The 57,671-nt window shown below is 39.5% G+C and carries 42 protein-coding genes (2 of these 42 only partly in view); 15 read left to right on the top strand and 27 right to left on the bottom strand.

Going from position 1 to position 57,671, the window contains the following annotated elements; translation table 11 throughout:
• From AC1D0K_RS06290 to AC1D0K_RS06265, 6 genes are all read right to left on the bottom strand, one after another.
• Positions 1 to 90: the beginning of a glycosyltransferase family 4 protein gene (locus AC1D0K_RS06290; protein ID WP_477399227.1), read on the bottom strand. The gene continues 1,056 nt to the left of window position 1, outside the view; the window shows 90 of its 1,146 coding nt (coding positions 1–90); the start codon lies at positions 88 to 90; its stop codon lies off the left edge, out of view.
• A gap of 63 nt (positions 91 to 153) precedes the next feature.
• The gene (locus AC1D0K_RS06285; RefSeq protein ID WP_477399225.1) at positions 154 to 2,475 is read right to left on the bottom strand and encodes a GumC family protein; all 2,322 of its coding nucleotides are present in this window, start codon (positions 2,473 to 2,475) and stop codon (positions 154 to 156) included.
• A gap of 4 nt (positions 2,476 to 2,479) precedes the next feature.
• Positions 2,480 to 3,256: a polysaccharide biosynthesis/export family protein gene (locus AC1D0K_RS06280; RefSeq protein ID WP_477399223.1), complete on the bottom strand. Its 777-nt coding sequence runs from the start codon at positions 3,254 to 3,256 to the stop codon at positions 2,480 to 2,482.
• Between the two features lie 40 nt (positions 3,257 to 3,296).
• The gene (locus AC1D0K_RS06275; RefSeq protein WP_477463022.1) at positions 3,297 to 4,562 is read right to left on the bottom strand and encodes a glycosyl hydrolase family 28-related protein; all 1,266 of its coding nucleotides are present in this window, start codon (positions 4,560 to 4,562) and stop codon (positions 3,297 to 3,299) included.
• A 110-nt stretch (positions 4,563 to 4,672) separates the two neighbouring features.
• Positions 4,673 to 5,074: a hypothetical protein gene (locus AC1D0K_RS06270; protein WP_295711883.1), complete on the bottom strand. Its 402-nt coding sequence runs from the start codon at positions 5,072 to 5,074 to the stop codon at positions 4,673 to 4,675.
• A gap of 244 nt (positions 5,075 to 5,318) precedes the next feature.
• On the bottom strand, positions 5,319 to 8,714 hold the full coding sequence (locus tag AC1D0K_RS06265; RefSeq protein ID WP_477463021.1) for a non-ribosomal peptide synthetase: 3,396 nt from the start codon (positions 8,712 to 8,714) through the stop codon (positions 5,319 to 5,321).
• Positions 8,715 to 9,560: 846 nt separating this feature from the next.
• Here AC1D0K_RS06265 and AC1D0K_RS06260 point away from each other — a divergent pair.
• Complete coding sequence (locus AC1D0K_RS06260) at positions 9,561 to 10,274, top strand: WecB/TagA/CpsF family glycosyltransferase (protein ID WP_477443606.1); 714 nt, start codon at positions 9,561 to 9,563, stop codon at positions 10,272 to 10,274.
• A 530-nt stretch (positions 10,275 to 10,804) separates the two neighbouring features.
• Here the strand turns inward: AC1D0K_RS06260 and AC1D0K_RS06255 are convergent.
• From AC1D0K_RS06255 to AC1D0K_RS06240, 4 genes are all read right to left on the bottom strand, one after another.
• Complete coding sequence (locus AC1D0K_RS06255) at positions 10,805 to 12,034, bottom strand: O-antigen ligase family protein (RefSeq protein WP_477443372.1); 1,230 nt, start codon at positions 12,032 to 12,034, stop codon at positions 10,805 to 10,807.
• Positions 12,035 to 12,362: 328 nt separating this feature from the next.
• Positions 12,363 to 13,916 carry a glycosyl hydrolase family 28-related protein gene (locus AC1D0K_RS06250; protein WP_477443374.1) on the bottom strand — a complete coding sequence of 518 codons (1,554 nt, stop codon included), beginning with the start codon at positions 13,914 to 13,916 and terminating at the stop codon, positions 12,363 to 12,365.
• Between the two features lie 285 nt (positions 13,917 to 14,201).
• Positions 14,202 to 15,749 (bottom strand): glycosyl hydrolase family 28-related protein, encoded by a 1,548-nt coding sequence (locus AC1D0K_RS06245; protein ID WP_477399944.1) that lies wholly within the window; start codon positions 15,747 to 15,749, stop codon positions 14,202 to 14,204.
• 244 nt (positions 15,750 to 15,993) lie between these two features.
• Positions 15,994 to 17,550, bottom strand: coding sequence for a glycosyl hydrolase family 28-related protein (locus tag AC1D0K_RS06240; protein WP_477463020.1), 1,557 nt, complete (start codon positions 17,548 to 17,550; stop codon positions 15,994 to 15,996).
• Positions 17,551 to 17,715: 165 nt separating this feature from the next.
• Here AC1D0K_RS06240 and AC1D0K_RS06235 point away from each other — a divergent pair, with 165 nt between their 5' ends.
• Together AC1D0K_RS06235 and AC1D0K_RS06230 are read left to right on the top strand one after the other, a co-directional pair.
• Entirely contained in the window at positions 17,716 to 18,714 is a 999-nt protein-coding gene (locus tag AC1D0K_RS06235; RefSeq protein ID WP_477393316.1) for a glycosyltransferase family 4 protein, read from the top strand.
• Between the two features lie 79 nt (positions 18,715 to 18,793).
• The gene (locus AC1D0K_RS06230) at positions 18,794 to 20,281 is read left to right on the top strand and encodes an MATE family efflux transporter (RefSeq protein ID WP_477393318.1); all 1,488 of its coding nucleotides are present in this window, start codon (positions 18,794 to 18,796) and stop codon (positions 20,279 to 20,281) included.
• A gap of 47 nt (positions 20,282 to 20,328) precedes the next feature.
• Here the strand turns inward: AC1D0K_RS06230 and AC1D0K_RS06225 are convergent, their stop codons facing one another.
• Complete coding sequence (locus AC1D0K_RS06225; RefSeq protein ID WP_477393320.1) at positions 20,329 to 21,471, bottom strand: acyltransferase family protein; 1,143 nt, start codon at positions 21,469 to 21,471, stop codon at positions 20,329 to 20,331.
• 203 nt (positions 21,472 to 21,674) lie between these two features.
• Here AC1D0K_RS06225 and AC1D0K_RS06220 point away from each other — a divergent pair, with 203 nt between their 5' ends.
• From AC1D0K_RS06220 to AC1D0K_RS06210, 3 genes are all read left to right on the top strand, one after another.
• Entirely contained in the window at positions 21,675 to 22,073 is a 399-nt protein-coding gene (locus AC1D0K_RS06220; protein WP_295711868.1) for a response regulator, read from the top strand.
• Between the two features lie 297 nt (positions 22,074 to 22,370).
• Positions 22,371 to 23,567, top strand: coding sequence for a PAS domain-containing sensor histidine kinase (locus AC1D0K_RS06215; RefSeq protein WP_477393323.1), 1,197 nt, complete (start codon positions 22,371 to 22,373; stop codon positions 23,565 to 23,567).
• A 100-nt stretch (positions 23,568 to 23,667) separates the two neighbouring features.
• On the top strand, positions 23,668 to 24,828 hold the full coding sequence (locus AC1D0K_RS06210; protein WP_477393325.1) for an ATP-binding protein: 1,161 nt from the start codon (positions 23,668 to 23,670) through the stop codon (positions 24,826 to 24,828).
• 455 nt (positions 24,829 to 25,283) lie between these two features.
• Here AC1D0K_RS06210 and AC1D0K_RS06205 read toward each other — a convergent pair whose 3' ends face one another.
• From AC1D0K_RS06205 to AC1D0K_RS06195, 3 genes are all read right to left on the bottom strand, one after another.
• Positions 25,284 to 25,577, bottom strand: a complete 294-nt coding sequence (locus AC1D0K_RS06205) for a hypothetical protein (RefSeq protein WP_477393327.1) — start codon at positions 25,575 to 25,577, stop codon at positions 25,284 to 25,286.
• Positions 25,578 to 25,812: 235 nt separating this feature from the next.
• Positions 25,813 to 26,067 (bottom strand): winged helix-turn-helix transcriptional regulator, encoded by a 255-nt coding sequence (locus AC1D0K_RS06200; protein ID WP_477463029.1) that lies wholly within the window; start codon positions 26,065 to 26,067, stop codon positions 25,813 to 25,815.
• A 23-nt stretch (positions 26,068 to 26,090) separates the two neighbouring features.
• Positions 26,091 to 29,045, bottom strand: a complete 2,955-nt coding sequence (locus AC1D0K_RS06195; protein WP_477442244.1) for a sensor histidine kinase — start codon at positions 29,043 to 29,045, stop codon at positions 26,091 to 26,093.
• Positions 29,046 to 29,520: 475 nt separating this feature from the next.
• On the opposite strand from AC1D0K_RS06195, the gene AC1D0K_RS06190 reads away from it, so the two are divergent.
• A complete protein-coding gene (locus tag AC1D0K_RS06190) occupies positions 29,521 to 30,261 on the top strand; it encodes an SDR family oxidoreductase (protein ID WP_477393333.1) in 741 nt (246 codons plus the stop codon).
• Positions 30,262 to 30,282: 21 nt separating this feature from the next.
• A complete protein-coding gene (locus AC1D0K_RS06185) occupies positions 30,283 to 31,197 on the top strand; it encodes a helix-turn-helix domain-containing protein (protein ID WP_477393336.1) in 915 nt (304 codons plus the stop codon).
• Positions 31,198 to 31,544: 347 nt separating this feature from the next.
• On the opposite strand, the gene AC1D0K_RS06180 is transcribed toward AC1D0K_RS06185, so the two are convergent.
• The 9 genes from AC1D0K_RS06180 to AC1D0K_RS06140 form a co-directional block, all read right to left on the bottom strand.
• Complete coding sequence (locus AC1D0K_RS06180; RefSeq protein WP_477393338.1) at positions 31,545 to 32,027, bottom strand: MarR family winged helix-turn-helix transcriptional regulator; 483 nt, start codon at positions 32,025 to 32,027, stop codon at positions 31,545 to 31,547.
• A gap of 3 nt (positions 32,028 to 32,030) precedes the next feature.
• Positions 32,031 to 35,315: an efflux RND transporter permease subunit gene (locus AC1D0K_RS06175; protein WP_477463019.1), complete on the bottom strand. Its 3,285-nt coding sequence runs from the start codon at positions 35,313 to 35,315 to the stop codon at positions 32,031 to 32,033.
• Positions 35,316 to 35,317: 2 nt separating this feature from the next.
• On the bottom strand, positions 35,318 to 38,572 hold the full coding sequence (locus tag AC1D0K_RS06170; protein WP_477393342.1) for an efflux RND transporter permease subunit: 3,255 nt from the start codon (positions 38,570 to 38,572) through the stop codon (positions 35,318 to 35,320).
• A gap of 46 nt (positions 38,573 to 38,618) precedes the next feature.
• A complete protein-coding gene (locus tag AC1D0K_RS06165; protein WP_477393344.1) occupies positions 38,619 to 39,800 on the bottom strand; it encodes an efflux RND transporter periplasmic adaptor subunit in 1,182 nt (393 codons plus the stop codon).
• A 17-nt stretch (positions 39,801 to 39,817) separates the two neighbouring features.
• Entirely contained in the window at positions 39,818 to 41,275 is a 1,458-nt protein-coding gene (locus AC1D0K_RS06160; RefSeq protein ID WP_477393346.1) for a TolC family protein, read from the bottom strand.
• Positions 41,276 to 41,456: 181 nt separating this feature from the next.
• Complete coding sequence (locus AC1D0K_RS06155) at positions 41,457 to 41,834, bottom strand: hypothetical protein (RefSeq protein WP_295711847.1); 378 nt, start codon at positions 41,832 to 41,834, stop codon at positions 41,457 to 41,459.
• 213 nt (positions 41,835 to 42,047) lie between these two features.
• Complete coding sequence (locus AC1D0K_RS06150; RefSeq protein ID WP_477393349.1) at positions 42,048 to 43,034, bottom strand: 3-keto-disaccharide hydrolase; 987 nt, start codon at positions 43,032 to 43,034, stop codon at positions 42,048 to 42,050.
• 266 nt (positions 43,035 to 43,300) lie between these two features.
• Positions 43,301 to 43,783 (bottom strand): hypothetical protein, encoded by a 483-nt coding sequence (locus AC1D0K_RS06145; protein ID WP_295711843.1) that lies wholly within the window; start codon positions 43,781 to 43,783, stop codon positions 43,301 to 43,303.
• 116 nt (positions 43,784 to 43,899) lie between these two features.
• Positions 43,900 to 44,241 carry a HopJ type III effector protein gene (locus AC1D0K_RS06140; protein WP_477393352.1) on the bottom strand — a complete coding sequence of 114 codons (342 nt, stop codon included), beginning with the start codon at positions 44,239 to 44,241 and terminating at the stop codon, positions 43,900 to 43,902.
• Between the two features lie 567 nt (positions 44,242 to 44,808).
• Between AC1D0K_RS06140 and AC1D0K_RS06135 the strand changes: the two genes are divergently transcribed.
• The 4 genes from AC1D0K_RS06135 to AC1D0K_RS06120 are packed head-to-tail and all read left to right on the top strand — an operon-like array spanning position 44,809 to position 48,831.
• On the top strand, positions 44,809 to 45,435 hold the full coding sequence (locus AC1D0K_RS06135; RefSeq protein ID WP_477393354.1) for a TolC family protein: 627 nt from the start codon (positions 44,809 to 44,811) through the stop codon (positions 45,433 to 45,435).
• A gap of 15 nt (positions 45,436 to 45,450) precedes the next feature.
• A complete protein-coding gene (locus AC1D0K_RS06130) occupies positions 45,451 to 46,164 on the top strand; it encodes a TolC family protein (RefSeq protein ID WP_477393356.1) in 714 nt (237 codons plus the stop codon).
• Positions 46,165 to 46,195: 31 nt separating this feature from the next.
• Positions 46,196 to 47,245, top strand: a complete 1,050-nt coding sequence (locus AC1D0K_RS06125; protein WP_477393358.1) for an HlyD family secretion protein — start codon at positions 46,196 to 46,198, stop codon at positions 47,243 to 47,245.
• Positions 47,242 to 48,831, top strand: a complete 1,590-nt coding sequence (locus AC1D0K_RS06120) for an efflux MFS transporter permease (protein ID WP_477393360.1) — start codon at positions 47,242 to 47,244, stop codon at positions 48,829 to 48,831. Before AC1D0K_RS06125 ends, AC1D0K_RS06120 begins: the two co-directional genes overlap by 4 nt.
• Before the next feature lie 109 nt (positions 48,832 to 48,940).
• On the opposite strand, the gene AC1D0K_RS06115 is transcribed toward AC1D0K_RS06120, so the two are convergent.
• From AC1D0K_RS06115 to AC1D0K_RS06105, 3 genes are all read right to left on the bottom strand, one after another.
• Positions 48,941 to 49,405 (bottom strand): N-acetyltransferase, encoded by a 465-nt coding sequence (locus AC1D0K_RS06115; protein WP_477393362.1) that lies wholly within the window; start codon positions 49,403 to 49,405, stop codon positions 48,941 to 48,943.
• Positions 49,406 to 49,674: 269 nt separating this feature from the next.
• Positions 49,675 to 51,168 carry a malate dehydrogenase (quinone) gene (mqo, locus tag AC1D0K_RS06110; RefSeq protein ID WP_477393364.1) on the bottom strand — a complete coding sequence of 498 codons (1,494 nt, stop codon included), beginning with the start codon at positions 51,166 to 51,168 and terminating at the stop codon, positions 49,675 to 49,677.
• Between the two features lie 307 nt (positions 51,169 to 51,475).
• Complete coding sequence (locus AC1D0K_RS06105; protein ID WP_477393366.1) at positions 51,476 to 51,760, bottom strand: 2Fe-2S iron-sulfur cluster-binding protein; 285 nt, start codon at positions 51,758 to 51,760, stop codon at positions 51,476 to 51,478.
• A 282-nt stretch (positions 51,761 to 52,042) separates the two neighbouring features.
• Between AC1D0K_RS06105 and mug the strand changes: the two genes are divergently transcribed.
• Together mug and AC1D0K_RS06095 are read left to right on the top strand one after the other, a co-directional pair.
• Positions 52,043 to 52,549 (top strand): G/U mismatch-specific DNA glycosylase, encoded by a 507-nt coding sequence (gene mug / locus AC1D0K_RS06100; RefSeq protein ID WP_477393368.1) that lies wholly within the window; start codon positions 52,043 to 52,045, stop codon positions 52,547 to 52,549.
• 249 nt (positions 52,550 to 52,798) lie between these two features.
• Complete coding sequence (locus tag AC1D0K_RS06095; RefSeq protein WP_477393370.1) at positions 52,799 to 54,544, top strand: MOSC domain-containing protein; 1,746 nt, start codon at positions 52,799 to 52,801, stop codon at positions 54,542 to 54,544.
• A 46-nt stretch (positions 54,545 to 54,590) separates the two neighbouring features.
• On the opposite strand, the gene AC1D0K_RS06090 is transcribed toward AC1D0K_RS06095, so the two are convergent.
• Positions 54,591 to 55,388: a helix-turn-helix domain-containing protein gene (locus AC1D0K_RS06090; RefSeq protein ID WP_477393372.1), complete on the bottom strand. Its 798-nt coding sequence runs from the start codon at positions 55,386 to 55,388 to the stop codon at positions 54,591 to 54,593.
• Positions 55,389 to 56,085: 697 nt separating this feature from the next.
• Between AC1D0K_RS06090 and ilvB the strand changes: the two genes are divergently transcribed.
• Positions 56,086 to 57,671: the 5' portion of a biosynthetic-type acetolactate synthase large subunit gene (gene ilvB, locus AC1D0K_RS06085; RefSeq protein ID WP_477393374.1), read on the top strand. 154 nt of this gene lie beyond the right edge of the window; only the first 1,586 of its 1,740 coding nucleotides appear in the window; the start codon lies at positions 56,086 to 56,088; the stop codon falls past the right edge of the window.

The raw sequence follows: 57,671 nt of genomic DNA, 5'->3' as shown, positions 1-57,671 counted from the left end.
GCTATCATTGTCGCGCAGGGCATTTACTATGTTTACTGCAAAAGGTAATAATCCGGCGTAAAATTCCGAACAAACAAATAATTTTTTCATTTTATAATAGTCAATGGCTGTTGGCTCAATGGTTCGGCGTCGGGTTTCCAGCTATTATTAATTTTATTCAGACGGTAGGATTGTCTTGTAATAAGAAGTTTCGTACTCATAGCCATATCCGAATTTCTTCACATTTACGCCGTTAAATACCACCTGTAAATTGGGTAATTTGTTTTCCTTTACAAGGCCCTTAATAAATTTCAACTCACTTTTCCGCGTTATTCCCTGCCTTACTACATATAGGGTTACATCACACTCCCGGGCTATCACATAAGCATCGGCAACCAGGTGAACGGGCGGACTGTCGATAACTATATTATCATAGTTTTTCTTCAGTTCGGCAATTAGCACAGCCAGTTTTCCATTCTCTAACAATTCAATTGGATTGGATACATAGGAGCCACTACCAATAACATCTAATAATGGGTTAGCGCCCGATGGCTGAATAGTTTTTCCGAAAGTTGTTTTCTCATTTAAATAATCTGAAATGCCCGGGTGTTTTTTTGATAAATTAAAAACGTCTTTGATAGTAGCCCTCCTTAAATCCAATTCCAATATCACCGTTTTTTTACCTGAGCTGGCCAATGCCAACGCGATATTACTGGCGATAAAGCTTTTACCTTCATTTGATACGCTTGACGTTACAAGGGTTACATTCGATGAGTTGGTAGGTAAAAATATACTATGTAACTGGGTCCTTAGACTTCTGAACTGTTCAATTAACAACCCATTTTGTGACTTTATGCCTTTAGCATTACGGTCAAAGGCTATCTCGCCAAAAACAGGAGCATTAAGCACGGTTTCAACATCTTGCGGGTCTAAAACTATTCCTTTTAATAGATGTACTATGTAAATGCCAATTGCAGGCAATAAAATACCTAATATAAATGCCACCAAATAGATAACTTTATTATTTGGCCATTTTGAGGGCAGTGCATGGGCGCCGTCAAGCACCCGGTAATTTGATACTGTTGAGGCATAGCTCAATGAAACTTCTTCACGCTTCTGAAGTAGGTATACATACAAATTCTCTTTTATAGACTGTTGCCTTTTAATACTAATGAACTGCCTTTCTTGTCCGGGTAAATTTGATATAGAGGATTCGGAGTTTGAACTTAATGATTGGAGTTTTGTGTGGGCATTCAATAATGAAGATTTTATATTTTTAACATTATCCTTTATTGCGGCTTTAGTTGTTTTTATCTGGGAATTTATTTCTTCAAAGTCAGGATTTGTTTCTGGTGTAGTAGCCAGCAACTGATCGTGACGCAATTGTAACTGGGAAAGTTTCTCAACCGAGCTAACCAGGGAAGGGTCATTGATGCCAATAATGGCCGGAGCCTTGTCGCCGTTTCCTGCCGAGTTAACGTATTGCTCAATGCCATTAATTACACTCAGCTGAACATTAATTTCATTTAAACGGCTATCGTTGGTTTGCAACTTATCAAGTTCAAATTTAGCATCCGACGTCATATCAGTTAGCCTGTTTGAACTTTTAAAGTTTGCAATGTTTTTTTCTACGCTGTTAAGTTCCCCGGTTAATGATGATAATCGCTGGTCGATAAAATTAATAGTATTTTGTGTTTCCTTGTTTTTATCTTCTATTTCGTCGGCATTATATACTTCAATAAGGCGATTAATAATATCTTTCCCTTTTTGCTTGTCGGTAGTACTAAAAGAAAGATCAACAGCAGTTGCCAGTTTATCTTCTAAACTCGCGTCGATACTTTTTTGGTAATAATCGGTTAATTTATCAGGATCAAGCTGCATTATACTTATAGTTGAGCCTTTAAACGCGGATAGATCATCGGTAGGTGTTAACTTCCAGGTACCGATAGTTGTATGCATAATGTCGGTGAAAGAGTACTCCTTATATTCGCCATCTGTTTGCATTAAAAAGGTTTTATTGTCCTTTACCCGGATGTTAATTTTAGTTTTAAAATCCTGATTTGATTTAATGACCGTTATTTTAAATGGTAAACTGGAATACAGATCTTTATAAAACAGCCCTTCTTTTTTTTTATAGCTTATGCTAAGCTGCAGATCATTTATAACCTGGTTGATTAATTTTGCCGATTTCAACTTGGCAAGTTCATTTTCAACAACATCCGAAGTATTTGGTAAGTCTATCTTATCAAGTACTGATTGGCTTTGCTGCGGTTTATCGGCCACTTTATCCGTATTAACCAGGAGGGTTGCTTTAATTTGATAAACCGGATCTGTAATCTGGTTATAAAAAAAAGCTAAAACCAGCATTATTATGATAGTAGCTACCATAACCGGCCAGTTGTAAATATACTTAGCAAATAACGACTTTAAACTTACTGAAGAATTCTTCTCCTTTTCAGTCGCAAAAGCTAAAAATTGCGGGGAATTTGTACTCATTTAATTAACGGGTTAAAACAATTGCAACAACAGACAAAGCAGATATAACTATACCCATAATAGGTATCACATTTGCGGCCACCTTTGATCGGCCGGGAGTTACATATATTTCATCGTTGTTTTTAAGATAGAAGTAAGGTGAATCAAATATTTTTTTAGAAGTCAGATCGAGATTAATATATTTTCTCTCTCCATTCTCGTTCCTGATTAGTAACACTTTTTTTCTCAAAGCGGTTACGTTCAAATCACCGGCCATTGTAAGCACCTGTGTAACAGTTGGATGTTCATCGGTAATATTATAAGAGTTTGGACGGGCTACATCGCCATATACATATACCTTGAAATTTACTATCCTAACATTTACCACCGGATCTTTTAAATAAGTAAGTAGGGTTGTGTCCAGCTTTTCGGTAACCTGTGCGGTAGTAAACCCGGCCACATTTACTTTGCCAACAAGCGGTAAGTGTATATTACCGTGTTCGTCAACCGGGTACCCAATTACAGGATTATCAGGAGATGTGTTGTAATTATTGCCATTTACCCTGGCCAGGTTATAATTAAAAACAGCCGCCGATTCGGGGTTTCTGCTGGTTATGTTAATCCCTAATATGTCACCAGCGTGGATCAAGTACGAAACGGTGTTATTAATTTTTTCGGTAGTAACCTCCTTTTTATTTATATCCTGGTAGTATGGTACATTTTTGTACGATTGGCAGGAAGCAAGGGTAAAAACGGTAAGCAGAACTAAAAGATATGCGAGGTTTATTTTAAATTTCAACATAAAGTTATTTTTTATTTTAATGATTGTGAAAAGATGGCCTTTAGAATAATTCGGAGTTAGATCGTACCTCGCCTTTAGACTCTATTAATGCAACACCGCCCAGATCTTTCCCTTTCAATACATTATTTATAGAATAAATATTTTGGTATTTGTAAAAAACAATTCCGTTACCCGGAATGGAGGATTTTATATAATTATTACTAACTATAACATTTTCGAGCCCGGTGGTAACTCGTGCTTCTGATACGTTTATAGCCGGAGTTGTAACATAAAGTACCCCTTTAATGTTTTCAAAGGCATTAATTATTGTATTGCCAGTAATTTTAACATTCACGTGCCCAAAACAATCTATCTGTCCCTGGTATATTTTGTTATTATAGATGCTGTGATGGCCACTAAGTGAATCGGCCGCGCCATTTTTGTATCCGGAATAAAAGTATCCAATGGTTATTGCCCTGCGGTATTTTATAATTTTCCCTCTTTCAACGGGACCATAGCCGTATCTAAAGTTGAATATATTATCGTGCACCGAAACATTTAATACGGATTCATTGGCACTGTGACGTTCAATGTCCACCCCTCCTACCAAATATCCACTCCCATAAACTTTGTTATTGTAAAACGATGCACCGTTAACACAACAAAACATAACTCCCTCGCGGTATATATTTAAAAAAAAGCAATTATGTACCGATACATTTGAAACTATTCTTGCATTAAGCGTTGGTTCAAACGTATCGCCAAATAGCAGGCCGTCACCCCGGAAGTTTTGAAAACGGCAATTCTTTACTTCGATGTTTTCCCCGTTATTAATACTTAATGCATGGCAAAATTGATATCCTGGATCAAACTTCTGTTTCCGGAGGTTACCATTGAAATCAATGCCTTCTATAACAATATTATCTATAGACGGCTCTTCCCACCAGGCCTGGTAAAAAATAGAATTAGGGTTTATTCGCCCGCCTGATAAAATAATGTGGCATGTTTGTGGGCCCGTTCCAACTAAGTTAATTCCAGTTAACAATTTTATGATCCCGGGCTTTTCCCCAATCTGTTTTATTAAATAATTGCCGCTGGGAAAAAAAACTGTGGATATACCTTTTGATTTAGCCTCACAAATAGCATTAGTTATCGCTTTAGTATCATCGTCAATTCCATTACCCATTGCCCCCATGTCTTTAACGCTAACAAATCTTTTTGGCGGCATTGTATAAGCTAATGAAATCTGATTACCAAGTGCAGCAAACTCCATTTTTGCCGCTATCATCGAAAAAAGCATTATCTTAAATAATAGGATATTAGTCATAAACCAAGTGGATAACAAAAGCGGCAAATGACTGGCATGCATCATTAACCATAGAAAAAGCAGATAAGTAAAACCTGTTTAAAAGATATTTGATCAAACTGAGCCGATAATTAGTTGGGCACAGTATAACTAAAACTTCCTGTGGAACCGCTGTCAGTCTTTTTTATAACAACTGCATCAAGGTAAACCCCCTTATACATCACATTTGATGAAATTAAACCCTTGGGGCTTTGTATAGTTACCGATATTCTATGGCCAACAACAGGCGTAAAACCATAATCAAAGGGACCGGTTTGATCTGCGTTTTGTGTATTGTATGGAGTGGTTCCATCCTTATCATATTCTACAATTTGTAATGTAAAGGGTGCAGTTGAACTCGCTTTTACCCTAAAGATGCTATTATGCGTATCATAATTCGCATCAAAATTTGCAGGTGCATTTGCTGATAGGCCTTTTTTACATCCTGCAAATATTAGCGCAAACGCCATGATGATAAGAAAACTTTTTTTCATAGATATAATTATTAAATGTGGTATTTTTTAGCTTTCAAGAAGTTACAGCTTGAAAATCGTTAAACCTAATGCTACAAATCACCCTACACAATATCTATGCCATGGATATATTTAACCTAACAACCCAAGGATAGAACCAAGAATAACAAATAGACTTTGAGTAAATAGCCAGAGGCGCCGTGTGCAGATATATCAGGCACCACGTTATTTTATTAATTCATTGCCGGAAAAGGTTAGAATCATATTAACTTGCAGCTAAATCATCGATATTGTTTTGTAATACTGTACCAAAATTTGCTACGTAAGGTGGTTGAAGCATGGAAAAATGATCTCCGGGGATTTCAAATAGTTCAACACCTTTGTTAGCATATTTTTCCCATCCCAGAAACTTACCGTACTCAACATAATGGACGCTGATTTTGGCTTTATATAAATAAATTTTGCCGTCAAATGGCTCTAAATGATAATTTCGGAAAGCAGTGATATGTTTACTTTTAATTTTCTGAACTAATTTATAAAAGTCTTTAGTGTCTCTTTTTTGTTCATTATGAATTGTATCGGCAACGTTTTTTCCTTTCAAAAGCTGATTTAAAGAGAATTTTAAAGCTTGTATTATTCTTGGAAAATGCCTTTTGGCTTTTTTAGGTAATAAAGAATACCAATCTTTATATTCAGTTTTTTCTGCGTCTGTATCAAAAATAATCAACATCTTAACTTCTTTTTTCATTGCGATCATCTGTTTCCGTATTTCCATAGCAACATACCCCCCGGATGAGTATCCCGCTAAAAGATATGGTCCCTCGGGGTTATGTTGAATTATTTCCTGCATATAGTGGTATGCTATTACCAGTAAATTATCAATAGGCTCGTCCTTCCCGTTAAGCCCTAAGGCTTGAAGACCATATACAGGCTGTTCGGGACTAACGTGTTTAGCCAGCTCGCTGAAATTAAGCACATTAAGGCCATCGCCATGAATAATATATAACGGGGCGTATGAACCGGACGGTTTTATTGGCACTAACGATTTGAAATTGTAGTCGCTAACTTCCTTGTCAATAAATTCAGCCAAGAGTTTGATTGTTGGAAATTTATATAGTATGGAAATTTGAAAGTTTTTACCTGATATTTTTTTTAACCTGGATAGGATTTGAACAGCCATGAGCGAGTGGCCGCCAATTTCGAAAAAATTGCTACTTGCTTTAATATCTGTTTTTTTGAAGTATTCGCGCCAAATATTAATCAACAGTTTTTCAGTTTCGGTTTCAGCTTCTACAGCAACCTCATCGGGAGATTCAAAGTGAATAATGTCGGGTAATGAATTTCTATCTATTTTTCCGTTCGACGTCAGCGGTAACCTGTCAAGCTTGATCCATACGGATGGGACCATGTAATCGGGAAGGCTTTTTTTTACGTATAAAATCAACAAATCCTGATCTAATTCCTGGCCGGCGGTAACTATATATCCAACAAGCCGCTTGCTTCCTTCCTTGTCTTTTTTAGCCAAAACCACAGCATTACTAACTAAAACGCTATTGTTAAGAACGCTTTCAATTTCGCCCAGCTCAACCCTGAAACCTTGTATTTTAACCTGATTGTCTTTCCGCCCTATAAACTCCATGTTATAATCGGGCATCATTCTGCCAAGGTCCCCGGTGCGATACATCATCCCTCCACTATTTGCATGAAAAGGGTCGGGAATAAATGAATATCGCGTTTTTTCAATATCATTTGCATACCCCCTGGCAACCCCTACTCCACCAATATACAAATCACCAATGGTGCCAACCGGTACAGGTTGCAAACGCTCATTTAAGATGTAAAAAAAGTTATTGGCAATTGGCTTACCATAAGGGATACTGCTCCATAATTCATCTGTTTTTTCAACAATAAAATAGTTGGACCAAACTGTAGCTTCCGTTGCTCCACCTAAGCTTACAACCTGTGTTTTCGGGAAAAATACTTTAATTCTGTCGGGCAAATTAACCGGAATCCAATCGCCACTCATGAATACCGTTTTCAATCCCTCGTAACGATATTCAGTTTTGTCCATTTCTAAAGTCGTAACCAGGTAATCGAGCGTTGTTGGCACCGAATCCCAAAACGTTATTTGGTGCTTAACCATCATCGCAGATAAAGTTTGTACATTCTGAATTTCTTCTTTTTCTGCTATAACCAGTGCTCCGCCTGAGGCCAGCATACCAAAAATATCATATACCGAAAGATCAAAACACATGGAAGTAATAAAAAGCAATCGGTCATCATGGCCAATGTTAAATTTATTATTTACCCATAAAATGAGGTTCACTGCCGAGTGATGTTCTATCATAACACCTTTTGGCCTGCCGGTTGATCCTGATGTATATATGGTATAGGCAAGCTGGTTGCTGTCAATTTTCAGAGATGGGTTTGTATCATCAAATCCGGCCAGCGTTTCCTTATTGATAAGTTTAAAATTGTCATCGGTAATAATGGATTTTAACGGATAACGATCATCAGCAACAACAACTTTTATTAAAGATTGCTTGAAAATATATTCCTGTCTTTCAAGCGGATAATCAGGGTCAATTGGCACATATGCACCTCCGGACTTAAGTATGCCCAACATACCAATTATCATATAAAAATTGCGGTTTGTTAATATACCTACATTGTCGCCAGGTTTTACTCCTTCTTTAATTAAATACCAGGCTAAACGATTTGCCTGCCTGTTTAATTCGTCATAAGTCAATTGTTTTTCGCGTTGTATTAAGGCACAAGCGCCCGGCGATTTTGCAACTTGTTGTTCAAAAAGCTCAAACAATGTTTTTTCTTTGGGATAGAATGTAACGGTATCATTAAATACATTTATAAGCATGTCCCGATCTGACTGGTCGAGTATATCGTAAGCGCCCAATTGACAATTATCGTCATCGCAAATAGCCTCTAATAAGTTGATTAAACTTTTATTGAATAACGATAAAAGAACTTCGCTTAATTGGCTTTTATTAGAATATAAGTGAACTTGAATGTTGCTTTCCGTTTCAGTTATGCACAGGCTTAAGTGTAGGTTATTAATTTGCGTAAATAAGCGGCCGATGTGTTGGCTATTGATTTTTGTAGTTTCCAACAGATCGGCATCATTCCGCTTTTCAGAAATAAATAAAAACTTAAATGGCTCATCAATTAATAATGCATCCGGCAAATTCCCTTGCACTTCTTTGTTATTAAGCGCATTAAATCCGGCGGTAGTAACAATTTTTGTATTAATACCATTCAACACATTCCTAAAAAAATCGGCACCATTAAATTCAGTTACTATTTCTGCTATTTTAAAGTCGTTGGGGTCATCGATCCTGTTATGCCCTATTTTCAGGAAGGCCTGCTTATATAATACACATTCCTGTCCCGAATATCTTTGCAATATGATGTTGACCGCAGCGACTAAAATCGAACTTAATTCTATCTGGTTGCGCTCTCTAAGCCCCATAAGCGAATCAACCAGGTTCTTGTTAATTTCAAATTCGTTTAATTCATAATCAAGTGCCCCCATTCCGGATAAAGAAGATTGAATGGTTGACGAGACTTTTAGATTAGAAACGCTTGTTTTAAGGATAGAATTAATGTTTAGTGGTTCAATTTCCGCAGAAGGTAGAAGGGACATGTTAGATTTTATTTTATAGTTATTATGTGCGTGGTATCTTTTTACAATTAATTTTATTAATTATTATGATGTAATTACCTCCCAGATAATAAAAAAAAGCAGGAAATGTTTTTAATTTAATAATGAAATTATAAATCGTCCCTTAGATTTATTTTTTCGTTAAGATATTCATTCTTAAAGTCGCAATTAAATGAAAACCTTTACATTCAACTTTGGCGTTTGTTTTAAAACTAATAATTAATGCGACAATAGACGGTAGTTGTTTTTAATTACCCTTCATGAGGAAAAAGATGCTCTTTACGGGCGAAAACGGGATTCTTTATCACACTTACTTTAATGAACATCCCCACCACTTGTAACAATGAAAAAATAAACGATCCAACAATAAAATAAATGTTCGTTTATTAAAAAAGTAATTTTCTTTCAATTATTATTATTCATTTCAATACAAATATGTACTGTATTTATATCATTGTGTCCGCAATTTGAGAAAAAATGGGCTAAAAAATTTCTAAATAGTAGAAAAAAGCTCGTTGTGGGAAAAAATGTTCTATTATAAGAGACTTTATTTATTCCTGATGGTTGTGGCATCTGCAATCAGGAATAAAAATCATAAGCAGCAAATAGGATAATCAATAAGTTGGCTCTTGGTTTGAGTAGGCATAATTATCAATGCTACAATTCATCAGTATAATAATTTAACTCAGTATCGCCACTTTAATGGATATTTATAACATTTTCACCTCAAAAATACCTCGCACGATAGAAGATTTCGATCCACGTAATAAGAAGCTGATCACTTTTTTAAATCCACATTCCTATACACTTGCATTTAAAAGAGCCGAATTGTTTGAGGACTTTGATTTTATAGCACCCGATGGAATATTGATTGTGCATGTTCTTAATTTATTTAAGGCCGTTACATTTAAGATAAAAAGATTTTCTTGTGACATGACATCTGTAGTTCCCTATGTTTTTAATATTGCTATAGCGGATAATTTAAGTGTGTTTTTCTTAGGAACTGACGAAAGCGGGATTGAAGGGTCTGTTAACGTTTTCAGAAACAATTTCCCTGCGCTGAATATTGCTGGATTCAGAAAGGGTTATTTTAGCAGTAAAGTTGATCGGGATGAAGCTATAGATCACATTGTAAAATTAAACCCTGATATGATTTTTGTAGGAATGGGAACAATTTTGCAGGAAAGTATGGTACTGGATTTAAGAAAGGCCGGTTATGATGGTGCAGTTTATACCTGCGGTGGATTTTTACACCAATCAAAACTCGAAATTAATTTTTACCCGCAATTTATTGATAAATTAAATTTAAGGTTTTTTTATAGGATGTTTAGAGAGAAAGGCTTTTTGAAAAGATCAATAAAAACATACCCTATGTTTTGCTATTTAATTTTAACACAATTGTTTAATGTAGAAAAACAATCAGACGAGGTTTATATTAACGACGATTTAAAAATTGCTGCGGCGCGAAAGAACATAAAAGTAGTTTCAAAAAACGACGATTTGGCAAGTTTTGATAGTGATTTCTGTACTAACTCAAAATAAAGCAAGAGCGGGCTCTGGTAAAACGGTTTATTAATAAACCAACAAATACCGGATGAGTAGCTCCAACATAATTTGCTTTAACTAACTGGATTTAAAGATGTTTTAACAACAGGCTTGAATTCTGAAGAGTAAGATTCACTCTTTTTTTTTTTGAAAACGAGTTTAACGCCGTTTTTCCAAAATTTTTCTAATGTGATAGTACTAAAGAAGTTAATCAAAGTAAGCAATATACCAAACTTTTTATTATCCATATTATAAATCTGTTACTCCAATACACCTGTATACGGATTGCTCACGATAAGGTTTATGTTTACGTTATATTTAATTTAGGTTTATTAGCAGTAGAAATACAATATATTATAAAAGCCTGAATATAAGCAATTAAACCACTCCTTTTATAGGCAATAACTTTATTGCCAACGGTAATTAACGGATAGTTTCTCTACCAAAAAAATCAAGTCGACACCCTATAATATTTAAGCTATTTGAACTTTTATATAGATTAAGCTGCGTTAATAATGCGATTTATTTTATACAGTCGGGACTTGGCTTTCCGGGCTATATTTATTGAAGAAAAATGTAAATAGTAAAAAGATTGGAAATGTTGAATGTGAAACCGGCGCCCAATCTGTAAAACCATAAATAATATAAGTCATGATCAATGATATTTGAGTTAATGACAATATGGTATTAATATTTTGAGACAAATTGATCTTGGCTTTCCTAAACCCTGAGATTATAAAAATAATCCATAATGAAAAGCCCACTATGCCGGTTTCTGCAAGGATAATTAAGTGTGTATTATGGATAGGATTTGACGTTAAAAAGTCATTATGGACAATCCTGCTCAAACCTGGGGATCTGTTTACAAATTCCAGATGACTATTTATACCGACACCAATTATGGGCGAAGTATGAAAAATTTCTAAACCCATTGTCCAGTGATCCAGGCGTGCCTGATACATATCATCGGCATCGGTTTTAAGAAAGGTAGCGCTGAACGGCGAAAGAAACACCAGCCAATATAAAACCAACAAAGCTGGTACCATCCCCAAAAAAAAACTTTTTAATGAGAGCAGAGGTTTATTGGCATTTTTGTATATATAAAACATGGCAAATAGTATTACTACCAATGTGATATATGACGTTCTGGAATAGGTAAGAATAATTGTTATAGCCGTTAATATTAGGGTTAACAGACTGATTTTTTTTTCGAAACCATTTAAATAACTGGCAAAAAAGAAACCTGATGCTATTACTGAGAATAACCCAAGATTAGCAGGAGTTACAAAAATGCCGATCGCTCCGGCTCTGGTACCATTCCTGGTAGCCCATATATCTCCGCCTGCCTGAAAAATTGTAGTAACAAAAGTAACACCCAATACGGGATACAAAATAGCCAACACAAAATTAAGGATGCAAAGGATCAAAAAACTTGTAAAAATTCCTCGAAGAATTTGAAGCGGATTGAGACTGTTGTAAACCAGGCGAAAGTAAAAAATGTATGAAAACATAGCCACTGCAAAAGCTACGGTTCCCCATCTTGCTACGTTAAAGGGATTTATAAAAGAAATAACAATTAAAATCCCCACCCATAGTATCCATCGCTCATTTTTATATATGTAAAATACGTTTTTATTTTTCTGTATCAGCAACAAAATAACCGAAGCAATTAATGGCAGCATCAGGAATATTTTACCTGTAAAAGATCCAATACCATCGGTTGACACGTATTGCGGCGTAAACAAAGGAAAAGACATCTGGAAAGGAATGCAGGTAACAATAAAACTAAAAAAAAGATGCGACGTATCTTTTTGTTTAATTAAAAGTGTTGAGTACCAAATTAAATAAACAATAACGAGGGCAAAAAAAATTAAAATTTTTAAAAGCATAGTTAAGGAAACAGCAGGATATTATTTAAACGCTTTCTTTTAAGAAGCTTTCCTGTTAACCCATGGTATAATCTTTTATTCGTCAAAAAGTTTTGCTTTTTTTGCTTTCTTTTAAACAACGAGTAATTCACAATCTGCTTAAGCCCGAAAGGGAGCTGCTTTCGCACCTCCCCTTTTTCAATCTGGAATGTTATATTTAATTTGCAAGGTTATTAATTAATTGCGCAAATGTAGGTTGAAGCCAATAAATAGAAATTACACCAGATAACATATTGCGACCTTTGTTATTCATGATTTTTGGGACCACTTTACCATTATTTGCACTTACAATTTTCACCACATAATCCATAGTTCGGTTTTTTCCCGATGTTGTGTTAATGCCCTGGTTACCAGAAATGATCAATCCTGATGAATTGCCGCTAATAATTATACCAGCGGCCGGTTTGTTAATTGCACCAACATTGCTGATGGTATTATTACTGACGTTACCGGAACTGCCCAACAGATTAATAGCATCTGCCAAAGTTCCAGTAATAATATTTGCGTTACCTTGTATTTGCGAATAATTATTAAACAAAACCCCATTGCCCATCATTGCAGAACTTATGGTGTTACTATTAACCACTACGTTTATAAGTCCTGTTGTTTTAGCAGCATCAGAAATATTAATGGCCGGGGCGGTTAAAAAATTTACACCACTTATGTTTTCGTAAGTGTTTTTGATAGCATTGCCTGTTATGCTCACGTTTATCATCCCCCAACAGTCAATTTGCCCTTGATATATTTTATTATTATAAATTTTATGATGGCCGCTTAATGAATCAGCAATCCCATTTTTATATCCGCCATAGAAAAACCCCATGCTAACTGCCCGCCGATAGCGTACTTTTGAACCTCCACGCTCAACCGGGCCATAGCCATCAGTAAAATTAAAAGTGTTATTGTATACAGAAACATTTAACACACTTTCATTAACGCCATGTCTTTCAATATCCACGCCAGCCACCAGGTAACCATCGCCATGTACGTTATTATTATAAAATGCAGCCCCATTTACTGCGCAAAACATGGCTCCTTCACGATAAATATTAAAAAATTCCGAATCATGAATACTTACGTTGGCAACCGTCCTTAAATTTAACTTTGTTTCAAAACAATCGCCAAATAATAAGCCATCCCCCCTGAAGTTTTGAAACTTGCAGTTTTTAACTTCAATATTTTTACCATTGTTTATACTTAACGCGTGGCAAAACTGGTAAGATGCATCATATTTTTGCAGTGCGAGATTGCCATTAAAATCTATACCCTGTATTACCAGGTTACCAACAAATGGGGTACCTGTATATTCCTGGTAAAAAATAGAATTAGGGTTGTATCTTCCACCTGTTAATTTTATATGGCAAGTTGCTGGTCCGTTACCAATCATCCCCACACCATCAACGAGTTTAATGATACCTCCGCCATTTCCTGTTTCACCTATCATGTATTCGCCATCGGGGAAATAAATATTGGCTATATTATGTGATTTTGCGTAAATAAGGGCATTTCTAATCGCCTTGGTATCGTCTGTTATGCCATTTCCCTTTGCCCCCTGATCTTTTACATTGATAACAGCTAAAGATGCAACAGCCAGGCTGTTTGCATTGGTACTTATTGCCACCATGTTTTCAGGCTGCGAAGGCGTAAGCTGATCTTCTTTTTTACATGAGCAAATAAAAAAAATCGCAATAATTAGTAAAAACTGTTTCATTAGGGAGGGTTAAATCAATACGTCCCTGTTTACGCCAATTAGATATTTTTGTTACAAACAATTAATATATTTTCATGTTATGAAACCCCCGCTATTTTTCAACCTGTAAATTGAAGTGGATACTACTTTTTTTGGAGATCCCGTTTTGATCACAGGAAATTTAAAAGTCAAATGAACATTACCTCTTTAAGTAATGTCTGCAAAAAAATAAAAGTAAAAAATAAAATTTTTAAGAGCTCGTTTTATTATTGCGATAATTTAAGTAGCTAATAGCCTAAGCCATCATTATATAGCAATATTATTTAAGCTGGTTATATAATTTAATTGGTAGTAATACTGTGAAATTACACCTTTAAGGGCATTCTTCGCAGTGTTATTAACTATTTGGGGTGGCACGGCGCCGTTATTGGAGCTACCTATTTTAACAACATAATCTGTGGTGCGGTTGATGCCGCTTGTTGTATTCACAGCTATATTTGACGCCACATACAGGCCAGAAGAATTACCATTGATAAGAATGCCGGATGCAGGTGTAGCAACTGTGCCTGCATTTGTGATGTTATTGCCGTAAAAGCAACCGCTTGTTCCTAAAATATTTATGCCATCAAGTGGTGTGCCTGTAATTGTATTTGCATTAGCCGTAACTTTTGAGTAGTTGTAAAACGATATACCATTACCCATAGCCGAGGTAATGATATTATTATCAACATTTACATTAATTAACCCTTTGGTTGCACCTGGGTCTGCCACGTTGATAGATGGGACAGTTGTAAAGTTAACACCTGCAATGTTTTCGTACGCATTGGTTATGGTATTGCCAGATATACTTACGTTAATTATTCTGAAACAATCAATTTGTCCCTGGCAAATTTTATTATTGTAAATTTTATGGTGACCGCTCAATGAATCGGCGGTGGCGTTGGCGTAACCATTATAAAAAAAACCCATGGTTACCGCCCGGCGATACCGAACCTTTGGACCTCCGCGCTCAACAGGGCCATACCCATCAGTAAAGTTAAATGTGTTATTGTATACAGAAACATTTAGCACACTTTCATTTATACTGTGTCTTTCAATATCGACACCACCTACCAGGTAGCCATCTCCATGTATATTATTATTATAAAACGAAGCTCCGTTTACGCAGCAAAACATAATACCTTCTCGGTAAATGTTAAAAAATTCACTATCATGCACATTCACATTAGTAACTATCCTGACATTCAAGGTTGGTTCAAAGGTGTCGCCAAATAATAGCCCGTCGCCTCTCCAGCCTTGAAATTTGCAATTTTTAACTTCGATATTTTTGCCGTTGTTAATTTTAAATGCGTGACAAAACTGGTATGCGGCGTCATATCTCTGGTTAGCAATATTACCATCAAAATCAATTCCTTGCACCACTAGGTTGCCGACAGAAGGACTACCGATATAGTCCTGGTAAAAAACAGGATTGGGGTTATACCTGCCGCCAGTTAACTTGATATGACACGTTGCAACTCCCGTACCCATCATACCTACGCCATCGACCAGCTTGATTGTGCCACCACCATCACCTGTTTCGCCAATCATGTATGTGCCATCTGGAAAATAGATATTGGCAATCCCATTGGCTTTTGCATACAGCAGGGCACTTCTGATGGCTTTTGTGTCGTCGGTTATTCCGTCGCCTTTTGCGCCCTGAGTTTTTACGCTAACATAAGTTGTGGACGTTGAAAAACTTTGTGTACTGTTAACCGGAGTTAAACTGTTTGATGTTGGGGGGTTTAAAATTACACTTTCCTTTTTGCATCCAAAATTTATGAAAATAGCAGCGATTACTAAAATCTTCTTCATTAGGGTGTATTTTAATCAATATGCCCCTTTGTACGTTATCGTAATTAATTTGTTACAAACAATTAATTAAGTTATCTGTTACAAAATTTTTATTCTGGAAATTTTGTAACAGAATTATACATTTTATTTTGCAAGGAAAGCAAAATAAAATGTGTAATATGTAAAGTAGTATTTACTTAAAAAAATACCGCCTCAATAAAAGAGAATTAGGACTCCCTGATTTTTTCAGAGCGTGAAAACGATCTCAATTAACCGTTAAATTGTCAATATCTTGTACGTAGTTTTGCTGATAGTAATATTCGCTAACAACTCCCTTCAGCATTTTTTTCCCCCTATTGCCAATTATTCGGGGTGGCACTTGCCCGTTATTTGCGCTCGCTATTTTTACTACATAGTCCATAGTCTGATTACTACCTGCTTGGCTGTTTGTTGCTTGATTAGTCGACACGAATAAACCGGACGAATTTCCGTTAATCAAAATTCCCGAACACGGTGTTGCTGCTGTTCCTGCATCAGTTATCAGGTTGCCATAAAAGCAACCACTGGTACCAAGCACGTTGATTCCATCTGCAGGTGTTCCGGTTATTGTATTTTTATTTGCGGTAACCTTTGAATAGTTTTTGAAAGCTATTCCATTGCCCATGGCAGAGTTAATGACGTTATTATCTGCATATACATTTACAAGACCGCTAATTGTTGTATTATCTGATATTTTAATTGCCGGCGCTGTTAAAAAACTAACTCCTGCTATATTTTCATAGCTATTGTTAAAACTATTGCCGGATATGCTTACATTAATGATGTTCCAGCAATCAATTTGCCCCTGGTAAATTTTGTTATTGTAGATTTTATGATGTCCACTTAAAGAATCAGCTATTCCGTTATTGTAGCCGTTATAAAAGAAACCCATGGTTACTGCCCGGCGATACCTCACTTTGGGGCCGCCACGCTCAACGGGGCCATAGCCATCGCCAAAATTAAATACATTATTATAAACTGAAACGTTTAATACAGCTTCATTAACACTATGCCTTTCAATGTCCACACCGCCTACAAGGTAGCCATCGCCATGAACGTTATTATTGTAAAATGAGGAACCGTTAACGCAACAAAACATCGTGCCTTCACGGTATATATTAAAAAATTCACAATCATGTACCTTTATGCCTGTTACAATTCTGGCATTCAGGCTTGGTTCAAAGACATCGCCGAAAAGCAAGCCATCCCCCCTGAAACTCTGAAATTTGCAATTTTTCACTTCAATGTTTTTGCCGTTGTTTATACTTAATGCAGTACAAAACTGGTAGTCGGCATCAAAAGTTTGACTGGCCAAATTTCCGTTGAAATCAATACCCTGTATCACCAGGTTACTAATAGATGGGGTGCCTACATAATATTGATAAAATAACGGATTGGGATTGTGCCTTCCGCCGGTAAGTTTAATATGGCAGGTTGCCACCCCTGTACCTATCATCCCAACCCCATCAACCAATTGAATTATGCCGCCTCCGTTTCCTGTGGCGCCTACCATATAACTTCCATCGGGGAAGTAAATATTGGGGATACCGTTGGCTTTCGCAAACACCAGGGAATTTTTAATGGCTTCGGTATCGTCTGTTACGCCATCACCTTTTGCCCCATGATCTTTAACATTTACAGAGGAAGATGCCGCCGCTGAAATAGATGAATTAATTGTTAATGAATTGCTAAATGACTCTGATTGAAAAGCTTTGGAAGAAGTGGCCTCCTTTTTGCATGAGAATAAACATAATGATGCTACAAAAACCAATAGTTTCGTCATAAGCGGGGGTTTAAATTTAATTAGTAAATAAAACAATTAAATAAATAGAATTAAAATGTAAAAATTAGAAAACATTTTAAACAATAGGTTGTTCTAACGAAAAAAAACATGAAATATTACAAGAATCTTCTTGAATTAAGAGCTTATTGTAATTAATAAATAACAATGGCTTTAGAAATATTGTCCACCACATCCGATCTTAACGAATATGGTGGCGCCCAAAAAGTCCTTTTAGATCTGCACAATGGAATAAAAGGTAAATACAATTGTAAGATATTAGGTTTTACACCTTTTGAACAATTACATCCTAAATACAGAATTCAAAAATGCGAATATGTAAAATTTACTAACCCATTTTATTTAAATAATAAAGTACTTATTGTTCACGCCAGGAACATCATGGCGTTAATTATGGTAATTAAATGGGTTTTCTTTTTAAATACCAGGATCATATATGTAGCACATAATGTGTATAGCACGCATAGCCGGTTTTCATTTTTCCCAAATGACATCGTATCTATTTCAAAAAAGGTTACCGAAAATCTACTCGGTTATTTTAATTTAAAAAATCGAAAGATAACCCTGATTTATAATGGCATTATGGATGAGGATACGAATCAAGAGGTGTCTTCATTTAAAAAAAGCAGGAAAATAAAAATATTATATTCAGCAAGAGTAATTGATGTTAAAAGGCAGTTGATGATTGTTGATTGTTTAAAAGGCAAATTGCACGAGGATATTGAAATTTTGTTTGCCGGCAAAGGCCCGGATTATACACAATTAGAAGAAAAATGCAACAACACCACAAACTTTAAAGCCCTCGGTTTTGTTGAGAACGTGAATAATTTGGTGAAGGAAGTTGATTTTTTAATGCTTTTTTCTACCCAGGAAGGCCTGCCAATATCTTTAATTGAAGGTATTATGCTTGGAAAACCGTTACTGGTTAATGATGTAGGCGGAAATTTAGAAATAGGTGTACCCGGCTTAAATTGTATTGAACTAACTGAAAACTGGGATACTTTGGCCAGTCAGATAAATAGTATAGTTAATTTATCACAACTGGATTATCAGCAAATGAGCAGAAACAGCAGACAGCATTACGAAAAAATGTTTACCTATGATGTCATGATTGAAAACTATACACGGCTCATTAACTCTTTATAACACTATCATTCGATGCCATTTTAAAAAGCCGAAAACAACGAATGATATTAACCCCACAATTGACTCAGCTACGGATAGAATGAAGATTGCTTATAATACACTTACGACAAAAATTTCAGGTTTATTTCAAAGTTCGCTATTTAAAAACAGTAGTTGGGGCATCATATCACAAATGTCGCAAACGTTGTTTCTGAGCTTATTTTTTGTGATCCTGGCCCGAAAGTACCCTACAGCAATTTTTGCTAAATACATTGTTGCCAATGCCATTTATCAATTGGTTACGGCCTTTTCAACCATGGGTTTAAGCCAATGGTTTATAAGGGAATTTATTCATACCGAGGATAAAGAAACCCTGATAAGCAAGTTTATAAAAATGCAGATCTATTTTGGAATGGCATTTTACGTTGTCAACTTTGGGTTGGCATTTTTAATATACGATGATCAATTTACCCGTATTCTGATTATCTTATTAGGTGTTAACGTGATATTTGACAACCTTATAAATGGCATAAAATCATTAAACATTGCCAATTTTGAGCAAAAGAAAACCTTTATAATCCTGACTATCGAGTCAATACTGAAATTTGTTGCCGCTTGCCTGCTTTTTGTTTACCCTTTATCTATTATAACTTTATCTGTTATTTTAATTGGTATCCGGTTTTTAACGCTTAATTTATTTCTATCCTTTGGCTCATCTAATCTTGTAACTGCAAAAACACTTTGGCGATGTAAGGTTACTTATCTTGATATGAAAATGTTAGTGATTCTTAACTGGGCATTTGTAATAATAGGAGGAGTATCAATCATCAATTGGCGAATGTGCAACATCATAATTTCAAAAGTATTAACAGCTTTTGATGTTGCGAACTATGAAATATCTTTCAAGATTTTCTCCATCGCCCAAATATTGCCTGTGGTTATTTCAACCTCAGTTTTTCCGCTGTTAGTAAAGCATTATTCAAAGCCAGATAAGGCAGATTTCTTTACGTTTTACAAAAAAATGCATGTTTATTACCTTTTATTTGGTTGGCTGGCCTATACATTCATATACTCTTTTTCAGATAAATTAATTCCTATAGCTTTTGGCAATACCTACCTAAGTAACCCCTATTATACACGGCAAATGTTTTTAACCATATTGGTTTTTCCAACAGCATTATTGCAGGCCAACATTTTAATTGCCATGAAAATGGAAAAACAAGATATGTTATTTAACATTATAGCATTGGTGGTTAACCTCACCATGTGCGTTGTGGGGTTCTTGTACATTAAATCATTAAGTGTTGTAAATTATTCGATTTTCGCGTCCTTCCTGATTTTTCATATCTCGCAGGATATTTTGTTACTAAGGCGTAAAATGGTGACGATACGGTCAGTAATGCAATATTATGTTATTACTATCATTTTCGTCTCGGCTTACATTTTCTTCAGCAGATTAATTAACCCCTACCTGCTTTTTTCAGTAACCTGGATCATTACACTGCTAATAGCATTTGGCGGTAAAAAAATACAAATGGATTTCACCTCGAGAAAAGCGGCATTACGCAACAATATCACGGGTATATAGCCGGATTTAATCAGGGGGACTGAACGCAAAATTTTTCCGGATCTTTGTTATGTCCGGGCCAGTTTCTTATTGTTTGCAAACCCAAAGAGAGCTGCGCTCTTGATATAGTCTATTTGTTTTACAGGCTTTTTATAGCTAAACAACCACCAGAATCCATATCTTAAACAAAAGTTATAAAAGAATATCGGTAATACGATGCCAGATACCCAAATCACCAATATCAAAGCGGGTACATAGGTAATGTGAAGAAGACTCAAACAAATAATGCGCATTACTGTCATTACAATTATTTGTGCGCAGTAAATATAAAGCGAATGGTAACCTACGATCCTAAGAAAGGACAGGATATTTAGTTTTTGCAAGAAGAAAGAACAATTAATAGAGAGCGCGCAACCAATAGCAGCTTGTAAAAAGAATAAATAGGGCTTATTTATCTCTATGTTTCTGATACCTAAATCAGAAGCCTGAAGGTTTGTTGGGGTACAGTAATATTGTATAACAACGAACGATATCAGCAGTGGAACAAAAAACCTCCACGACGTATAAATTTCAATTTTTCTGCTATCTAACATCACTTTTGACAACAAATCGCCCAAAGCAAAAAAAAGATAGTATTCAAAAATGTCTGTAAATAATCCCGCTTTTAAACTATACATCAACGGGAACAATGAATATAAAAGTGCACCAATGGCGACCTGTGCAAGAGCCGGAACTTTAAGTTTAACATGTAAGAAAGCATAAATTACGCCTATACAATATAGTGCATTCAAATACCAGAAAATCCCTGTACGTCTCGGGTTGATAATTAAATTGAAATAATCTACCGGCGTAAAACCATTATGGGTAAAATGGTTCATAATAATCTGTAAAGTAACCTGGATAACGCCCCAAACAAATAATGGCCATAATATATTGTTGCTTCGGTTACCTATGTAGGTGGCCAAGCCCTTTTTACTTAAACTTTTAGCAATAAGCAAGCCCGAGATGATGAAAAATAAGGGCATCCTGAAGCCATATAAGAAGACACCTATGTAATTAAAAAAAGGATACTTGTCTAATGCCAAACCATGTTCTTTCAAAGTTTCGTAACAATGACCATAACCAACCAGTATTATACTAATGCCTTTGTCATAATCAATCCATTTCCATCGTTTTTCCTGGCGTATAAATGCAGCGTTAAAGGGATCCATCAATAATTAATTTCTGTTTTTTAGGTGTAGTATCCTTCCAGCTCAATCGCCGTGCCATTAATTTCTAACATATCCTTAAGATCAATGAAAAACGTACAATGGTTGTACACTATTTAAGAAGAAAAACCAGGTAAACACAATGCTTTGGCTTAAAACACCAAACGGCATTGGGTTTGCATACAGTTTATAAATTTAACAAGTTTATGATGTGCCGGCTTTTAATGATTGATGACAACCCTATTGAACATTTTATTGTGCAAAGAATGCTTGATACCTATAAATTATTCCCAAATGCTGTGCACAGTTTAGATGGCAAGTCAACAATTCAATCGCTTAAAGAAAACATCAATCAATCTGATCAAATTCCCGACGTTATATTTTTAGATCTGAATATGCCGGAGTTTAGCGGGTGGGAATTTCTTAAACATTTTAACAACTTAATTCCTGGCTTTAACAAAGAAATAGAGGTTCATATAGTATCGTCTTCGATTGATCCGAGAGACATATTAAAATCAAAAAAATATTCATTCGTTAAATCATTTATAAGTAAACCGTTCAAAAAGCAGATGTTGGAAGATTTGTTTTTAAAGTGGTCCAATTAATCAACATTCGCACTTAACAATATAGCTCTGTTGGAGATATGGAATTAATTATCTTTATTTTGACCATACAACATTGTATGTTGAACTGCCAATAATATCAATACAGAACCGTTGTTTTGACCTATTTTTTTGACATAATAGCACTGGGCGAAAGAAATGATCTAATGGTTATCCCACGAGTGATGGGAGCATTAAACGTTGCAATTTTAAATCAAAATTTGAAGACTATGGTTGATGGAATCTTTTTTCCAAAATAAACCACCACTAAAGACATACCTTTGTTCCATAATTTGAATTATGAAAAGTGAGGAAAAAGATTCAGTTAACACCTTAGAAATAATCAATTCGCTAAAAAGTGAAAATGTTAGGCTAAGAAAAGAAATTCAGCACTTACAAAGTACTGAAAGTTCTGAAGCCAAACAACTTGCCTATCAGGAAAGTCAGATGCGTTTCCGGACTATTTTCGAACTTTCCAAATTGGGCAACAAAGTCATCACTTCAGATTTAAAAATCACGCAGATCAACCCTGCTATGGTCACCCTGCTGGGCTACGATCATAAAGAGGAGATCATTGGAACTCGGATACTGGACTATTCACCACAAGACCATCATGCCCATTGGGAATTACTCCAAGAACATTTATGGGAGAAATCGACCCCGTTCTTTAGTTTGGAAACCGTGCTCATCAAAAAGGATAAAACGTTGATTTGGGTAAATGTTACCTCTATTTTGTTTCCGGATCAGGGCCATAACTTAGGTTATACCATCATCCAGGATATTACAGAACAACATGCACTTAAATTACAGAAAGAGGAGTTTATAGCAATCGCCAGCCATGAATTAAAAACGCCTATAACCAGCCTTAAAGCGGTGTTACAATTGCTAAACCGAATGATCAAAAAGGAGGAAACAATTCCGGAAAAGATTGCTAACCTCGCTCACGAAGCACAACTTTATACCTCCAAACTAATCCATCTTGTCGAAGATCTGTTGAACGCGTCCAAGCTTGAACAGGGCCAATTATCTGTTAATAAGCGTAAATTTCCGCTCTCTGAGGTGATTGAAGGTTGCTGTAATCATTTGAGATTAGACAGAAAACACTACGTTACGCATAACGGTGATCTTTCGATCATAGTCAACGCAGACAGGCATAAGATTGACCAGATTCTGGTTAATTTTGTAAACAATGCAGTAAAATACGCGCCAGCTTCCGAAGAAATAGCAATTAAGTTAGAGCAATTATCTACCAGCGTAAAAATATCAGTTACTGATAAAGGAAAGGGAATACCATCCGAAGATCTGCCACATTTGTTTGAGCGTTATTACCAGGTAGGTAAAGGCGATAAACACAGCTCGGGCTTAGGTTTAGGGCTTTATATTTCTGCAGAGATCATTAAGAAACATCATGGAGAAATTGGCGTGGAAAGCAAAATTGGTGAAGGTTCTTCCTTTTGGTTCACTTTGCCGAACGAAGAGTCAATAGCCGTTAATTAATCAAACAAAATTCCATTCTATTGCTTGTATCAATGAGCAATCGTCCCCCTTCCCTGATTTCTTTAGTTGCGGAGTATAAGGAATATACTCGTATAATCCTATGGAAACCATCGAAAATCTTAATAAAGAAATTTTTGCCTTAAAAAAGGAAAATCAGCAATTAAAGTTTGCCGGAGAATTAGCTAATATCAGGAACGATAAACAGTTGGCTTTCCAGGTTTCCCAGCTTCGATTTCGTACCGTTTTTAAATCGTCACGGCTGGCTAATAAAATCATCGGGCCAGATCTTAAAATTTTGGAGGTTAATCCTGCCTTGCTAGCGCTGTTGGGTTATGACCGCGAAGAAGACATCTTGGGAACCAGGATACTTGATTATTCACCTATAGAATACCATCAGCATTGGAAATTGCTTCAAGAGAATCTATGGAAAAAATCTTCTCCATCGTTTACGTTGGAAACCTGCTTGCGAAGAAAGGACGGCAGCCTGATCTGGTGTAATGTAAATTCTATTCTTTTTGAGGATAATAGCAAAACTTTAGGGTTTACCATTATCGAAAATATCACAGTTAAACGGGAGATTAAGCTGGACAAAGATGAATTTATAAACGTTGCAAGCCATGAATTAAAAACACCATTGACCAGTTTGAAGGCCGTAATTCAGTTATTTAATAGAATCATACAAAAAAACGTGACCATTCCAGCCAAAGTGGTAGAACTGGCTCATGATGCGGAGCGCTATGTTGAAAAACTTAACCATTTGGTCGAAGACTTGTTGAACTCCACAAGAATGGGTGAAGGGCAATTAACGCTAAACAAAAAATCTTTATTGTTAAAGGACCTTATTGAAGGTTGTTGCAATCACGTTCGTTTAAACGGGATGTATCGAATTATTAACAAAGGTGACTTATCCTTAAACGTATTTGCAGATAAGTATAGAATAAACCAGGTATTAATGATTATGGTCAATAATGCGGTAAAGTATGCTCCAGATTCAATGCAAATCACCCTAAATGTTGAGGATATGGGGAATCGCGTAAAGGTTTCCGTTATCGATAAAGGGAAAGGTATTTCTCCAGAATGTGTTCCTTTTCTATTTGACCGGTATTACCGCGTCGACAAGAACCGCAATCAAGGCTCCGGCTTAGGTCTGGGTTTATACATATCCTCAGAGATTATCCGGAAACACGGCGGTGAAATCGGAGTAGATACAGAGGTCGAAAAGGGTGCCACATTTTGGTTTATTCTTCCGAAGGGCTTGTAATTCCTCTTATAATATTATGTTTTTTTTTATTGTGGCCTGTTGCTGATTAAAAATAAGCGGGTTGTCAGCCGCTTACCCACCGTGAGCTTTTAAAAAGCAATAGTTGCCACCGGAGTGAAAACGTATATTAATTGAGATATCTATTATAAAAAGACTTAAATAATCTTGAAAATGTTATTTAAGTTGAAAAATATAAATTGTTCCTGTACATCGCAGGAACAATTCAAAAGTTTAACAAGGCTATTGAAAAACTCAAAAACTATTGCGAGGACGAATTAAAAAACCAATATGCGGTAGAGATTATCGTCCTCCTGGAACATCCTCTCAAGCCGAACAAATTATTGCGGTGCCCCCCCTGATCAAAAAATTCCAGCTCTTATACGTATATTGGTCGGTGATCCCTCCGATAAAGCCTTCGTTGGTCTTTACCTCGTGGCGAATAAATAACCCATTGATTAACCGGCTTGTAACTCCAGGAAACCGATCAGATGTTCTTGCAGCAAATCGGTATTATAATCCGAATCCGTATCATGAACAGTAACGGATAACTCATCGTCTGTTACGATAATTGTCAGGGCAGGGCCTTCGATCACCTCTGGAAACAACACATTGATCACATCATACACATGCGCATAGTCAATCGCCAGATTGGAACCCAATTTTCCATTTATATAATCCGCGAATTCTGTCTTTAACAGGTCAAACAGCTTTTCAGCGCTGAGTGGTTTTACATTTTTGATAGTTGCCATAGGCCTACACTAGCGTTGGCAGGCGAATAAGTTTCATACGTTGGAAACTATTCTGGATATTTCTGAATTGTTGACCCTATCGTTCCGGAATATCTAAAATATCATTCCAAGACACTTTTATCATGCTAATATGAATCAATTAGTAAAACATATCACACAAATACCATGAACTTGGGTCATGGAATCACATGGTAAAGCCTTCTGTAATATCCAGTAGAAACCTGAAAACAAAACATTATATCGAAAAGTTTAATGAATTTATCACAATCCCGAAACGTAAACATAAGTCATTGTTTATCAACAATATAAAGCCTATCCAAGTCCGTTGACCAACGAACTTATGCTTATGACTCCACCTTATAAATTCAAGCAATATTGGTAATAGATCAATACTTTTTTCCGTCAACCTGTAAATAACCTTTTCCTTATGATCAGGGTCCGTACGTTTGGAAATTACCCCCTCCTGTTCCAGCATGGCAAGTCGGTCCATTGTCGTGGCAGACTTATGCGATCTTAATCCAACGGGAGGTTTAAAAGACGAATGATCGACAGCTGCCATTTGTTCAACTTTTTATCAAATTCAACTACCTTCAATTCATTAAGTGGTATTTTAATTTTTATCTGCGCCCCCCCTTTATTTTCTATGGAAAGTTGTCCCTTGAATTTTTCAACTCTCGATGCGATATTTCCAAGCCCCATACCGTGCCCGGCTTGTTTTACACCATCAGAGTGTATGCCCACGCCGTTATCATTAATGGCGAAATAAAGATTTTGCTCGTCAGTAAGCATTTTTAATTCTATAGTGCTTGCCTTTGAATGTTTAATGGCGTTGTGCACAACTTCTTTAACCAACAGATAAACGTTTCTGCGGCTTTGAATGCTAATTTTCACATCAGGAATATCATCAGGCACCTCCGACACAAAATCTATATCAGAGTGTTCAAATAGCTTATTAATTTGAACATAAGTATAGTAAATCAAATTTTCCAGATTATCATTACCCACATTAGTGCTCCAAATAACATCACGAATTTTTTCCGACAGCTCATTCACCATCTGTTTGATCTGATCTATCTCGGGGCTTCCATTTCCATTTTTACTGGCTTTATTGGCTAATGACTGAATGGCAAACACCCCTGATCCGATATCGTCATGCATCTCTGAGCTTATCCTTTGTCTTTCGGACGAGATCAACTGCTGCTGCGTCTCAAATGCCTTTTTCAATGAGAGTCTTTTACGAAGCATGATTACATAACCGTAGAAGACAAAGAGAACAAAGGCCATAAATAAAATTATTTTAAGGCCTGTTCCACGCCACCATGGCTCTTCTATTGTAAAATCATATTTTATCATGGCGTCCGCCATTCCCAGGCGGGGGTCAACTGCGGTGGCTTTTAATGTATACTCACCTGGCATTAATGACGAGAAATGAATAGTTCGTTCACCGGGCTCGGTCGTTAACCAGGTACTGTCTGTTTTGGTTACCAGGCAATATTTTATATAAATTTCCCTTGCTTTAGAATAAGCAGGGATACCAATATTAAATATTACATTATTTTCGGAGTAGGATAATTTGTGCCCGGCACTTGCTGTTGATACCTGATTATTTACCTTAACATATAATAAATAGTTCTTCAATTTTTTCTCACTTGCAGTTTTCACAAGCGGGAAGTTATCCAGTCCAGATGACGTAGCCAAATAGATTGTTTGTTTTACTCCGTCAATATCCAACACCTCTGATGCGCTACGGTCTGGAAACTCATAGTTATCAACTAATGCGTTTTTTTGTGTGTTAAATATTTGAAGTGGACCTGAACCTAATATCCATAAATTTTTATCGACAGGTTTGATCTTGAATATTGACTTTGAAGACAGGCCATTTTGGACGGAAATATGTTTTACATCGCTTTTTTCCACTACCAACATGCCGTTACTGATTGCTCCGATAAAAAGCCGGTGATCAATGTAAGATAGAGAGGCCGCGTAAACTTGCTCATTGTTAAATAAAAATGGCTTCATGCCCTTTTTATCAATTTTGAATAAGCTGTTTTTGAAAGCAACAAACAAAGAGGCCTGGTCTGGAAAATAGGCTATGGAGCGGCTTCGTAGCCTCAGGTAAAAATAGTTTTCAGTAGCGTCATATTTAAACACATGGCCAAATGCATTTATTATTTTGTTGTTCAACTGCTCTGATCGTTCTTGCGGTATCACAAACAAGCCGCTTGTTGATGCGATGTAAATAGCTTTTTCATCATAACAGAGCTGCTTAACAGTTTTAATAGCAGATAGCTCTGTGATCTTTTTAGTAGGGATATTAATTTTGTAGGTAGCAAGCGAAGATGCCACAATATACTCATCCCTGCCAATGGCAGCAAGGTAATTTATTGACCCAACGTTAGGCGCTACCTTTATCTTAAAACTTGTTTTTTTTGTAACCGGGTCATAAAGCAACAGGAAACCCTTTTGTGTGCCCAACAGTAAGTTGTCGTGATAGTTCTTCACGCTCACTATAAGATCATCACTATTCAGGTCTGGTATTCTTGTTTTGTTGGCTATATCCTTTTTGTATTGTATCAATAACCCATAGTATAAACTGCCAAACCAATTATTGCCTTCGTGATCGGTTGCAATGGCAGATATGTTTTGCCCTTTTATCTGCCCGCCATTTTTTAAGGAGTAACTACTGTAGTTTGTGTTTACAAACTGATCATCTGGCGTGATGGATAGGGTGTTTATAAAATTGTTAAACACAATTTGCGCGCACTGTTTTACGGTATCGTTTTGCAGCAGCAGCTTTTTAACAATACCTGTGGGGTTAACCATCATATATACGGTATCACGGTACGTATCCTTGGTGAGCAGGTAAACATTACTGCTAATTTCGTTATCGCCTTTATAAGTTAGCTTTTTTAAGCCTGCCGCTTCAGTATATGAATACCAGGCTTTGTCACCACGAACCAATACCTGCTTTTTTAATACTGCCAGGCTGGCTGTATAGGTATTACTATTGACGTATTTCCCCGTTAAGGTTTTAGTGTCCAACACAAAAAGGCCATGGTCTGATGTTGCCAGAAGCTCATTTTTAAATAAGGCCATTCGGGGGAAATTACGCTCTTTTGTATGATCATAGCCTTCTACCAGGGTAACCGTTTCACGATCAATATAAAAAATTTGCCCATTGAAATTATTGAACCAGATGCGGCCGTAATTGTCTTCCAAAAGATTGGTACAGCCTAACGAAATTTGCCGGGGATGACTGAAATGAACAAAGCTAACACCATCGTAACGGCTTACGCCGAAATCACTGGCTATCCATAAAAAACCATGCTTATCAACATGGAGGTCATATATCTCCTTAGTCGGAAACTCCAGTACTTGTTTTATTGGGACGTCCTGGGCTCTCAAGCCTGCCCCGGAAAAAAGAAAAAAAAGGATAAAATTGATCTTAATTAAAAATGACCTGTTCATTAAAAGTAAATGTAGTTTTTTAATTCTAAATATAAATATTGTGAATAGGACGCACGATAATTTAATGCAGAATGCGACAGGTGTAACCATCCCAAGTAGTTTGAAATTTCATATTTTTTACTTTGGCGCCTTTCATTTGAGAGTCATGCAGCTTTTTATAGTGAAACCTGCGCTTTCTAAATATGCTTTATCAACAAAAGCTCGGTAAAAATTTACGCATTGCAGAGTTGCTTTTAAAAATCACGTATCAGCATCTGCTTTCTTAAAAAAACATTTTTCAGTTTGCGCTTTAAAAGCACGGACCAACTTCACTATGCCAATAAAGGGATCACTGTCGGCGGGCCGGCAGAAATCATCATTATCCTGCTTTGATGATGTTTCCTATTGAACTGCAAATCTGACTACAACAATTACCAGCCTGGTTACTTTTTATTTAGAAATGGGGCTGATCTTTGCTCCCTAACTATTGAATTATATGGAAAACGGAATCAAAGGTAAAGTTGTTGCCATAACAGGCGCCAGCAGCGGAATCGGCAAAGCCACAGCATTTGCATTGGCAAAAAGCGGAGCAAAAGTCATCCTGGGAGCGCGAAATGAAACGCAGCTGGAAATTATTGTCCAGGATATTGTGGGCGATGGTGGAGAGGCCATAAGTGCAGCGATTGATGTTAGGGAAAAAGCCGATTTGGAAACATTGGTGCAGTTGGCTATTAAAAACTACGGCAAACTGGATGCTATCGTTAATAATGCGGGCGTCACACAGATCAATCGGATTGACGAGCTGGACATAGAAGGATGGGAAGACATGATCGACATCAACATCAAAGGCGTATTGTATGGCATGGCAGCAGCAATACCCATATTCAAACAGCAGCAATCGGGTCACATCATCAATATTATTTCCACTTCAGGCATAAAAATTGTTCCTACTCAGGGAGTATATGCGGGAACAAAAAATGCAATCCGTACTATTACAGAGACATTCAGGCAGGAGTCAGACGGTTCTATCCGGATTACCGGCATTTCTCCGGGGTATGTTAAAACAAATCTAATCAATAACGTTAAGAATGAGGAGATCAGAACTGCGGGGGCAAAGAACATGGAGAAATTAGGTATCAGCCCGGAGGCCATTGCAAATGCGGTCATCTACGCGTTAAGCCAACCCAAAGATGTAGAGGTGGGCGATATTGTCATCCGCCCAGCGGCACAAAATTAAATTAGACAAAAGATTATCGGAATGAAGGACAAATCAGACATCAAGCATTACAGCAGCATTTCGCAGTTAACACGAGAACTGGGACTTCCGGTACCAGCCCATCCCCTGGTTACGCTTGTTGACTATGCAAATGTTTCCAAAAGCCTGTTTGAAACTGAGTTTAAGGTTAGCCTTGATTTTTATAAAATATCCTTTAAAAATAGCTTTACCGGCCAGGTGAAGTACGGACAGGGACATTACGATTTTGATCAGGGAGGAATGGCTTTTCTCAAGCCAGGGCAACTGGTGATCGCGTCCACTGATAAAAGCAGCTATGAGGGGTTCGTGCTATATTTCCATCCTGATTTTATCCGAAACTATTCTTTAGGTACAGCCATAAATCAGTACGGGTTCTTTTCTTATGATGTGTCAGAGGCATTGTTTTTGTCTGCTGGTGAAAAAGAAACCATTACCCGTCTTTTTGGCCAGATAGGCGATGAACTGAAGAACAATATTGATCATTTCAGCCAGGACATCCTCATTTCGCATATTGAACTTTTACTCAACTACAGCAATCGTTTTTATAACCGCCAGTTCATCACCCGGAAGGCGGTCAATCACGAGGTGACTGTGTCTTTGGATAAGTTACTGAACCGGTATTTTGAAAACGGGCGGGGTCTGAAAGACGGCATCCCGTCCGTGCATTATATCAGTTCTGAACTGCACATCTCCCAGCGATATCTTAGTGACCTCTTACGTTCGCTCACCGGTCAAAATACACAGCAATATGTCCAGCATTATGTGATTGACATATCGAAAGATTTGCTGAGCGGATCTTCCCTTTCTGTAACAGAAATTGCGTACTATTTAGGGTTCGGACACCCGCAATCGTTTAGCAAGTTGTTCAAAATTAAAACAGACCTGACGCCACTGGCGTTCAGACAATCATTTAATTAGAATGTTGATCCTCTGATTTAAATGACACAATTCCAGGTCCTGGCAAAGGATCTCAATTAACTTTGGCTTCTTTACTTGAATATTTCCATTTCAGAATTTAACAAGATTATGGTTACTAACGATTTGATCAGGCAGCTTGATTTTATCAAAGAAATTGTCAAATTAAAATACATTCAGCGCAGGACCAAACTATTTGGGTGAGTTAGATAGACCATTTCTTGTTGATCAACTTCACATTAACCGAGCATATCTTTATAGTAATATCTTTATCTGTGCACCAGACGGCTCATTGCGCAAAAGACCATGGTAAAAGTAACCTATTCGCCAACTATTAAATAATGCAAGGTTCAAATTTCTACAAACTCAGACGATTGGTCCATCCCGGGAGAAATTTTTCCTTGCTTTTTCTTTGTCAGGTTTTGCATCATTGCTTCGGCCACTTCTATAAAAACCATCAGTTTTTCTTCGCTGATGCCGCTGTTCGCCATTTCATTCACTTCCCTAACTTTCTTTTCAATGTATGGTATTGTATTAAGGGCGTTTGGAGACAGCGAAATAAGATGCTGTCTCCTATCGGTCGGGTTAGTTTTCACCATAATTATTTCGCTTTCTTCCATCGAAAAAATGATATGAGCAACCCTCGACTTATCGATGTGCAATAGTTCGGCTAATTGATTTTGGGTGATCGGCTTTTTTTGTTTAGCCAATGTTAACAACACCTCAAAGTGATGATTCACTTTGAGGGAAGATAGTTCCCGGCTGAGGTTCCGGGTATAAAAGTAATTGATCAGCCTTAAGTTTTGCGATAGCAGTTCTGTATTCTTCATCATTTGCTACTTGTTATTTTGTTTTACCGATGCCTTGTATTCATTATGCTGAGCATGTGCTTCTGCAATATCATATTCCAGCTCAGGATCAATATTTTGTGCTTCTAGTTTCCGCGCCTTTTCCATCAGTTCTTCATGGTGTGCCTGCAAATAGGCAAGCTGTTTTTTTCCATAGGAGAAACGGGTAAACAAAACAAAAAGCACTGGCACAATAAATATGGAAATGGTTGATGAGGCTATCATCCCCCCTAAAACAGTTACACCTATAGTGTTGCGCGATTCGGCACCGGCTCCCGTGGCTAGCACCAGCGGCAATACGCCTAAAATGAAAGCGAGCGAGGTCATAATGATTGGTCGCAATCTTAGGCGCACAGCTTCCAATGTGGATTTTACCAGCTCTTCGCCCCTATCAACCCTGATCTTGGCAAACTCTACAATGAGGATGGCATTTTTTGCCGAAAGACCAATTAACGTGATAAGCCCTATCTGCGCGTAAACATTATTGGTGATAGTGGGCACCACTGTGAGCGCCAGGATAGCGCCAAAAGCGCTTATCGGCACAGCGAGCATCACCGAAAAAGGTACCGACCAGCTTTCATACAATGCCGCCAGGAACAGGAATACAAACATGATGGAGAACATGAAAATGTACACTGTAGTCGACCCCGCCTTTAATTCCTCATAACTCAGGCCCGAAAACTCGTAGGTGTATCCACGTGGTAATGATTTGGCAGCTAATTGCTTCAAAGCTTCAATTGCCTGGCCGCTGCTGTATCCTGGCGGTATGGAACCATCCACTTCGGCCGAGCGAAAGATATTAAAGTGAGTGATCAAAGGGGCAGCCACTATCGGCTTATAACTGATCACGGCGCTTAAAGGAAGCATTTGGCCGGCCGAGTTGCGTACATAATATTTATTCATATTGGATATGAGCGCCCGGTAAGCGGTATCTGCCTGCACAACCACGTGATAGGTTCTGTTGTATAAGGTGAAGTTATTGACAAATAAACTACCCATGTAGGCTTGCATGGTAGAGAAAACATCTGAGATATTGATGCCCAGCTTCTCGCATTTTTCCCTATCCACATTAAGCTGATAACTTGGTGTATGCGCCGAAAAATAGCTATAAGCCCCAGCCGTGGCGGGGGTAGCCTTTGCGGCCGCCACAAACTTTTTAACCACCTTTTCAAAAGTGTAGATATCATCTGTAGAGTTGCCCTGCTCAATTTGCATGCTGAAGCCGGCAGCCTGCCCAATACCCCTGATGGGTGGCGGCTGCGCAACCACTACGTTGGCATTTTTGATACCCGCCTTTGCAATTTTTTGTTTAATCACGTTCATCAGGCCCGGCACCCTGGTATCCGGCGTTGTGCGATCGTCCCAGGGCGTAAGCATGCAAAACATAGAACCGTTGTTGGAATTGGCGCCACCGTTCAGGATGTTGAAACCCGAGATAGCTGTATAATGCAGGATACCTGGTGTTGAAGCCACAATTTTCATGAGCTTGTTCATCACATTAACCGATTGAATGGTTGACGAAGCTTCGGGCAGCTGGTAGGTTACGTACAAACGACCACCATCCTCCGCCGGCACAAAGCCCGATGGTTTTACCATGAACAGTAAATAGGTCCCCACACAAATACAAACCAGCAGAACAACGATATACCGTGCGCCTTTGATGCTGCGATGTACGCCATTGGTATATTTGAATGTTATCTTTTCGAATACCTGGTTAAAGCCCCTGAAAAAACGATCGAGCCAGTTTGATTTATCAGTTACAGGCTTGGTAGGCTTTAATAATAAAGTACAAAGCGCCGGGGTTAATGATAAAGCTATAAATGCCGAAAGGATAACCGAAATAGCAATGGTGATGGCAAATTGCTGGTATAAACGCCCTACTATCCCCGGAATAAAACCAACCGGCACAAATACCGATGCCAGGATAAGCGCGATAGCGATAACCGGTGCCGAGATCTCCTTCATGGCATGATAGGTAGCCTCTTTGGGCGACATGTGCTGCTCATCGATGTAGTGCTGCACCGCCTCAACTACAATAATAGCATCATCTACCACTATACCTATCGCCAGCACAAAACCAAACATGGTTAAGGTGTTAACGGTAAAACCCAGGGGGATAAAAAAGATAAAAGTAGCCAATATGGATACCGGGATGGCCAATATAGGAATAAGCGTAGAGCGCCAGTTTTGGAGGAAGAGGAACACTACGATAGCTACTAAAATAAGTGCTTTAATTAAAGTACCTATCACCTCCTGCATCGATACCTTTATTATGGTTACCGATTCAAAAGGCACCACGTAATCAACATCCTTAGGGAACGATTTTTTTAATTTGGCTAAGGCAGCGTACACGTTTTCAGCGGTTTGTAGCGCATTGCTTCCCGGCGATTGGTAGATCTGAATGGTAGAAGCCCGGTTGCCATCCACAAAGGCATTACTTGAAAAAGTGAATTTACCTAGTTCAACCCTTGCCACATCTTTAAGGTGCACCAGCTGACTGGTGCCTGGGATGCTTTTCACAACTATGTTTTCATAGTCTTTTACCTTGTTGAGCATCCCATTAACCAAAATCCCGGTTTCATAAGTTTGTGAAGCATCCTGCGGGGGCGCGCCAACGGAACCCGCGGCAACATAAACGTTTTGCGCGTTTAAGGCAGCAGTTACATCGGCGGGGGTTAAACTATAGGATGCCATTTTATCGGGATTCATCCATATCCGCATACTAAAATTATCTGTCCGCGCACTTACATCGCCAACACCCGGAACACGAAGTATAGCGTCCTGGATAAACGTACTGGTGTAGTTATCCAAAAAGGTAATATTATGGCTATGCTTTGGCGAATAAATAGCCACCAGCATCAACTGATCGGGGTTACTGGCCCGCACGGTTAGCCCCAATTTACTTACCACAGATGGCAGCAAGGGCGCGGCGATACCTACACGGTTTTGAACGTTTAGCGCAGCGATGTGTACGTTGGTGCCTATTTTAAAAGTTACCCTGATGCCCATGCTCCCGCTGTTGGTACTGGTGCTGGTCATATACTCCATACCCGGTGTACCGTTTACCTGCTCCTCAATAGGTGTGGCTATATTTTGTTCCACGGTTTGGGCATCTGCACCGGTGTATGAGCCGTTTACCGATACGCTTGGCGGCGATATATTGGGGTACTGGTCAACCGCGAGATTAACAAGGCAAATTACCCCAGCTATCATCAGCACCAGCGATATCACAATGGCGGTAACGGGCCGTTTTATAAATGTATTTGAAATCATCCTTAGTTAGCTTTATGTAATGCACGGGATTTTTCAATCTCATATTCCAGTTCGGGATCGATGTTTTGAGCTTCCACCTTTTTAGCTTTCTCTGCCAGATCTTCTTTATGGGCCTGCAGGTATTCCAGTTTCTCTTTACCGTATGAAAAGCGGGTGATCAGTACAAACAATACCGGCACAATGAAAATAGCCAGTGTTGATGCCGCTATCATACCGCCTAATACAGTGAAACCTATAGTCCTGCGGGCTACCGCGCCTGCCCCTGTTGCCAGCACCAACGGCAGTACGCCCAGAACAAATGCAAGAGAGGTCATGATGATCGGTCGTAAACGCAGGCTTACCGCTTCAAGCGTTGATTTGATGAGTTCCTCGCCCATATCAACCCTCACCTTGGCAAACTCTACAATCAGGATGGCGTTTTTAGCCGCAAGCCCGATGAGCGTGATCAACCCGATTTGCGCGTACACGTTATTGGTTAAGCTTGGCACCAGTACCAATGCCAAGATAGCTCCCATGGCCCCTATCGGCACGGCCAAAAGTACAGAGAACGGTACCGACCAGCTTTCATACAAGGCGGCCAAAAACAGGAATACAAAGGTGATGGAAAACAGGAAAATGTAAATTGTTGTTGAGCCGGCTTTGATCTCTTCGTAGCTCAGGCCCGAAAACTCATAATCGTAGCCTTCAGGTAAAGTGCGCTTTGCCAATTCCTGCATGGCAGCAATGGCCTCGCCACTACTGTGCCCTTCGGCCGCCGATCCGTCAACCTCGGCCGTGCGGAAGATGTTGAAGTGTGAAATAAGCGGCGGCGCATCAACAGGTTTATAGCTCATCAATGTACCCAGGGGCACCATATCGCCAGCCTGGTTACGCACATAGTATTTATCCATATTGGCAACTACTTTCCTGAACGCGGTATCTGCCTGCACTACTACGTGGAAGGTGCGGTTGTAGGTGGTAAAATCGTTGATATACAAGCTTCCCATGTAGGCTTGTATTGTTGTAAACACATCTGCCACGTTCACACCCAGCTTTTCACATTTTTCCCGATCAACCGTTAAACTGTAGTTTGGGGTGTGTGAAGTATAAAAGGTGAAGGCTTTTGATATTACCGGGTTTTTATTGGCCTCAGTCACAAATTTATCAACCACTTTTTGAAAGTCCTGCAAATTATCTGTCGAGCTGCGCTGTTCTATCTGTAAGCTAAAACCCACAGTTGTACCAATACCCGGTAATGGCGAAGGTTGGATAACTTCTACATTGGCATCCCGTATCCCGGCATCGGTAATCCGCTTTTGCAACTCGCCTATGATGCCCGGTACCTGTTCGGTTGTTTTACTGCGCTCATCCCAGGGTGCAAGCTGGCAATAAATGGTGCCGTTATTGGAGTTACTGGCGTTGGTTACCACGTTTAAGCCCGATAGCGCCGCGTAATGTGCCACGCCCGGTGTTGAGCCGATAACCTTCATCAGTTTCGACATCACCTCAACCGACCGCGCTGTGGAAGATGCAGGCGGCAACTGGAACGTTACGTACAAATTGCCGTCATCCTCTGATGGAATAAATCCCGATGGTTTATGCTGAAACAAAAAGAACGTAGCTACGCAAATACATACCAACAGGATCACAATAAAACGGGACGCCTTGATGCTTTTCTTTACACCTTCGGTATACCTGTCCGTTACCCGTTGAAACCAGCTGTTGAATTTGAAAAACAACTTGTTGATGCCCTTTGCATCCACGTCAATATGTGATGGCTTTAATAACAGGGTACACAATGCCGGTGTTAACGACAGGGCAATAAACGCTGATATGATCACCGAGATAGCAATGGTAATAGCAAACTGTTGGTATAAACGCCCAACAATGCCGGGGATGAAACCTACAGGTACAAACACCGCCGCCAATATCAGCGCGATAGCAATTACCGGTGCAGATATATCTTTCATGGCCTGGTAGGTTGCCTCTTTGGCCGACATGCCTTCATGATCAATGTAATGCTGCACTGCCTCCACCACAATAATGGCATCATCAACTACAATACCTATCGCCAGTACAAACCCAAACATGGTTAAGGTATTGATAGTAAAACCCAGCGGTATAAAAAAGCAAAACGTACCAAAGATGGATACCGGGATAGCCAATACAGGAATTAATGTAGACCGCCAGTTTTGCAGGAACAGGAATACCACCACGGCCACCAGGCCCAGCGTTTTCAATAACGTCCCCACCACGTCTTCCATAGAAACTTTCACCACCGTAACCGATTCAAACGGAACCCGGTATTGCACATCAGAAGGAAAGTTTGTTTTTAATTTGGCAAGGGCGGCGTATACGCCATTGGCCGTTTCAAGCGCGTTGCTGCCCGGTGCCTGGTAAATTTGAAGGTAGGATGCCTTATGCCCATCAACAAAGGAGTTACTGGAGAAGGTGAACTTGCCCAACTCAACCCGTGCAACATCTTTCAAATAAACCAGCTGCCCGGTAGCCGGGATGGTTTTTACAATCACCTTTTCAAATTCTGATACTTTGCTCAACCGCCCATTCACCAGGATGCCCAGCTCATAGGTTTGGCTGGAAGCCTGGGGCGGAACACCTGCAGTACCCGCTGCTACCTGCACGTTTTGGGCGTTGAGCGCGGCAATTACATCAGATGGGGTTAAACTGTAAGCAGCCATTTTATCCGGATTCATCCAGATGCGCATACTAAAATCATCCGTAAAGCGGTTAATGCTGCCTACGCCCGGCACACGCAATAGCGCGTCCTGTATAAATATATTGGTATAGTTATCTAAAAAGGTGATGTTGTGTGTGCCTTTGGGCGCGTAAATAGCCACCATCATCAGCATGCTTGGGTTTACAGCGCGTACAGTTAGCCCAAGCCTGCTTACTACGGCAGGCAACAACGGGGTAGCAATACTAACCCTGTTTTGAACATCAAGCGCAGCAACATCTATATCCGTACCCATTTTAAAGGTTACGTTCATCCTCATTTGCCCGTTATTGGTATTATTGCTTTGCATGTATTCCATGCCCGGCGTTCCATTCACCTGCTCTTCAATGGGTGTGGCTACGGTTTGTTCAACCGTTTGCGCATCGGCACCGGTAAACTGGCCGTTAACCTGCACAATAGGCGGCGTAATATCGGGGTACTGATCTATCGGCAACATGAGGATACTCACGGTACCGGTAATGATCAATACAATAGATATCACGATGGCCGTTACAGGTCTTTTTATAAAAGTATTAGCGATCATAGGATGTCTTCGTCTAAAATTTTTTGTTTGTGTTTTAACGTTACCACTAACGGGCTTTACCACCGGCAGATGGCCCTACCTTATTGGCAGTGGTTATTTTTGAGCCATCGTGCAGCAATTGCACGCCGTCAACAATAACACGTTCACCATCGTCGATACCACTTTTGATGATCATGTTGGGGCCAATGGTTTCGCCAACCTGTACCTTTTTCTGAAATGCCATCAGTTTTTTGATCTTGTTTTTGGCAGAATCGGCACCTGCTTTCGGGTTATTCATCAGGCTATCTTTGGCGGTGTACACAAAGTATTCGCCCATTTGCTCAACAACCGCTTTGCCCGGCACCACTATTTGCGGCCCCGGCTCCTGGTTGTGTACCCGTACCACGCAACTCATGCCTACCCTTAACATCCCTTTAGGATTGGGGAACACCAGCCTTATGGTAATCGCTCCCGTTTGTGAGTTTACTGCCCTATCAATAACAGCTATTTTACCGTTCACCGGGTAAAGCGAGTTATCCGCCAGTAAAATGGTGAAAAGCGAATCGGTTGGCTCATGCTTGCTTTGCTGCAGGCGCTCAAATTTTGGCAACTGCTTTTCGTTGATCACAAAATCAACCGCCATAGGGTCATTAGTTGATATGGTATTTAGCACGGTAGTTCCTGCTGTAACCACATTACCCAATTTTACCTGGCTAAAGCCAATAGTACCATCAAAGGGGGCGTATACCTCCGCGTAGTTTAAATTGGTCTTAGCGGTTTTCACAGCCTGATCTGCCGATTTTACCTGGCTTTTAGCATTATCAAGGGTGATGATGGCATGGTCATAAAGCTGCTTGGCCACAGCGTTATATTTATTCAGATACTCATAGCGGTCGGCATCCTGCTGGGCTTGCAAAAGGGTGCCTTCAGTAACTTTACGATTGGCTACAGCGGCATCATAACTGTCCTGGTAAATCCGCCTGTCAATTTCATATAACTTTTGCCCTTTTTTCACCTCGGTTCCTTCGGTAAAAAATATGCCTGTAATAGCTCCCTGTACTTGAGGCAGCAAGGTTACCTGGCTAAGGGCCGCCGTTGTAGATGGGTACTTATCATAATACAAAACCCGTTGTGCTTTCACCTTATACAGGTTTACGGGTACTTCGTTATTTTCGGGCGGTTGCTTTTTTTTGCAGGCGGCAAAAATTACGATACTTATAAAAATGGCATTTAAAAATACGCGCTTCATGGAGTTTGTTTTTAGTATTAATAGGTGATATCTCCCATCGCTTTCTCCAGGTCAATTTTGCTTGATAGCAGCTGGAAAAGCGAGTTAGTGTAATTGATTTCGGCCGTGATCAGGTTTGATTCCGCGGTGATCACATTAAGATAAGCTACGATGCCCTGCTTGTATTGCAGGTTTACAACGAAGTAAACACGCCGGGCCATAGCCACATTTTTGCGTTGAACATTAAAACTGAACAGGTTACTTTTGTAACCGGCCAGCCCCGTGGTATATTCCTTATACAGTTGCGATTTTAGGTCGACCTCATCCCAATGGATCAGTTGCTCCTGTAATTGCGATTTGTGTACATTATGCACCCTTGCAAACCCAGTAAATATGGGGATGCTAAGCGATACACCTACAATGGAGCTGGGGTACGATTTTGATAGCAGGTTTGAAAAATTGTTATTAGCATATTGCAAGCTGTAATTAAAAAACCCGGACACAGTTGGCAGGTAAGCATACTTGTAATAATTGGTAAGCTGTTGCTGCAAATCCTTTCGGGTTTCAACCTGGCGGTACTCAATGCGCTTTTCGTATTGTAACTGGCGTGTAGTATCAATTTGAATATCGGCCATCATTTGGGCGGTATCAATACTCACATTAAAATCCTTTTCTGGTTCGTAACCCATTAGCTGTTTTAAGGCCGTGTATTGTGGGATGATGTTTTCATTGGCCTGCTTTAACTGGGCCACTGAATTATTAAGGGTAATGGTGGCCTGCAGGTAATCGGTTTCATCCACAATGCCGCCTTTGTATTGGTGATAGGTATCGCGCAGGTTTTTACCAAGCCGGGCAGTATCTTCCTTTAAAACATTGATTTGCTGCAGGGTGAGCAGCACATTATAAAATGATTTGCTCACTGCCGAAACCAAATATATTTTGGTACTATCGGTAACCTGTTGCGCCTGCTTTACTAACAAGGGTGCGCTTTTAGCCGCATATAACAGACCTGGACTTAAAATGGCCTGCGATACCGCCAACTCCGGGATAAAGGTATTGGTGTAGCTGCTACGAACCGTATTAGTAGAGCCGGTACCCGTGGTTGTGCCGGTATTGGTAGAAATATTTGCATTAGACTGCTGTATATAGTGTACAACATTGCCATTGGCGTTAATCTGCGGCAACCAGGCTGCCAGATTGATGCTGTTGGTAGTGTGAGCAATATCTACATTGATCAGGGCTTTGTTTAAAGCCGGCTGATGTACCAAAGCGTAATCAATACATTGTTTGAGTGTTAAATACTCCCCGCCGTTTTTTCCTGCATCGGTAGCGTTAGGCATTATGGGGAAACCGACGGTACTGGTGTCAGGTACATTTTCAGGTACAGGAAATTGCTTCTTCTTATTATTTTGCGCGGCAGCGGTTAATGATAAAGAAAGTAAGCCTGCAAATAAAAACGGCCTTAAGCCATAAATATTTATTGGTATGCGCGTCATGGCAAAACAGGTTGATGTTATGATGAATGACGTTTAACAGTCATTCTGATTAAAATTTTTAAGAAGAAAATGGAATTTGAGATCCCCGAGAATCTAATGGCCGGTAAAAGGCAATGAGATCGACGCAACATTTACTGAAGCAGTTAAGTAACCGACCAGTAAATTCAAAAGACGAGTAAACTCAAATCCTGAGCGTGCGCAGGTTGAGATAAGAAGAGGGCGTATGGGAATATACCGCAGCCAAAGTGCCATCCGGCCTTTTTGCAGGGATCAAAGCTGCGCCCCCAATAAGCAGGAACGCGAAAAACAGGACCAGGATCTTGGTGGGGGTTGTTAAATCCTTTCTACTTTCAAAAGAATAAAAGCTCCTTTGAAACTGAACCCGCGGTAAGTTGCTATTACTGTTTTTATGAAGAAAATCTATGGCAGAAGACGAGTGCGGTGCCCTCGCATCATTTTGTCGCGGGAGGTAAGCAATATGAACCAAACCAATAACCTGGTATATCACTAAAAGCGATAGTACTATATATTGCTGTATGGTTTGCTTATACCTTTTCACTTTAGTTGCGTGATTTAACTAAGGCAAAAATAGTCCATCGCGCTAAAATGTTTTGTAATGATTTGGATACATTATTTGGGGCCTTGTGTTGGTAACGGTGCGTATGTAGAAAGTACCGTAGGTTTCAAATCCTGAGGCGTTTTTGACATGTAGTGAAATTTGAAATAACGTTTCCATAATTCCAGCTATGCAAACGTTATTCCAATCATTTCGTTATTTCGCCGTTGTTATTACAATATTTCTGTAATCAATCGGCCCATGATCTCCCTGGATCAATATCGGGCCGGGATCGCCTTCCTGGCTGTTTATCGCCCCGCCGGTTATGCCGGGGATTACCTGATCACAGATTACAGTTTTTCCGTTAGCTATAATGGTTATCATTCTGCCAACCAATGTAATATCATAATATTGCCACTCACCGGGATTTTTCGCCATCATTTTATTTGGCGGCAGGAAACCATAGATTGAGCTGAACTGGTTATTGATAGGCTCAGGGTCGCCACTTTTTGTATCGATGATCTGTAATTCATACCTGCCTCTCAGGTAAACGCCGCTGTTGCTTCCCTGCGGGTACCTAAATTCAATATGTAATTTAAAATCAGTAAAATTTCTATCTGTTATCAGGTTAGCTCCCGAATGAGGGCTTCTCAAAATCCCACCCTCCGCAATCCATTGATTCTTGCCATCGGTATGCCACCCCTTAACATCTTTTCCATTAAACAATTTCACTGGCGCACCCCAAACCGGGCTTTTAGACCTGATAAGTAGTGGCGCACGGACGCCCGTAAATTCATAGGTCACGCCATCAGTATAAACCATGGTGCCTTTGATTTTATCGCCGCTAACTTCAAATTGAAAATCCATGTTCCTGTTCCCTTCTTCCCATTGCGGAGGAATAGAAAAGCTATATTTACCATCATTAGGTTTAACTTCTGAAATAGGGCGTGCGCTTCCAAAAGCATACACAAAACGCCCAATCAGCGTATGGGTACCTGATTTTTGCACCTCTAACCAGGAAGGTAAACTTTTACCAGCTTTGCTGATAGTGAGATCCCACCGGCCAATCACATCGGGGTCTTTCGTTGGTTCTATTTCACGAGCAGATACCTTAATTACAGAAAAAACAAATAAGAACAGGACAATTTGAATCTGAAAAAAACGGCAAATTGCCTTGTTGCTGAACATTGATAAGTTTTTCATATTTTATTTTAACATTTTTTTGTTCCAAACTCTCATATACACTTGCGATGACAGATTGAAAGGTACTTTTTTTATTTTTCTTTATCTAAAAAATTATCTGATTAGTACTTTCTATGACCTATATCCCACTGACATTAAAAATTCACGTTAGGATTGCTGGTAAATCAGCAAACAGCTCGACACATATTTGTTCTGTTTAGGCTTGCGCCGTTTAGAAGTTTGGGCACTTTGCTTTGCCAGCCCGGCAATGACCAGCACGACTGGTTTTAGTTTTTATCGGCGTGACCTATGAAGTACCCAATGATCAATACGATAAGGAGCAGCGCCCAGTAGATATATTGCCGTGTTTGCAGGGCATTGATCTTTTTCTGAAGATTGCTGATTTCCGTTTGGTTAGCCAGTTTTTCATTTTGCAGCCGAAGGTTCTGTTGTTGCAATTTGGCCAGTGTACCACCAACTTCAACCGGCTTTTGCTGCGCTAATTGGTAGCGCCGCGTAAAGCCACCTTCTTTGAGGAATTTTTCTCCCTTTGGCTTTAAAATGAGTTTCTCAGGAAGTTCATAATCCCCGTGTTTGCCCGATTCGGCAATCAGGCCTTCCCTGGTCAGCGCCTGTACCATGGCAAAAGCCGAGGCTTCATCCTGATCAAAAAGTGCCAGCAATTGCACGCGCGTAAGGCTGTCTGGTATGCCGAACGCCTCCAGCAGGGTATCCAGCATTTCGCATTCATATTCGTTCAGGTCTGTCATTACCGCTAATTTAGCAATATCTCCTTTACTACTAAATAGATTCAGAATCTATTTAGTAGTATTTCAAAGTCAGTTTACCACCAACCGGCAGTATTTTTGAAAATCAGTCTGTTTTATTATTTTCTAACCAAAGCCTCGCCTTCAAAAACTACCCCCGGCCATCCATGAGCCATAAACTGCCTGATATTTTGATGATCCGTTGCCTGGGGATGAGCCAATACCGCCCGGTAATGTTCTGCAAATAAGTAAAGGGTATCTGCTGCACTTAAGTGATGAAGTTGGGCGAAAGCGAAAACCTTCGCGCTGCCTTGATTTTGCGTCGCCTCATTATAAACATCTCCATTATTAAATGCGGTAGGTTGATGTTGGTAGTAGGTATCTATAAATCCAATAACTTCATTAAACATCATTGAATTTTCTTTCAGGGCTTTAATTACATTAAGCAGTTCTTCTTTCATTTAGTATTATTTTTTGTCGAAAATAAAATTAAAAAGCCAGTTCTCCATAAACCCAATGTTTTCGATTTATCAGGAATTTCCAGAGCCCTTAAATATTAACAGTGATACTTTTGATGTTCATTACCCTGAAACCTTTTAACAAATCGCCGATGTGTTAAAAAGTTTCAGGACCAATTTTAAATCAAAAAGCTTGTTACTCGTAAAAATTTCCTTAAATTGTTCAATACTAAAAACTAAAACACCGATTTCATTTTATATAAGCGGACCAATAAGTATACGACGTAACTAATGTGCCATTTTTTTTGCAGACGTGAGAAATAAACCAGATCCGTTGCACCACAGGAATGGCTCAGAATCCGCGTTAAACGTGCCGGCTATAAGGAATGGATCAAGACTTGTGACCCTCAATTGTGGTAGTAAGCTCAAAAATGGAACAGTTACCGTCTCCCTGGTAAAGCGCCCCCAGACTTAAATCAGATCAGACGTTAATTGTACGAGATATTAAAGAAATAAGCTGTTTATCTATAAACCGGAAAACAACAGCCAATGCCATTTAATAACAACGTCATGAGAATAATTACTATTAAGCTTATTATGAAGCTAACAGGAATTTCTTTTTTACTGATTTTTGCTTTGCAACTTGCTTCAAATGCCCAAGTAAAAACCGATTCTGGTAATGTTTACCCGCTTTCATTACAACAGGCTATCAATATCTCAAAAAGTAATAATAATTTGGTTAAGGCCGCTCAAAGTGAAGAAAGCGCCAGTTATTCCGATCTGAAGGATGCGAAGAATAATGCGTTTCCATCCATTTTTGCCGGTGCCAATTATCAACGTTACACAAGTCTTACTTTATATCACGGACTTAACCCTGCTAAATCTGTACCCAAATACCCAACCTCCAATGGAGCCGATGCAAGTTTATCCGCTAATTTTAATCTTTATGCTGGCGGCCGTCAAAAAGCCTATGAAGCTGAGCAAAGCGGCAAAAAAGACCTCGCGACTGTAAATACACAGGAACAAACCGGCAATGTTGGTTTGCAGGTGGTATCTCAATATCTTGATATGGTAAGGTTAAATGACCAGAAGAGATTTATCAAAGAACAGGTGGTTCGCGCCGAAACCCGTTTAAGAAATATCACAGCCTTATATAACAACCAAAAAGTAACCAGGAGTGACGTGTTGCGTGCCTAACTGAATTTATCGGCGGTGAAGCTCAACCTTGAACAAGCCGAAAATGATTTGGAAATAGCCAATCAAAAATTAAACGTATTGCTCAGTTTATCCGACTCTACCAAAGTAGTTCCCCTGGATTCGGCTGCTATGCCAAAGCCGGCTACCGAAAGCTTAATACCTATAGTATTGGGGGCCTCAAAAGATGCCTATGCCATACGCAAAGCCAATGAGAATATCAAAATTCAGGATGCCCGGATCAGGGAGGTAAAAAGTGGCTTTTCTCCTACCTTGTCATTGTATTCTGCATACGGCATCAATTATCCTAATAATATATTCTACCCTCCTGTTGACCAGGCTTACTCAATTGGTTTTGTAGGAGTGCGGGTTCAGTACAATATATCATCCACTTACCAAAACAAGTACAAAACAGCCGCGAGCCGTATCAGGTTGCAAGAGCTGCAATATATTAAGCAGAACATCAACGATAACGTACGCCAGGAGGCCGCGAGTTTGCTCATTAAATACAAGGAAGCGCTTAACCGCATTACCGTCACCGAAAAATCAATAGAACAGGCAAGGGTTAATTATAAAATAATAAGCGCCAAATATTTTAATCAGCTGGCCTTACTTACTGATCTGCTTGATGCCGACAATTTATACGAAGAAACACGCTATAACCTGGTACAGGCGCAAACCAGCGCACAGTTTATTTATTACAGGCTATTATATACATCAGGAAACCTATAAAAACTCACCAATCCCAACAAAATTATATGTCATGGAAACTTCAGCAAATAAAAAGCGTCATCCGGGAAATTTAATTTTATCCATACTGGCTTTATTAGTTGTGATTGCAGCCGTTGTATACTTTATCAATTATTTTTTAACCGGGAGCAGGTATCTCGAAACGAATGATGCCCAGGTAGAATCATACATCAATCCGGTATCTGCAAGAGTAGGCGGCTTTATTAAAAGCGTTCGCTTCAATGAACACCAGTTAGTTAAAGCAGGCGATACCCTGGTAGTATTGGACGACAGGGAATACCGTCAGCGTGTAATAGAAGCCGAAGCCGCAGTAGATGATGCCCATGCGCAACTTGGTGTGCTAACCGCAAGCATAGCATCGGCACAAACAAGTACATTGGTGAATAAGGATCAGATAGCCGGCGCAAAGGCCCGCCTTGTATTGCAGCAAAAAGATATTAAACGCTATAAAACCCTGATGAAAGAAGAAGCCATTACCGGCGCCGATCTGGAATCTGTTCAATCACGCTATGACGTTTCTTTAAGCGATTATAGTGCCAGTCAAAACAACCTTAAAACCAGTTATGCTAAAATAACCGAGTTGCAATCACGTAAATCTCTGCTGGCTGCGGACTTAAAAAGAAAGACGGCTGAGCTGGAGCTTGCACGTATTAATTTAGATTATACGATCATTACCGCTCCGTATGCAGGTCGTTTAGGGCGTAAAACTATATTGGAAGGCCAGCAGATACAGCCGGGACAGCCGCTGGTATCCATAGTAAACGAAAAAGATAAATGGGTTACAGCCAACTTTAAGGAAACAGAAGTATACGGCATGTACGTAGGACAGCCAGTTGAAATAAGTGTTGACGCTATTGATGATAAAGTTTATAAAGGTGAAATTGAAGCCATCTCCGCATCAACAGGTGCAAAATTCTCGTTACTGCCTCCCGATAATGCCACTGGTAACTTTGTAAAAATTGTTCAGCGTGTGCCTGTAAAAATCAGATTTATTGATACCAATGTAACACCGGTAAAAGCGGGCATGAACGTTTTAGTGTCTGTTAAAAAGAAAACAATATGAACACGCCAACTTATTTTAAGCCCTGGCTGGCCAGCTGGAACCTTGGGGGTATCATCGTATTGTTTATTATACTGCTTTCAGGAGTGGTACAGTTTGCAGCACTTGGCTTTAGCCAAAATTATGTTATCGCTTACTTAGGAGCACAACCAGAAGATATCACTTTTGCCATACAATTAACTTATATAGGCATTATAGTAACGCTGCCTGTTCAATTCAGGTTTTTAAGATTCTTTGAAATAAGAGATTATCTCACCATAAATATATTTATTGGTATCATACTCAGCATTGTTTGTATTTATACTACCAATATCACCCTGTTTTTTATCATCAGGTTTTTACAAGGCGTCATGATCTGTATACTCTCGGGTAGTATATTGGTTTTAATCCCCAGCTTTTTAAAACCAGAATATCGCCAGGCTGTAGGGCCAACCGTTTTTTATGGTACAGTGTTAAGCAGCAGTGTGCTAATTGGCATTGTGGCTGCCAATATATCACTCAATGCCGATTTTAAAATCATATATAATTACCTCATCATATTCCAGGTGTTTGTTTTAATTTTGATAAGAGTAGTATTGAACGCAAAATCCAATATTAAACCTTACCCTTTATATCAAATAGACTGGACAGGTGTGGTGTTTTTTATTACCGGTGCAGTAGCTTTTGCTTACACCATTATTTACGGGTCAAAGTACTATTGGTTTTCGGACCCTCGAATTAATCTTTCTGCTTTTATTACAGTAATAGCCTCCATAGCTTACCTGGTACGCGAATCGATAGTAAAAAGGCCACATGCCGATATCACTGTTTTTAAATATAGAAATTTTTGGATAGGGTTAATACTCCTTGCCATATACTATGGATCAAAGGAAACTATAAATATCATTTTTGGTTATACTGCATCTGTATTGCAATGGAGTCCAATTGAAGTGGCCATGCTGGGTTTAAGTAATATCGCAGGTTTAATAATATTCATGGTAATTTCGGCAGTCATTCTGGTGCGTCACAAAAATACGGCTATGTATTTTTTAATGGCTGGTTTTGGCATGTTACTATTATACCAGTTATGGATGTACTTTATATTTACACCCGACTTGTCATTTTTAGACCTGGTGATGCCAATGTTTTTCCAGGGCGCAGCTTCAGGGTTGTTATTTGTGCCCATTATGATATTTACTTTGAGTTCAATACCTGTTACAGCCGGTGTAACCGGGCTTGCAGCTGCCGCTTTTACCCGTTTTGCTTCCTTGCTTAATGCAGGTGCAGGTTTTTATAACATCCAGCTTTACTACAACCAGTTATATAAAGAAAGCTTTTTAAATCACTTGACTGGTGTTGACCAGCAGGTATCTGAAAGACTGGCAGCTTTCAAACAGCTATTCCTGTCAAAAGGATTTAGTGCCGATCAGGCTGCTGCTGCCGCTAATATATCATTAGCCAAAGCGTTAGCCATCCAAAGCCAGCTCTTAACCAACCGGGCCTCTTTCATGTTTATTGCGATAATAGTAGCAATAATACTGGTACTGGTAGTTCTGGTATTTATATATCAAACATATACTAAAAGGAACCAGTTATACCTGGCGGTTTAATATAAGAGAGTGGGATAATACTATTTATTACGACTGGCCAATCATTCTGATTGCAAGGATCAAGCTTTATACGACAAGGTCAATAGCTCCTGAATTTGCATGCTTAAATTCAAGCCTTCTCTTTAACAAGGTAAACAGGCGGAAGTGACAATTCCTGCGGAGCAGTGATATCAACGTTTCGTTTGAATCCATAGCTTTCGAAAAAATCCAAATAAGGATTATTTTCGTATTCGCTCATCCAAATCACTTGCTGCATAGTTGATATCGAAAGGCATTTTTCAAATAGCGATTTGCTAATTAAAGGATCGTTATATTTAGCTAACACACCAAAATCAGCTATTCTTACTAAAGTTTTGTTGTCAAAAAAGTGGGGCCTTTCTCCTTTGGATGTTACCCTGGCATAGCCAGCAGGTTCATCGTCTGCGTAAACGATCAAGTACTGATTGGACATACTATTTAGTTCTACCATCAGTGCATCTTTATTAAAATTAACATCGATGTAATCTTCAAGCTCCTGATCAGGAATCTTTCCGGCAAACTTTTCTCTTGCGGTTGCCGCGGTCAGAAAAAACAAGGCATTGATGCCCTCTTTCAGTTCCGATGGTGAATTTTGTTACGATTTTAGTTGCCATTTTAATTTTATTTAGATGTTTTAATCCGGTTAGGTAGATATCTAACGCTACTAAACTGCTATTAATATTCTCTTCGAATCTTTAACCATCAGTCTTTTCGGCATTTGTACCTGAGTACCATATATATTTCCGGGAACATTACTCTCCGCCTCTTTTATCCGATTCTTTATTTAACAGACGAGAGCGCTCATCGGACAAACATCATATAACCCTAACCAATACCTAACACTTCTGTAGTGTATAACCGTATTTTTCCCGCCAGTTCTGCATCCTTCGCCAAATTTTTCCCGTAGGATGGTATCATATTTTTTAATTTCATTTGCCAGGCTTCGCTTTGCACCTGGGATGTAAAACAGCGTTCAATAAGATCGAGCATAATGGAAACCGACGTTGAAGCACCGGGCGAAGCGCCCAACAAAGCCGCGATACTCCCATCCCGGGACACGACGACTTCTGTACCAAATTCCAGGACACCGCCGTGCGTAGGGTGCTTTTTAATTACCTGAACACGCTGGCCGGCAACTTCAAGCTTCCAATCGGTTAATTTTGCCTCCGGATAATAATTTTTCAACGCCGCAAGGCGGTCATCAGGAGATTGTTTTACCTGATTGATGAGGTACCTTGTCAGCGGAATATTATCCAGGCCCGCCCTCACTAACGGGTATATATTATTCCATTTTATTGATTTAAATAAATCCAGGAATGAGCCTTTTTTGAGAAATTTAGTAGAGAATCCAGCGTATGGACCAAATAGCAATTTGCGTTGGCCGTTGATAAGCCTGCTATCCAAATGAGGCACCGACATCGGCGGGGAGCCTACTTCAGCCTTCCCATATACTTTCACCGTGTGCTGTTGAATTACTGATGGATTATCACAAACCAACCACTCACCGCTAACGGGAAATCCACCGAAACCCTTACTTTCAGGAATGCCTGATTTTTGCAACAGCGGCAGTGAACCACCTCCTGCACCGATGAAAACAAATTTACTTAGGAAAAGTTTATTAGCTCCGGTCTTTCGATCCTTAACGGTAATGAGCCAATTAGCATTACGGCGTTCAATTTCTGTAACCTCGCTATTCAAACTCAATTTAACTCCGTTTTGTGCCGTTAAAGATTCGATTAAATTGTTGGTAAGGGCGCCGAAATTCATATCCGTTCCCAGATCCATCTTGGTAGCAGCAACTTTCTCATCATCGTCACGACCGCCCATAACCAACGGTATCCATTCTCTTAAAAGAGCAGGATCTTCGCAATACTTCATTTTATTAAAAAAATGATGCCCGGTTAAGGCTTCATAACGGGCCTTCAGGAAATTTACATTGTTTGAACCCCAAACAAAACTCATATGCGGCACTTTCCTGATAAATTCTTCAGGTGAATTTATTAATCCACTTTCTATCAGAAACGACCAGAATTGCTTCGAGATTTCAAATTGCTCGGCTATTTTAATTGCCTTTGTGATATCCACCGACCCATCTGTTTGTTGGGGGGTATAGTTCAGTTCGCAAAACGCGGAATGTCCCGTGCCCGCATTATTCATGGCAACAGAGCTTTCTGCACCAACTTCATCAAGACGTTCAATTATATCAATTGTAAGACCAGGCTGTAGATTTTTGAGCATCGTACCCAAAGTAGCACTCATAATACCCGCGCCAATCAAAACGACGTCTGTCAGCGGGATCATAGATTTGGCATTTTTCATAAAAATAATAGGTAGATGACGAGTTGCTTATACTTTGCACACCTGGAGAAAAATTCCCTTAAATTAAAGTTTATCTAACGCCTGTAAAGTCCAGTTAAAATACAAGTAATATACTATAAATCAACTAGATAAAAGCAAATAAAATCGTCTTTAACTCCAACTATCAGCCCGTTTCTACTTTTTTGTTCATACAAAGTTAAGCGCATATGTTTCGCGGTAGCGTACCTAAAACGCCAAATATTTGATGATTCCAGCCAACCCCGGTTTCTTACTTTGAGATGATATTGTAAGGGCTTTTATCAAATTATTAATAGCCGCGTTCAGGCACCAAAACTACCATGTTAGCAAGCTGATCATCAATGGCGACACAGCAGGCTAATACAGGCCTTTTATAATCCCTTTCTTTATTGGTCATTTCAACTAAACAGGTTCCGCAGCTCCCCATACCACAACATAACCCAAAGCCGGAAACTTGTAACACATCTGAAATCAAGACCATAAGGCTATAATAACCGTTCCGTTTGGTGCGGATGATGTGATCTTCACCTTGAAAATGAAGCGTAAAAATTATCGTTGATTCTTCTGTTATCATAGCTCCTCATTGAGGATTAGTTTTCAATATATTTTTATCCTTCACGGCTTTCAGCTAAATAAATACATTCTTAGCCTGGAACCGCATCCTCATTCAAAAAAGATAAAGGCGCCATCATTTTTCGCAATAAAGATAAACCATCCGGTATTTTTATGTTTGATACCTTTTATTTATCCGACTTGTCTGCTTTCAAATAAACTTTGACTGGATTAGTAATTAGTTTATCTAAAGACCACATTAACTTTGCTGCGAATTTCCACAACGAATGTTTATATCAATCCAATGCAACCAACGTTAACTGATCTTATTGCCAAAGACCTAACGGTTATTTTTTGCGGAATTAATCCTGGCTTAAAATCCGCGTGGGACGGTCATCACTTTTCCGGGCGAAGCAACCGTTTTTGGAAGACTTTGCACCAGGCCGGTTTTACACCCAACGAAATTGAACCTTTAAATGACGCAACTATCCTCGATTTCGGTTATGGCCTCACTACTGCTGTGGAAAGAGCAACGGCCCGTGCTGACGAGCTTTCAAGAGATGAGTTTGATAATTCCATCGAAGCCTTCAAAACCAAAATGGTGCATTTCCAACCGAAATATATCGCGTTCCTGGGCAAACCGGCCTACATAGCCTTTTCCGGGAAAAAGCAAATTCCATGGGGCCATCAACCCGAAGATTTTTGTGGGGCGAAAGTTTGGGTACTACCTAACCCGAGTGGCTTAAACCGGGGATTTACCCTTAATGACCTTATTATCCATTACCGGGAATTATACCTGGCTATTCAATAAAAGCGGGCTACAGTTTACCGATATAGAATTGGTAAACATCTTATTTTCAATTACAAAAGAGTTGTGAGATTTAATGGTTTTTTTTGCGCTTACACTTTTAATAAAGTATTTTTAACTATTTAGAAAATAGGGTAGCAAAATAAATTCCGACGGAGATATTTCTGATACTTGACCGCCAATATCCAATGGTTGTGTGAAACGATTTTTTAAATATTGACTAACTGGAAGGAATGAGTAATAAACTGCAGTATGAAAGTCATATCCGTGAATGTAGGTCAGCCACGAGAGATTCCGTGGCGGGGCCAAATGGTTAGAACGTCTGTATATAAAACGCCTGTTGCCGGACGTGTTCGTGTAAGAAAACTCAATTTTGACGGGGACGCTCAGGCAGACCTTATCGGACATGGCGGCGAGCATCGTGCCGTTATGGTTTATCAGGCTGAATCATATCAGTATTGGAGTGACACCCTTCAACGTAAAGATTTTGTTTATGGTCAATTTGGCGAAAACCTTACCGTAGAGGATATGGCCGATAATGAGGTTTGCATTGGCGACCGTTTTCGGATTGGTTCAGCAATTTTCGAGGTCACTCAGCCCCGAGTTACCTGTTGGCGAGTGGGCATAAGTACTGGCGTTCCGGAAATGCCCGCCTTGCTTGTTAAACACAAACGGCCGGGGTTTTATTTCCGTGTGATCCAGGAAGGAGAAGTTGGTGCGGGGGATGTGATAGAAAAGATTGCGGATGGGGATGAAAAAATGACCGTCGCTGAAATTGACGGGTTGCTTTATTTAAAAGACCATCCGGAAGATAAACTGCAAAGGGCTTTAAGAATTCCTGCGCTTAGTCAAGCCTGGAATGGATCTTTCCGAGATTTGCTGGACGCTGCTTCGAAAGGTTCGGTTAAAGGAAATGCCGGGTTGAGCGGGCAGGCCGTTGAACCGCTCGCTTGGACAGGTTTCCGGCCATTCGTTGTACATCGTACACGCATGGAATGTAAAGGAGTGCGCTCCTTTGAGTTGAGTGCAGAAGATGGCACCCCAATGCCTGCTTTTTTACCAGGGCAGCACATCGCAGTCCGGGTACATCCTACAAAAGACGGCATTCCGCTGATACGTATGTATTCTATTTGCGGACCACAGGACGCGCCCTGTTTACGCATTGCAGTAAAGCGGGAAGTTAACGGCGCGGGCGGCATTTATATGCATGAACAGGTACACGATGGTGATATTTTGGAAATCAGTGCACCACGCGGAACCTTTACTTTGTCTGAAGGTAAGGAGCCGTTGGTACTCCTGAGCGCTGGAGTAGGTGTTACACCTTTATTAAGCATCCTGCACCAGGTTGCCGGTCGGGATTCAACTCGGGAACTTTGGTGGATCCATTCCTGCCGGAATGGAGATTATGAAGCGTTCGGCGAAGAAGTAAGGTCCCTTGGATTGCAGTTAACCGCATTTCACCGCGTGGTAGTATACAGTTCTCCTAATGATGGTGAAGCTTGCGGGGTTCACTACGATATCAAAGGTCATCTTGATTTACAGCAATTACAAGCGATGCAACTGCCTGTGGAAAGTGAGTGTTACTTGTGCGGGCCGCCAACATATCTCCATAATATCACAGCCGCATTGAACGACATTGGAATAGCCGACAAAAAAATCAAATTCGAGCTATTTGGAAGTTCCTCAGAACCTGTGGCCGAAGGCGGAAAACTCCCTCACCCACCGTCAGATAACACCGGGCAAGGCCCGCTCGTTACTTTCAGTAAAAGTAAAATTTCTTTTCGGTGGCATCCCCGCTTCGGCAGTTTACTGGAAGCCGCAGAGGCTTGTGACATTCCTGTGCAGTGGTCATGCCGCATGGGCGTATGTCATCGTTGTGAAACGGGTATCATCGATGGAGACGTTACTTATTCGCCAGACCCTCTTGACCTTCCGGCAGATGGAAACGTGCTGATTTGTTGCTCTGTTCCAACAAGCCCCGTCGACCTTGATTTGTAATTAAAAAACAGGAAGAGAAATTTTAAGTTGAGATATTAATTTTGAACTAAACCAGGGAACTCGTCACTGCGAGATGATCTGAGGGACGGGTTTTGGTAACCTGGTAGAACGTGTTACTAAATGATGATAAACTTTGGTAGCCGCATAAAAAGGCTACATCAGCTAATGAGTGTTCATTTGCAACAATAAGCTGGAACGCTTTCGCCATTCTTAGCAGTTTCAAATATTGCAGAAAAGAAACATTCAGGGTTGATTGAAAAAATCTGGACAAGGTTCTTTCACTAATTCCAAACCTTATGCTTATGCTTCGCAAAGTATGGCTTTCAGAAAGATTATCTTCCATATATGCCATTATTTTCAACATCCGTTCATTTTCTGTAAACGGTAAAGCAACCGAAAGAATTTGATTACTCACCTGCGGCAAGATGTTTTTTATACTTTGTAAAAAAGCAAATCGTTCATCGCCCGGTAAGATATGCTCATTCCATTGTTCAGTGAATTTGATCATTTGAAAAAGAAGATCACTTATAGGATAAATCCCCACTTTGGTATAAAATTCATTTTGCGAATCGCCGTTGGTATGAAAAAACAATGTCCTGCACTTAGTTGCCGAATGGCCTATTGTCATGGTATGTTCCACCCCGGCCGGAATCCAAAAATAATGCCGTGCAGGTATAACGAAAAGTTTATCCCGGAATCTTATATATCCCAGACCGCCTTCTACATACGTTAACTGATTTTTGGAATGTTTATGAAACGGAATATACTTTTCACATTTTTCATGCATCACAAATATTGAATCATGGCATAATTCAATTTCCTCAAGAGAAGCTACTAAACTCATTTTATTTATTTCATCTAATTTCCGAATTATCCCCTATTTACCCGTCATATAGCTGTAAAACAATTAAAGCAACTGTTTATTTATCTCAATTCACTATCCACATGCCCCTCCCAATTGCGCCTGTGGCTGGAATCATAAAAACTTTGACTATTTCTGAAATGAGATACCAGACTGGGTAGTCTAAATTTGTATTTAACGTTGAAAAGCAAAGAAGCACTTAGATAAGAATAGGCCAATTCAGCGAAATTAAGGCATAAACAGACCATTTCAAATGATAGTATACCCACAAAGTCAAAAAGCAGAACGTTTTAAACAACTTTATGAAAGCGCTGTCATTTCTATTGTCCCAAACTCCCGGAATATCGGCCCGGCAAAAATTTTATCTCAGGAAAATTACCGGGCATTGGCAACATCCGGCGCTGGGCTTCCCCATGCAAGACAACTGCATAGTGACCGAGTCTAAAAGGTGATGTGTTGACAATTGATGATAATGTTATATAAGACTTAAACGGGCCGTTAGTCTCAACAAATTCAATAATATCGACGATCAGCAAGCTGTCTCATTTACGCCGGCTTCTTGTGTTTTCACATCACCCAAATTCAGATAAAAACAAAACCAGGAATTTATGAATGTCCCCTATTTCTGATAGGGATTAAATTATATACACGTATTCAAATAATACAAAAATCCTACAAAATGGAAACTGCACAACAGAAAAAAGTAACAGAAATATCAACAAGTGAAACAAGGCAAGTATCTGGATCAGTCGCTATATTAGAAGCCTTGGTTGCCGAAGGTGTTGATGTTATTTTCGGTGTACCGGGAGGTGCAACAATCGCGATATATGATGCGCTATTCGATTATAGCGAAAAGCTTGAACACATTTTGGTTCGGCACGAGCAGGGTGCAATTCATGCCAGCCAGGGATATGCCCGCACATCTGGAAAAGTTGGAGTAGCCATTGCAACAAGTGGCCCCGGTGCAACAAACATGGTAACAGGTATTGCCGACGCCATGATTGATAGCACTCCGGTGGTTTGTATAACCGGGCAGGTTTACGCTCACCTTTTAGGCACAGATGCTTTTCAGGAGACCGATATCATCAATATGTCTACGCCGATAACCAAGTGGAATTACCAGATAACAGATGCTAAGGAAATTCCATCTGTTTTAGCTAAAGCCTTTTACATTGCGCGCAGCGGGCGTCCGGGTCCTGTGTTGATTGACATCACCAAGAATGCGCAGTTGCAAATATTTGATTATAACGGTTACACTAAATGTAATCACATACGTAGTTACCGGCCAAAGCCAACCGTGCGCATTACATACGTTGAGCAAGCTGCCGAATTAATTAATCAGGCCAAAAGGCCAATGGTGCTATTAGGTCAGGGTGTAATTTTAGGCCAGGCCGAGGCAGAATTTAAACACTTTATCGAAAAGTCTGGTATTCCTTATGCGTGGACCGTTTTAGGCGCCGGTGCAATTCCATCCGATCATCCGCTTAACGTGGGAATGCTGGGCATGCACGGCAACTATGCGCCAAATATGTTAACCAACGAATGCGACGTGCTAATTGCCATTGGAATGCGTTTTGACGACAGGGTTACAGGCCGGTTAGACAAATATGCCAAACAGGCAAAAGTGGTGCACCTTGATATTGATCCGTCTGAAATTGATAAGAATGTAAAATCAACCGTACCGGTTTGGGGCGATTGCAAGGAAACTTTGCCAATGCTGACTGCTTTAATTGAGCAGAAGGAACATACTGAATGGCTGGCGAGGTTCCAGGCATACTACCAGGAAGAACTTAATGAAGTTATCTACCCCGAATTAAACCCTACCTCAGCAGAAATAACCATGGGTGAAGTAATACGACACCTGAATGATCTTACTAAAGGCGAAGCGGTTATTGTAACGGATGTTGGTCAGAATCAAATGGTGGCCAGTCGTTATACTAAACTCAACAAAACCCGCAGTAATGTAACCAGCGGCGGTTTAGGTACAATGGGTTTTGCTTTGCCCGCCGCAATTGGGGCAAAATACGGTGCACCCGAAAGAACTGTAATAACAATCGCCGGGGATGGGGGCTTTCAAATGACGTTGCAGGAATTAGGCACCATTATGCAAAACAAGATAGATGTTAAAATCATCATTTTAAATAATCGCTTTTTAGGAATGATACGCCAGTGGCAGGAGTTATTTAACGATAGCAGATATTCGTTTTCAGATCTCGAGAGTCCGGATTTTGTGACTTTAGCAGCCTCTTACCGAATTGCGGGAAA

Source organism: Mucilaginibacter sp. P1_A3, assembly GCF_056406855.1.
Note: the sequence above shows the minus strand (reverse complement) of the source record. Positions and strands in the feature narration are given on the sequence as shown.

Bases quoted from the DNA above. Each gene is read 5' to 3' on its own strand.
- AC1D0K_RS06285 (WP_477399225.1), bottom strand. From the start codon at position 2,475: ATGAGTACAAATTCCCCGCAATTTTTAGCTTTTGCGACTGAAAAGGAG.
- AC1D0K_RS06280 (WP_477399223.1), bottom strand. From the start codon at position 3,256: ATGTTGAAATTTAAAATAAACCTCGCATATCTTTTAGTTCTGCTTACC.
- AC1D0K_RS06275 (WP_477463022.1), bottom strand. From the start codon at position 4,562: ATGACTAATATCCTATTATTTAAGATAATGCTTTTTTCGATGATAGCG.
- AC1D0K_RS06270 (WP_295711883.1), bottom strand. From the start codon at position 5,074: ATGAAAAAAAGTTTTCTTATCATCATGGCGTTTGCGCTAATATTTGCA.
- AC1D0K_RS06265 (WP_477463021.1), bottom strand. From the start codon at position 8,714: ATGTCCCTTCTACCTTCTGCGGAAATTGAACCACTAAACATTAATTCT.
- AC1D0K_RS06255 (WP_477443372.1), bottom strand. From the start codon at position 12,034: ATGTCTTTTCCTTTGTTTACGCCGCAATACGTGTCAACCGATGGTATT.
- AC1D0K_RS06250 (WP_477443374.1), bottom strand. From the start codon at position 13,916: ATGAAACAGTTTTTACTAATTATTGCGATTTTTTTTATTTGCTCATGT.
- AC1D0K_RS06245 (WP_477399944.1), bottom strand. From the start codon at position 15,749: ATGAAGAAGATTTTAGTAATCGCTGCTATTTTCATAAATTTTGGATGC.
- AC1D0K_RS06240 (WP_477463020.1), bottom strand. From the start codon at position 17,550: ATGACGAAACTATTGGTTTTTGTAGCATCATTATGTTTATTCTCATGC.
- AC1D0K_RS06235 (WP_477393316.1), top strand. From the start codon at position 17,716: ATGGCTTTAGAAATATTGTCCACCACATCCGATCTTAACGAATATGGT.
- AC1D0K_RS06230 (WP_477393318.1), top strand. From the start codon at position 18,794: ATGAAGATTGCTTATAATACACTTACGACAAAAATTTCAGGTTTATTT.
- AC1D0K_RS06225 (WP_477393320.1), bottom strand. From the start codon at position 21,471: ATGGATCCCTTTAACGCTGCATTTATACGCCAGGAAAAACGATGGAAA.
- AC1D0K_RS06220 (WP_295711868.1), top strand. From the start codon at position 21,675: ATGATGTGCCGGCTTTTAATGATTGATGACAACCCTATTGAACATTTT.
- AC1D0K_RS06215 (WP_477393323.1), top strand. From the start codon at position 22,371: ATGAAAAGTGAGGAAAAAGATTCAGTTAACACCTTAGAAATAATCAAT.
- AC1D0K_RS06210 (WP_477393325.1), top strand. From the start codon at position 23,668: ATGGAAACCATCGAAAATCTTAATAAAGAAATTTTTGCCTTAAAAAAG.
- AC1D0K_RS06205 (WP_477393327.1), bottom strand. From the start codon at position 25,577: ATGGCAACTATCAAAAATGTAAAACCACTCAGCGCTGAAAAGCTGTTT.
- AC1D0K_RS06200 (WP_477463029.1), bottom strand. From the start codon at position 26,067: ATGGACCGACTTGCCATGCTGGAACAGGAGGGGGTAATTTCCAAACGT.
- AC1D0K_RS06195 (WP_477442244.1), bottom strand. From the start codon at position 29,045: ATGAACAGGTCATTTTTAATTAAGATCAATTTTATCCTTTTTTTTCTT.
- AC1D0K_RS06190 (WP_477393333.1), top strand. From the start codon at position 29,521: ATGGAAAACGGAATCAAAGGTAAAGTTGTTGCCATAACAGGCGCCAGC.
- AC1D0K_RS06185 (WP_477393336.1), top strand. From the start codon at position 30,283: ATGAAGGACAAATCAGACATCAAGCATTACAGCAGCATTTCGCAGTTA.
- AC1D0K_RS06180 (WP_477393338.1), bottom strand. From the start codon at position 32,027: ATGATGAAGAATACAGAACTGCTATCGCAAAACTTAAGGCTGATCAAT.
- AC1D0K_RS06175 (WP_477463019.1), bottom strand. From the start codon at position 35,315: ATGATTTCAAATACATTTATAAAACGGCCCGTTACCGCCATTGTGATA.
- AC1D0K_RS06170 (WP_477393342.1), bottom strand. From the start codon at position 38,572: ATGATCGCTAATACTTTTATAAAAAGACCTGTAACGGCCATCGTGATA.
- AC1D0K_RS06165 (WP_477393344.1), bottom strand. From the start codon at position 39,800: ATGAAGCGCGTATTTTTAAATGCCATTTTTATAAGTATCGTAATTTTT.
- AC1D0K_RS06160 (WP_477393346.1), bottom strand. From the start codon at position 41,275: ATGACGCGCATACCAATAAATATTTATGGCTTAAGGCCGTTTTTATTT.
- AC1D0K_RS06150 (WP_477393349.1), bottom strand. From the start codon at position 43,034: ATGAAAAACTTATCAATGTTCAGCAACAAGGCAATTTGCCGTTTTTTT.
- AC1D0K_RS06145 (WP_295711843.1), bottom strand. From the start codon at position 43,783: ATGACAGACCTGAACGAATATGAATGCGAAATGCTGGATACCCTGCTG.
- AC1D0K_RS06140 (WP_477393352.1), bottom strand. From the start codon at position 44,241: ATGAAAGAAGAACTGCTTAATGTAATTAAAGCCCTGAAAGAAAATTCA.
- AC1D0K_RS06135 (WP_477393354.1), top strand. From the start codon at position 44,809: ATGAGAATAATTACTATTAAGCTTATTATGAAGCTAACAGGAATTTCT.
- AC1D0K_RS06125 (WP_477393358.1), top strand. From the start codon at position 46,196: ATGGAAACTTCAGCAAATAAAAAGCGTCATCCGGGAAATTTAATTTTA.
- AC1D0K_RS06120 (WP_477393360.1), top strand. From the start codon at position 47,242: ATGAACACGCCAACTTATTTTAAGCCCTGGCTGGCCAGCTGGAACCTT.
- mqo (WP_477393364.1), bottom strand. From the start codon at position 51,168: ATGAAAAATGCCAAATCTATGATCCCGCTGACAGACGTCGTTTTGATT.
- AC1D0K_RS06105 (WP_477393366.1), bottom strand. From the start codon at position 51,760: ATGATAACAGAAGAATCAACGATAATTTTTACGCTTCATTTTCAAGGT.
- mug (WP_477393368.1), top strand. From the start codon at position 52,043: ATGCAACCAACGTTAACTGATCTTATTGCCAAAGACCTAACGGTTATT.
- AC1D0K_RS06095 (WP_477393370.1), top strand. From the start codon at position 52,799: ATGAAAGTCATATCCGTGAATGTAGGTCAGCCACGAGAGATTCCGTGG.
- AC1D0K_RS06090 (WP_477393372.1), bottom strand. From the start codon at position 55,388: ATGAGTTTAGTAGCTTCTCTTGAGGAAATTGAATTATGCCATGATTCA.